The 47,137-nt window shown below is 42.2% G+C and carries 45 protein-coding genes; 9 read left to right on the plus strand and 36 right to left on the minus strand.

All coding sequences use genetic code 11. From position 1 onward, the window contains the following. Nucleotides 1-41: 41 nt before the first annotated feature. From fmt to AC2HW8_RS04275, 7 genes are read right to left on the minus strand one after another with little or no spacing between them, the layout of a single operon-like run. Nucleotides 42-959: a methionyl-tRNA formyltransferase gene (gene fmt, locus AC2HW8_RS04245; protein ID WP_295024768.1), complete on the minus strand. Its 918-nt coding sequence runs from the start codon at nucleotides 957-959 to the stop codon at nucleotides 42-44. Nucleotides 960-974: 15 nt separating this feature from the next. Then, complete coding sequence (gene def, locus AC2HW8_RS04250; RefSeq protein WP_015523744.1) at nucleotides 975-1,451, minus strand: peptide deformylase; 477 nt, start codon at nucleotides 1,449-1,451, stop codon at nucleotides 975-977. Between the two features lie 16 nt (nucleotides 1,452-1,467). Then, nucleotides 1,468-3,945 carry a primosomal protein N' gene (gene priA, locus AC2HW8_RS04255; RefSeq protein ID WP_242987896.1) on the minus strand — a complete coding sequence of 826 codons (2,478 nt, stop codon included), beginning with the start codon at nucleotides 3,943-3,945 and terminating at the stop codon, nucleotides 1,468-1,470. Next, nucleotides 3,905-4,111, minus strand: coding sequence for a DNA-directed RNA polymerase subunit omega (rpoZ, locus tag AC2HW8_RS04260; protein WP_015523742.1), 207 nt, complete (start codon nucleotides 4,109-4,111; stop codon nucleotides 3,905-3,907). The genes priA and rpoZ overlap by 41 nt, the downstream gene beginning before the upstream one ends. A 45-nt stretch (nucleotides 4,112-4,156) precedes the next feature. After that, nucleotides 4,157-4,738 (minus strand): guanylate kinase, encoded by a 582-nt coding sequence (gene gmk / locus AC2HW8_RS04265; protein WP_015523741.1) that lies wholly within the window; start codon nucleotides 4,736-4,738, stop codon nucleotides 4,157-4,159. Continuing rightward, nucleotides 4,728-4,985, minus strand: a complete 258-nt coding sequence (locus AC2HW8_RS04270) for a DUF370 domain-containing protein (RefSeq protein ID WP_296177424.1) — start codon at nucleotides 4,983-4,985, stop codon at nucleotides 4,728-4,730. The genes gmk and AC2HW8_RS04270 overlap by 11 nt, the downstream gene beginning before the upstream one ends. Before the next feature lie 9 nt (nucleotides 4,986-4,994). Further along, nucleotides 4,995-5,879 (minus strand): YicC/YloC family endoribonuclease, encoded by an 885-nt coding sequence (locus AC2HW8_RS04275; RefSeq protein WP_101069639.1) that lies wholly within the window; start codon nucleotides 5,877-5,879, stop codon nucleotides 4,995-4,997. A 231-nt stretch (nucleotides 5,880-6,110) separates the two neighbouring features. Here AC2HW8_RS04275 and AC2HW8_RS04280 point away from each other — a divergent pair, with 231 nt between their 5' ends. Next, a complete protein-coding gene (locus AC2HW8_RS04280) occupies nucleotides 6,111-6,845 on the plus strand; it encodes a YebC/PmpR family DNA-binding transcriptional regulator (RefSeq protein ID WP_021884021.1) in 735 nt (244 codons plus the stop codon). Between the two features lie 56 nt (nucleotides 6,846-6,901). Here AC2HW8_RS04280 and AC2HW8_RS04285 read toward each other — a convergent pair whose 3' ends face one another. The 6 genes from AC2HW8_RS04285 to AC2HW8_RS04310 all read right to left on the minus strand — a co-directional run bounded on the left by AC2HW8_RS04285 (nucleotide 6,902) and on the right by AC2HW8_RS04310 (nucleotide 13,718). Further along, the gene (locus AC2HW8_RS04285) at nucleotides 6,902-8,230 is read right to left on the minus strand and encodes a dockerin type I repeat-containing protein (protein ID WP_484327193.1); all 1,329 of its coding nucleotides are present in this window, start codon (nucleotides 8,228-8,230) and stop codon (nucleotides 6,902-6,904) included. A 67-nt stretch (nucleotides 8,231-8,297) separates the two neighbouring features. Beyond that, nucleotides 8,298-10,268, minus strand: a complete 1,971-nt coding sequence (locus AC2HW8_RS04290) for a bifunctional 4-hydroxy-3-methylbut-2-enyl diphosphate reductase/30S ribosomal protein S1 (RefSeq protein WP_484327194.1) — start codon at nucleotides 10,266-10,268, stop codon at nucleotides 8,298-8,300. Beyond that, nucleotides 10,249-10,884, minus strand: a complete 636-nt coding sequence (locus AC2HW8_RS04295) for a lysophospholipid acyltransferase family protein (RefSeq protein ID WP_101069642.1) — start codon at nucleotides 10,882-10,884, stop codon at nucleotides 10,249-10,251. The genes AC2HW8_RS04290 and AC2HW8_RS04295 overlap by 20 nt, the downstream gene beginning before the upstream one ends. Then, on the minus strand, nucleotides 10,884-11,552 hold the full coding sequence (gene cmk, locus AC2HW8_RS04300) for a (d)CMP kinase (protein WP_021884025.1): 669 nt from the start codon (nucleotides 11,550-11,552) through the stop codon (nucleotides 10,884-10,886). The genes AC2HW8_RS04295 and cmk overlap by 1 nt, the downstream gene beginning before the upstream one ends. A 41-nt stretch (nucleotides 11,553-11,593) precedes the next feature. Further along, nucleotides 11,594-12,835 (minus strand): BaiN/RdsA family NAD(P)/FAD-dependent oxidoreductase, encoded by a 1,242-nt coding sequence (locus AC2HW8_RS04305; RefSeq protein ID WP_021884026.1) that lies wholly within the window; start codon nucleotides 12,833-12,835, stop codon nucleotides 11,594-11,596. Then, nucleotides 12,822-13,718 (minus strand): MurR/RpiR family transcriptional regulator, encoded by an 897-nt coding sequence (locus tag AC2HW8_RS04310; protein ID WP_015523733.1) that lies wholly within the window; start codon nucleotides 13,716-13,718, stop codon nucleotides 12,822-12,824. Before AC2HW8_RS04310 ends, AC2HW8_RS04305 begins: the two co-directional genes overlap by 14 nt. Nucleotides 13,719-13,928: 210 nt before the next feature. Between AC2HW8_RS04310 and hisH the strand changes: the two genes are divergently transcribed. After that, entirely contained in the window at nucleotides 13,929-14,552 is a 624-nt protein-coding gene (gene hisH, locus AC2HW8_RS04315; RefSeq protein ID WP_021884027.1) for an imidazole glycerol phosphate synthase subunit HisH, read from the plus strand. A gap of 2 nt (nucleotides 14,553-14,554) precedes the next feature. Continuing rightward, complete coding sequence (hisF, locus tag AC2HW8_RS04320; protein WP_015523731.1) at nucleotides 14,555-15,310, plus strand: imidazole glycerol phosphate synthase subunit HisF; 756 nt, start codon at nucleotides 14,555-14,557, stop codon at nucleotides 15,308-15,310. Between the two features lie 83 nt (nucleotides 15,311-15,393). Here the strand turns inward: hisF and AC2HW8_RS04325 are convergent, their stop codons facing one another. The 3 genes from AC2HW8_RS04325 to AC2HW8_RS04335 form a co-directional block, all read right to left on the minus strand. Then, nucleotides 15,394-17,598, minus strand: coding sequence for a starch-binding protein (locus AC2HW8_RS04325; RefSeq protein WP_484327195.1), 2,205 nt, complete (start codon nucleotides 17,596-17,598; stop codon nucleotides 15,394-15,396). A gap of 241 nt (nucleotides 17,599-17,839) precedes the next feature. Beyond that, the gene (locus AC2HW8_RS04330) at nucleotides 17,840-18,658 is read right to left on the minus strand and encodes an enhanced serine sensitivity protein SseB (RefSeq protein WP_021884029.1); all 819 of its coding nucleotides are present in this window, start codon (nucleotides 18,656-18,658) and stop codon (nucleotides 17,840-17,842) included. A 210-nt stretch (nucleotides 18,659-18,868) separates the two neighbouring features. Then, nucleotides 18,869-20,575: an alpha-amylase family glycosyl hydrolase gene (locus AC2HW8_RS04335; RefSeq protein ID WP_021884031.1), complete on the minus strand. Its 1,707-nt coding sequence runs from the start codon at nucleotides 20,573-20,575 to the stop codon at nucleotides 18,869-18,871. Nucleotides 20,576-20,809: 234 nt separating this feature from the next. Here AC2HW8_RS04335 and AC2HW8_RS04340 point away from each other — a divergent pair, with 234 nt between their 5' ends. Further along, complete coding sequence (locus AC2HW8_RS04340; protein WP_021884032.1) at nucleotides 20,810-21,874, plus strand: bifunctional glycosyltransferase family 2/GtrA family protein; 1,065 nt, start codon at nucleotides 20,810-20,812, stop codon at nucleotides 21,872-21,874. 51 nt (nucleotides 21,875-21,925) lie between these two features. Here AC2HW8_RS04340 and AC2HW8_RS04345 read toward each other — a convergent pair whose 3' ends face one another. The 15 genes from AC2HW8_RS04345 to AC2HW8_RS04415 form a co-directional block, all read right to left on the minus strand. Further along, complete coding sequence (locus AC2HW8_RS04345) at nucleotides 21,926-22,819, minus strand: YitT family protein (protein ID WP_117847364.1); 894 nt, start codon at nucleotides 22,817-22,819, stop codon at nucleotides 21,926-21,928. 4 nt (nucleotides 22,820-22,823) lie between these two features. After that, entirely contained in the window at nucleotides 22,824-23,225 is a 402-nt protein-coding gene (locus AC2HW8_RS04350; RefSeq protein WP_015523726.1) for a Mini-ribonuclease 3, read from the minus strand. A gap of 22 nt (nucleotides 23,226-23,247) precedes the next feature. After that, complete coding sequence (gene obgE, locus AC2HW8_RS04355) at nucleotides 23,248-24,519, minus strand: GTPase ObgE (protein WP_021884034.1); 1,272 nt, start codon at nucleotides 24,517-24,519, stop codon at nucleotides 23,248-23,250. A gap of 134 nt (nucleotides 24,520-24,653) precedes the next feature. Beyond that, nucleotides 24,654-24,938: a 50S ribosomal protein L27 gene (gene rpmA / locus AC2HW8_RS04360; protein ID WP_015523724.1), complete on the minus strand. Its 285-nt coding sequence runs from the start codon at nucleotides 24,936-24,938 to the stop codon at nucleotides 24,654-24,656. Between the two features lie 4 nt (nucleotides 24,939-24,942). Continuing rightward, nucleotides 24,943-25,260 carry a ribosomal-processing cysteine protease Prp gene (locus tag AC2HW8_RS04365; protein WP_046431566.1) on the minus strand — a complete coding sequence of 106 codons (318 nt, stop codon included), beginning with the start codon at nucleotides 25,258-25,260 and terminating at the stop codon, nucleotides 24,943-24,945. A gap of 2 nt (nucleotides 25,261-25,262) precedes the next feature. Next, nucleotides 25,263-25,571, minus strand: coding sequence for a 50S ribosomal protein L21 (gene rplU, locus AC2HW8_RS04370; RefSeq protein WP_021884035.1), 309 nt, complete (start codon nucleotides 25,569-25,571; stop codon nucleotides 25,263-25,265). A 135-nt stretch (nucleotides 25,572-25,706) separates the two neighbouring features. Beyond that, nucleotides 25,707-26,558, minus strand: a complete 852-nt coding sequence (folD, locus tag AC2HW8_RS04375) for a bifunctional methylenetetrahydrofolate dehydrogenase/methenyltetrahydrofolate cyclohydrolase FolD (RefSeq protein ID WP_306541103.1) — start codon at nucleotides 26,556-26,558, stop codon at nucleotides 25,707-25,709. Then, nucleotides 26,491-27,366, minus strand: coding sequence for a prolipoprotein diacylglyceryl transferase (gene lgt, locus AC2HW8_RS04380; protein ID WP_484327196.1), 876 nt, complete (start codon nucleotides 27,364-27,366; stop codon nucleotides 26,491-26,493). Before lgt ends, folD begins: the two co-directional genes overlap by 68 nt. A 2-nt stretch (nucleotides 27,367-27,368) precedes the next feature. Continuing rightward, nucleotides 27,369-28,646, minus strand: a complete 1,278-nt coding sequence (gene yfmH, locus AC2HW8_RS04385; protein WP_015523719.1) for an EF-P 5-aminopentanol modification-associated protein YfmH — start codon at nucleotides 28,644-28,646, stop codon at nucleotides 27,369-27,371. A gap of 14 nt (nucleotides 28,647-28,660) precedes the next feature. Next, entirely contained in the window at nucleotides 28,661-29,926 is a 1,266-nt protein-coding gene (gene yfmF / locus AC2HW8_RS04390) for an EF-P 5-aminopentanol modification-associated protein YfmF (RefSeq protein WP_015523718.1), read from the minus strand. Nucleotides 29,927-30,364: 438 nt separating this feature from the next. Beyond that, nucleotides 30,365-35,650: an InlB B-repeat-containing protein gene (locus tag AC2HW8_RS04395; protein ID WP_484327197.1), complete on the minus strand. Its 5,286-nt coding sequence runs from the start codon at nucleotides 35,648-35,650 to the stop codon at nucleotides 30,365-30,367. Nucleotides 35,651-35,675: 25 nt separating this feature from the next. Further along, nucleotides 35,676-37,631 carry a hypothetical protein gene (locus AC2HW8_RS04400; RefSeq protein ID WP_484327198.1) on the minus strand — a complete coding sequence of 652 codons (1,956 nt, stop codon included), beginning with the start codon at nucleotides 37,629-37,631 and terminating at the stop codon, nucleotides 35,676-35,678. Further along, nucleotides 37,628-38,230: a TetR/AcrR family transcriptional regulator gene (locus AC2HW8_RS04405; protein ID WP_117519987.1), complete on the minus strand. Its 603-nt coding sequence runs from the start codon at nucleotides 38,228-38,230 to the stop codon at nucleotides 37,628-37,630. Before AC2HW8_RS04405 ends, AC2HW8_RS04400 begins: the two co-directional genes overlap by 4 nt. Nucleotides 38,231-38,329: 99 nt before the next feature. Then, the gene (locus AC2HW8_RS04410; protein ID WP_484327199.1) at nucleotides 38,330-39,472 is read right to left on the minus strand and encodes a sensor histidine kinase; all 1,143 of its coding nucleotides are present in this window, start codon (nucleotides 39,470-39,472) and stop codon (nucleotides 38,330-38,332) included. Beyond that, nucleotides 39,469-40,146 (minus strand): response regulator transcription factor, encoded by a 678-nt coding sequence (locus AC2HW8_RS04415; protein ID WP_117950735.1) that lies wholly within the window; start codon nucleotides 40,144-40,146, stop codon nucleotides 39,469-39,471. Before AC2HW8_RS04415 ends, AC2HW8_RS04410 begins: the two co-directional genes overlap by 4 nt. Nucleotides 40,147-40,300: 154 nt before the next feature. Here AC2HW8_RS04415 and AC2HW8_RS04420 point away from each other — a divergent pair, with 154 nt between their 5' ends. From AC2HW8_RS04420 to AC2HW8_RS04435, 4 genes are all read left to right on the plus strand, one after another. After that, a complete protein-coding gene (locus AC2HW8_RS04420) occupies nucleotides 40,301-40,447 on the plus strand; it encodes a CD1871A family CXXC motif-containing protein (protein WP_242961752.1) in 147 nt (48 codons plus the stop codon). Continuing rightward, on the plus strand, nucleotides 40,440-41,402 hold the full coding sequence (locus AC2HW8_RS04425) for a 4Fe-4S binding protein (RefSeq protein WP_484327200.1): 963 nt from the start codon (nucleotides 40,440-40,442) through the stop codon (nucleotides 41,400-41,402). Before AC2HW8_RS04420 ends, AC2HW8_RS04425 begins: the two co-directional genes overlap by 8 nt. Before the next feature lie 5 nt (nucleotides 41,403-41,407). Then, nucleotides 41,408-42,373, plus strand: coding sequence for a TlpA family protein disulfide reductase (locus AC2HW8_RS04430; protein ID WP_484327201.1), 966 nt, complete (start codon nucleotides 41,408-41,410; stop codon nucleotides 42,371-42,373). A 567-nt stretch (nucleotides 42,374-42,940) separates the two neighbouring features. Then, nucleotides 42,941-43,294: a PadR family transcriptional regulator gene (locus AC2HW8_RS04435; RefSeq protein ID WP_015523711.1), complete on the plus strand. Its 354-nt coding sequence runs from the start codon at nucleotides 42,941-42,943 to the stop codon at nucleotides 43,292-43,294. A gap of 337 nt (nucleotides 43,295-43,631) precedes the next feature. Here AC2HW8_RS04435 and AC2HW8_RS04440 read toward each other — a convergent pair whose 3' ends face one another. Continuing rightward, the gene (locus AC2HW8_RS04440; RefSeq protein WP_484327202.1) at nucleotides 43,632-44,216 is read right to left on the minus strand and encodes a hypothetical protein; all 585 of its coding nucleotides are present in this window, start codon (nucleotides 44,214-44,216) and stop codon (nucleotides 43,632-43,634) included. Between the two features lie 102 nt (nucleotides 44,217-44,318). On the opposite strand from AC2HW8_RS04440, the gene AC2HW8_RS04445 reads away from it, so the two are divergent. Further along, complete coding sequence (locus AC2HW8_RS04445; RefSeq protein ID WP_304004175.1) at nucleotides 44,319-44,513, plus strand: IS3 family transposase; 195 nt, start codon at nucleotides 44,319-44,321, stop codon at nucleotides 44,511-44,513. Nucleotides 44,514-44,574: 61 nt separating this feature from the next. Here the strand turns inward: AC2HW8_RS04445 and AC2HW8_RS04450 are convergent, their stop codons facing one another. The 4 genes from AC2HW8_RS04450 to AC2HW8_RS04465 form a co-directional block, all read right to left on the minus strand. Continuing rightward, a complete protein-coding gene (locus AC2HW8_RS04450) occupies nucleotides 44,575-45,108 on the minus strand; it encodes a hypothetical protein (RefSeq protein ID WP_304004172.1) in 534 nt (177 codons plus the stop codon). A gap of 28 nt (nucleotides 45,109-45,136) precedes the next feature. Beyond that, nucleotides 45,137-45,493: a hypothetical protein gene (locus AC2HW8_RS04455; RefSeq protein ID WP_147337673.1), complete on the minus strand. Its 357-nt coding sequence runs from the start codon at nucleotides 45,491-45,493 to the stop codon at nucleotides 45,137-45,139. A 310-nt stretch (nucleotides 45,494-45,803) separates the two neighbouring features. Continuing rightward, nucleotides 45,804-46,226, minus strand: a complete 423-nt coding sequence (locus AC2HW8_RS04460) for a hypothetical protein (protein ID WP_304004168.1) — start codon at nucleotides 46,224-46,226, stop codon at nucleotides 45,804-45,806. Between the two features lie 9 nt (nucleotides 46,227-46,235). After that, the gene (locus AC2HW8_RS04465; protein ID WP_117970274.1) at nucleotides 46,236-46,760 is read right to left on the minus strand and encodes a hypothetical protein; all 525 of its coding nucleotides are present in this window, start codon (nucleotides 46,758-46,760) and stop codon (nucleotides 46,236-46,238) included. Nucleotides 46,761-47,137 lie beyond the last annotated feature (377 nt).

The raw sequence follows: 47,137 nt of genomic DNA on the forward strand, positions 1-47,137 counted from the left end.
AATCAAACACCTTTCTGTCTGCATATTGCAGACGGGAATTTTTAACCGATTACATCGCCGACAGAAAGCCTGTGGCCGGCAAGGAATGCCTCGGCGGTCATTTTCTTTTTGCCCTCAGGCTGAATTTCACAAAGCTCAACCGACTTTTCACCGCAGGCAACAATCAGCGGTTTTGTACTGATTACAGTTCCCGCTTTTCCGCTCTTTTCACAGAGCAAAGAAGAGTGAACCTTTATCTTTTTACCGTTAATTTCGGTTGTGGCAATCGGCCACGGATTAAGTCCTCTGATTTTATTATGCACCTCAAAGGCCGGTTTTGTAAAATCAATCGGACAAAGTGATTTGTCAATTTTTGAAGTGTGAGTTGCAAGGCTTTCGTCCTGCTTAATCGGAGTGATTTCGCCCTTTTCAAGAGCAGAAAGGGTGTCAAGAATAAGCTCTCCGCCCATAAGAGAAAGACGGTCAAAAAGCTCTCCCGAGGTTTCGTTCACACCGATTTCCGTTTTGACAACTTTCAGAATGTCACCTGTGTCAAGTCCGACATCCATTTGCATAGCCGTTACACCGGTTTCCCTGTCACCGTTTAATACGCTCTGCTGAATAGGAGATGCGCCTCTGTATTTAGGCAAAAGCGAGCCGTGAAGATTGATGCAACCGTACTTTGCAGAGTCAAGAACCGACTTGGGAAGAATTTTTCCGTAAGCCGCAACAACAATGGCATCGGGATTATATTTATTGATAATTTCAAGAGGTTTGCCGTCCTTAAAGGTTTCGGGCTGATACACGGGAATGTTCAGCTTTTCTGCGCACACCTTGACATCGGGAGGAGTCATTATCATCTTTCTTCCCCTCGGCTTGTCGGGTTGTGTAAACACGGCACAAACCTCATGTTCCGAATTTGCAAGAGCCTTGAGTGCAGGTACGGCAAAATCCGGAGTACCCATATAAATTATTTTCATATCTTCACCTGTTTATCAGCTATTCATTTCTTCAATTTCGGCAGGAGTCAACATTCTTGTTGCAACCTGAGTAAAGAGAATTCCCTCAAGATGGTCGAGTTCGTGACAAAAAGCCTTTGCAAGCAAATCCTTGCCGTCAATAACAAATTCGTCACCGTGTCTGTCCTGAGCCTTAACCTTTACATAATCAGGTCTTACTGTGTAACCCCACTTGCCGGGAATTGAAAGACAACCCTCAAGAGTTTCCTGCTTGCCGCTGTAAGCGATGATTTTCGGGTTTACAAGCTCAATCGGACCTTCGCCGACATCAATAACCACAACTCTTCTTAAAATTCCGACCTGAGGAGCGGCAAGTCCCACTCCCTCAGCCTTGTGCAAGGTTTCAATCATATCGTCAATAAGATCTGCAAGGCGGTCATCAAACTTTACGACAGGTCTGCATTTTTTTGTGAGAACGCTGTCGCCCTCTTTTACAATTTGTCTTAAAGCCATAAATTATATCCTTTCGCTAAAAGGTCAGAGCGTTCATATCCGCATATGTACTGACCTTTCCAAATTCCTTATTCTTTCCGAATTCTGTCATAACCGCTGAGAGCAGTCCTCTGAAATCACGGTTATTTTTACATTTTATTATAAGTTTATATCTGAATTTGTTGCTCACTTTCACAACATTTGCAGGTGACGGACCGAGTATTCTCAAAGGCATGGCAGGGTATTCGCTTCTTGCGTGACTGACAAAGCACTGCAAAAAGCTGTTAGCCGCTTTCATTGTAAGCTGCTGTTTTTCACCCGAAAAGCCGATAAGACAGATATCCGCAAAAGGCGGATAAAGCATTGCTTTTCTGACCTGAATTTCGGTGCTGTAAAAGGCAAGATAATCCTGCCTTGCCGCCATAGAGATTATGAGGTTGTCGGGAGTGTAGGACTGAATAACAGCCATACCCTTTGACGCACCTCTGCCGCTTCTGCCGACTACCTGAGTTAAAAGAGAAAATGTTCTTTCGTAGCTTCTGTAATCATCGGCATACAGCATATAGTCAGTGTTGAGGACACCCACAAGCGTCACATTGGGAAAATCGAGTCCCTTTGCAACCATTTGTGTTCCCACAAGAATATCGTACTTACCGTCTGCAAATGCCGTTATCATCTTTTCATAGGATGATTTTGAAGATGTTGCGTCGGTATCCATACGCAATATTCTTGCATCGGGAAAAAGCTCTGAAATTTCACTTTCAGCCTTTTGAGTGCCGGTTCCGCCAAATCTTAAAGATTTGCTGTGGCAGGACGGACATTCTTCCGTATAAGGCACGGAATATCCGCAGTAGTGACACATCATTCTGCGGTTGGCGCTGTGATATGTGAGCGATATTGAACAGTTGGGACACACAACAGGTTCACCGCACATTCGGCAGGTTACAAAGGTGTTGTATCCCCGTCTGTTTAAAAGCAGAATTGACTGCTTGTTATTTTCAAGATTATAGCGCAGATTTTCAAGCAAGGTTTCGGAAAATCCCGTTACATTGCCGTTTTGCTGTTCAACATTCATGTCTGCGACAACAACCTTCGGCAAAACCGCATCGCCGTATCTCTCGGTGAGCGTGTTAAGCGAATATCTTCCGTTTTTTGCGTAGTAGTAGGATTCAACCGACGGAGTTGCCGAGCTTAAAACAAGCAAGGCATTATCGTAGCTGCATCTGAATTTTGCGATTTCTCTTGCATGATATCTGGGGGAGCTTTCAGACTTATAGCTGTACTCCTGTTCCTCGTCCATTATGATAAGACCGACTTTTTCAAACGGAGCAAACACGGCACTTCGTGTTCCTATAACGATTTTTGCAAGACCTTTTTTTACACGCTTGTATTCATCAAGCCTTTCACCGAGTGAAAGTGCGCTGTGAAATACGGCAATCTGCTCTCCGAAACGCTTTGAAAAGGTTGAAACAAACTGCGGTGTAAGCGAAATTTCAGGCACCATAACGATGATTCCCTTGTTATCGTTTATTACACGCTCAATCAGTTTCATAAAAACGCTTGTTTTTCCCGAACCTGTAACACCGAACAAAAGGCTTGTATGCGGTTTTGAATCGGCATATTCGGCATAGAGGTTATCGCAGGCTGTCTGCTGTTGTTTTGACAACGCAACAGGGGCAAGACTTTCGTCCTTCGTCCTGTCCTCAATACGGAACACTTCTTCGTCATAGTAGTAGATAAGACCTTTTTTATAAAGTGCGTCCGTAACGCCTGTTGTGACACCCGTGAAGTAACAAACCTCTTTAACGGAAGTTCCGCCTGTCATTTTGATAAGGTCGAGAACGGCTTTCTGCTTTTCGGTAAGCTTGATATTGTCGCTGTCGGCAAGTTCGGTCGGAGCAGCCATTTTCATAACCGCATCCGAAACCTTTCTGAAAGCCTCATCTGATTTGTAAAGATATCCCGACTTTACCATATCTTCAAGAATAACCGTGTTATCTAATCCGAAATCGTCAAGAATTTTATCGGACTTTACGGCTTTTCTTTTTGAATGAAGGTAAGCAAAAATTCTTTGCTGTTCCTCGGAAAGCTCTTCTTCATCTACACCCTCACGAACACCGTAAAGCGTTGTGATTTTGTAATTTATACCCGCAGGGAGCATTGTTTTTACCGCATCATAATAGGTGCAGAAATAATGCTCTTTCATAAACTCGGCAAGCTTCAAAAGTTCTTTTGACAGGACAGGTTCGTCATCAAGAACGGAACAAATGCTTTTGAGCTTTTCAACCGAAATGTCATTACTCACGGGAGAAAGCTCAAAAATTATTCCCTGTTTCTTTTTGTTGCCTCTGCCGAACGGAACGAGAACCCTTTTGCCGACCTGAACCAAATCGGTAAAGGCAGACGGTACAAGGTAGTCAAATAATTTGTCGAAAACATATGTTGTGTTTTCAACGGCAACTTTGACTGTTAAATCAGAGTTCATCTTCGTCAGGCTCAAGAATGTTGATTTCATGACCTTCGATTTCCTTGATTGCGATAAGAACAGGCTTATCCTCTGTTACAATCTGTTCCTCTTCAAAAGTCTGAGTAATTTCTCTTGCTCTTTTTGCAACACCTACAACAAGTGCGTACTTACTCTGCTTACCCTGTAATAATGAATCCACATCAACTTTATGCATAATAATTCTCCTCTTAAAATATTTTATGTTAATTTTCTTTGTATATTATTTAATGAGGTTTTCATCCTCTTTATGAAGAATATCGAGAACCTCATTTATTGCTGTTTCAAGGTCGCCGTTTACCACATTGTACTTATATCTGTCCTTGTAGCTGATTTCCTCGGCAGCCTGTGCAAGCCTTTTCCGAATAGTTTCTTCATCCTCTGTACCTCTTCTGCGAAGTCGTCTTTCAAGCGACTCCATTGAAGGCGGAAGAATGAATATACTGAGAATGTCGGGATATTTATCAAGAATCTGAAGTCCGCCCTTGACCTCAATCTCAAGCAGAACATCATAACCCTGATTGAGCATATCTTCAACCTGCTTTTTAGGTGTACCGTAGAGATTACCGCAAAACTCTGCATGTTCAAGATAGCCGTCTTTTTTCAGAACATCGTTGAACTGTTCTCTTGTCAAAAAGTTATAATGAACCCCGTCAATCTCTCCCTCTCTCGGTTCTCTTGTTGTGTTTGAAACCGAAAGACGGATATTTTTGTCACGGTCAAGAAGTTCCTTGATTATTGTACCCTTGCCTACACCCGATGAACCGGTAAACAAAATAAGATTTCCTTTTCTGTTAATGCTCATCCTTGTTTTCCTCACTTTCGTCCGTTCTGTTCTGAATTGCCTCACATGAAATTGCCGAGAGAATAACATGATTATTCTCGGCAACAATCACCGATTTGCATTTTCGTCCGCAGGTTGCATCAATAAGCAGATTGTTCTGTTTTGCATCCTGAACAATTCGCTTTACGGGAGCAGATTCCGGAGCAACTACTGCAACAATCTTGTCGGAGCTGACAAGATTACCAAAACCGATATTAATAAGCTTCATCTGTTCACCTTATTCGATATTCTGAACCTGTTCACGGATTTTTTCAATCTCACTCTTGATGTCAACAACCTTATGTGCAAGAATTGCATCCTGAACCTTTGAACCGATTGTATTTGACTCACGGTTCATTTCCTGAATGATAAAGTCAATTTTTCTGCCGACAGGCTCGTCATATTCAAGGAACTTTGAAAGCTGGTCAAAGTGGCTGCGAAGTCTTACGGTTTCCTCCGCAACGGCTACCTTATCCGCAAATACGGCAACCTCTGTGAGAACCCTCTGCTCATCAACCTTGACATCATTTTCAGCAAGCGTCTGCTTGATGCGTTCCATAAGTCTTTGTTCATACTCGGCAACAGTCTGCGGAGAACGCTCCTCAATTTCACCTACAACAGAAAGAATTGTGTTGGCTCTTGAAAGAATGTCCTCTTTCATCTTCTCGCCCTCTGTTTCACGCATTGCAACAAAAGCATCAACTGCTATCTTTGCGGCTGAAAGAACATCGGCAGTAATTTGATCCTCGTCCTCAGGCGCTTTGTGAACCGTAAAAACATCGGGAAAGCGTGAAAGTGAAACTGTTGAGACATCATTCGGAATATCGTACTTTTCACTGATTTCCTTAAAAGCGTTGATATATCCCGAAACAAGCTGATGATTAACAGTTACATCACAGGGTTCTTCATCGGACGCACCGATTGATACGAACATATCAATCTTGCCTCGTGAAACCCTTGAATTTACATAGTTTTTAAGTTTGTCGTCAAGAAATCCGTAACTTCTTGGGGTTCTGCAGGAAAATTCAAAATAGCGGTGATTCACGCTTTTGATTTCAACGGTAATCTCCCGGCCGTTGATAACGGTTTCACATCTTCCGAAACCCGTCATAGATCTGATCATTTCAAAAACTCCCTTCGTAAAATTATATTTTCGACATTTAAGCTTTATTTTTTTATATTTACATCAAATTTATCGGCATTTGTTTTCTACAACATAGATTATAGCACCACAGGCGATATTTGACAATGGAGTTATTACAAAACTGTAATAACTTTTTTTATTTACATCACAAAGGTGTGTGTGATATACTTAATAAGATAATTATACTTTATTGACAAAGGAATGATATTAATGTCAGGACATAACAAATGGAGTACAATCAAGCAGAAAAAAGGTAAGAACGATGCCGCAAGAGCTAAAGTATTTACAAAAATCGGCAGAGAACTTATTGTTGCAATCAAGGATGGCGGAAGTGCCGATCCTTCCGTTAACTCAAAACTCAAGGATTGTATTGCAAAAGCAAAGGCTGCAAATGTACCTAACGACAACATTGAAAGAATCATCAAGAAGGCGTCAAGCGATGCAGATTCAACAAACTACGAGGCTGTTACATATGAGGGCTACGGTCCAAACGGCGTTGCCGTAATTGTTGAGGCACTTACAGACAACAGAAACAGAACAGCAGGCGAAGTAAGACATTACTTTGATAAATTCGGCGGCAATATGGGTACACAGGGCTGTGTAAGCTTTATGTTCTCAAAGAAGGGCGTTCTCGTTATTGAGCGTGAGGACCTTGAAAAGGATGAGGATACCGTGATGAGCGATGCTCTTGAGTGCGGTGCATCAGACTTTGAGGCTGACGACGATGTATTTACAATTTACACAGAAACAGATGATTTCGGCGCTGTAAGAGATGAGCTTGAAAAGCTCGGCTACACATTCGTTTCTGCTGAAATTGAAATGGTTCCAAGCACATATACAAAGCTTGAGGACGAAGAAACTGCAACTAAGATGCAGAAAATGCTTGATATGTTCGAGGATAACGATGATATCCAGAATGTATGGCACAACTGGGAAATGGACTGATAAAGTTTATTTTTGAAAAAAATTAAACCGCTCCGATTGGGGCGGTTTTTGTTTTGTCAATTTTTTTGTCTTGAAATTAAGACAAGGTCACGGTTATCTGCTTCGCCGTCAAGGTTAAAATCGGCGGCTTTGAGGTATGCACCGTCTAATTCTGCATTATCACAGAGGTATTTTTGCAAAAGCGTGACATCCTTTGAATTTACATTGCCCTCACCCGTCACATCTCCGCAAACTGCAATAACATAAGTCTTTGAATCTATAACGGCAGTAAAGCCTGTTTTCAGCTTTCCGCTCTTTGCAAGAGTACCGTCCGCCTTATATACATTTTCGGCAGAAGTTTTGTTTTTGAAATCGGCAACGGTTTCTCCGCTGTAAATCCCGTAAACTATCCCGTCAGAAAACAGGTATTCGGAATTATTCGGTTGAATATCTGATTTAGAAGAATTGTGATTGTCGTTACTGCCTTTATTGCCACTTGTTTTCTTTTCTTCAAAATCACCCGAGCCAAATACCTGAACCGTTCCGTTATCAAGCAAAACAGCACATTGATTTTTGTAAGATACAACAGCAGTTGCTCTATCGGGAATTGACACGCTTTTTGTTTTTTCGGATGTTTTCAGATTAAGTCGATAATTCACGGCAGAATATATTTTTCCGTCAGATACCGAAACATTTTCTGCTGCGGCATTTGAAACATAATTCCTTGAATTATCTGACAGCGAAACAATAAACCCGTCTTCGTTTATAACTCTGTTTATTCCTGCGTTATAAATATTTTTAAATTCACCTGTATCGGCAACATAGGTTGATGACGATTGTGAAAGCTTGTAAATTGAACCGTCACAAAGTCTTGCGTATGACTTTCCGTTATTATTAAAAACCTCGTTTACATTGTCTGAAAAAGTTATTTTCGACTTTTTATCAGAGGAAAAATCCCTGCACGCAACATAAGATTTCAGGCTGTCGGTCTTGATATAGTAAATGCGATTATCGGTTACCGAAAAGGAATTGGTCATAAAATTTTCGTCAACAAAAGTGTTCTGTGAAACATTTCCGTTATCAAGATTAAGAGAATACACTGAATATTTATTAGTGAAAGCATCGTCAAAAACAAGTGCATAAGTGTAGCTTCCGCTCTGTGATACACTCCTTATCCGACCGCCGACAGAAAAATTGTATGCAGAAAAATCGGGCACAAGCCTTGCTGAAAACACTGTATTTCCCGAAAATGCGCACACAAATCCGCCCTTGCCGTTGCTGTCACTTTTTACAGACGAACAAGCGGCAAGGTCAGTCAGATTGTATTCATTATACGCACGGCTTCTGCACACACCGAGAAGTGTGATAAGCATAACAGCCACAGCAAGGGAAATCAGTCGTTTCATAGCCTGTACCCGATTAAATTAATTTAAAACAAAAGGGCATCCTTTCGGATGCCCACAAAAGTTCTGATTATTCAGCAGCTTCTTCAGACTTAGCAGGTGCCTGCTCGTCTTCAGGAAGAAGTGCACGCATTGAAAGGCTTACACGCTTCTTGTCAAAGTCGATTGCAGTAATCTTAGCTTCAACAACATCGCCAACCTTGAGTACATCAGCGGGCTTTTCAATTCTCTTGTTTGCAATCTGAGAAATATGGATAAGACCGTCAATGCCGGGGATGATGTTTGCGAATGCACCGAATGTTGTAAGACCGACGATTGTAGCCTTAACAACTGTTCCCTCGGGATAGTTATTCTTGAGGATTTCCCACGGATTGTCTTCAGCATTCTTGAAGCCGAGAGAAATCTTCTTTGTTTCCTCATTGATATCCTTTATGTAAACATCAACTGTATCGCCTACATTAACAACCTCGCTCGGATGCTTAATGTGTGTCCATGAAAGCTCTGAAATGTGAATCATGCCGAACACGCCGCCGAGGTCAACAAATGCGCCGTAGCTTGTAAGTGACTTAACAACGCCCTTGTAACGCTTGCCAACTTCGCAGGTTTTCCAGAATTCTTCACGCTGAGCAGCTCTCTGCTCCTTGAGTACGCTGCGGATTGAACCGATAGCTCTTCTGCGTCTGCCGTTCTGTGAAACTTCGATAAGTCTGAAATCAACATCCTGACCTACGAGGTCTTCAAGGCTCTCTTCACGAGTTGCTGTTGCCTGTGATGCAGGGATAAAGATTCTTGAGCCGTTGTAAAGAACGATTACGCCGCCCTTAACTGCCTCAGTAACCTTGCCGGAGAGAACCTCCTGTGACTCTGCCTTTTCTTTGAGCTCTTCCCAACCCTTCTGTGCATCTACTCTGCGCTTTGAAAGCATGATAGTGCCTTCCTGATCATTGGTCTTCATAATAAGAAGCTCAATAACATCGCCTACTTTAACTACATCTTCGGGTCTTGCGTTAGGATCGTTTGAAAGCTCTGAAGCAGGAATAAAGCCTGTCTGCTTTCTGCCGACATCTACCTGAACTTCGTTGGGAGCTATGCTCAGAACTGTGCCCATTACCCTCTCGTTTGTATTAAAGTTTTTGAGGGACTCCTCAAGCATCTCCTCAAAAGATGGTTCCAAATTTGTTTCACCGGATTTTACTTCACTCATTGTATCCAGTACCTCCTTTATTATCCTTGCAGGCGTTGAAGCACCCGCAGTTACGCCGATTGATTCGGCAACCGAAACCTTGTTTAAATCAAGCTCGGCAGCGGTTTCAATGAGAACCGTGTTCTCACACTGTCTTTTGCATATATCAAAAAGCTTTCCCGTATTGGAGCTGTGCCTGTCACCGATTACAACCATAAAGTCGGATTCGGCGGCAATCTGAGAAGCTTCGGTTTGCCTAACTTGCGTAGCATTACATATTGTATCAAATATTTTTGCATTTGTACATAGCTTTTTTATCTTTTTTACACATTTTTTCCATTCTTGTGTGTCAAATGTTGTCTGTGCGACAATTTGCACCTGTTTATTATTCTCTTTTAGAATATTTGGCAATAAATCATCAAGCTCTTCCTCGTTATTAAATGTGTAACAATCACTTGCACAATGACCTATTATACCGCAAACCTCGGGATGATTTTTGTTTCCTGCAATTAAAACGACATCATTTTCAGGGTTTGTGTTTGATACAATCTTGTGGATTTTTTTAACAAAAGGACACGTTGCGTCCTCAAAGTTAATTCCTCTTTTTACAAGAGAATCAATAACGCTTTTTTCAACTCCGTGTGAACGGATTACAAGCGTTGTATCGTCAGTAAGCTCGTCAACTGCTTTAACGGGAGTGCATCCTCTTTCTTCAAGCTCGTGAACCATTTCCATATTGTGGATAATAGGTCCGAGGGTTGCAACCTTTATTCCTTTTTCAAGCAGTTCATTTACGATATTGATTGCACGGTTGACGCCAAAGCAGAATCCTGCCGAATCAGCCTTTTTTATACTCAATTAAATCCTGCTCCCTCATTCTTTTGATTTCATCCATGATCATGGTTGTTGCACCTTTAAGCTCCCGTCTTCCGCTGTCCGGAGTAAGTCCGAGCTTTTCGGGTGTGAGAGGTTTGCCGAAGTGGATAACTCTCTTTGCAAATGTATGCTTTTTGTTTCCTACAATTGTGATGCAGGCAGGCACAACAGGGACCTGCATCTGCTGTGCAACAAGAGCGCATCCGCTGCGGGGGCGCATAAGTTCGCCTGTTTTGGAACGACCGCCCTCAATAAAGATTGTCATAATCTCGCCGTCACGGATAAGGTCTTCGCCTGTCTTGATAGCCTTGCCGTCACCTGCACCCCTTTCAACGGGGAATGCACCGAGCGCACGGATTAACGCACCGAAGAATTTATTTTTAAAAAGTTCAATTTTTGCCATAAAGAACAGTCTGCGCTTTTTCTGCGACAAACCGAGAAGAACCGGATCTGAATTTGATATATGGTTACTTGCAATAATCATGCCTCCAACAAGCGGAAGCGGCTCTTCAATTATAGTTTTATATCTGTACAAAAGTTTGAAAACAGGCTTGCAAACAGCTTTGCCGACTGCATAAAGTACCTTTGACTGACCCATCAGATATTCTCCTTTATAACGGAAATTATTTTTTCAACCGACTGCTCAAAATCAAGCTCTGTTGTGTCAACGGTAATGCAACCCTCGGCAGGCTTGAGCGGAGCTGTTTTGCGGTGAGTATCGTTGTAGTCACGGGTTATTACATCGTTTAAAATGTCGTCGTATTTTACATTCATACCCTTTTCAACAAGCTCCTTATATCTTCTTTCGGCTCTTGCCTCGGGGGACGCTGTAAGAAAAATTTTAACCTGTGCATCGGGCAGCACAACCGTGCCGATATCTCTGCCGTCCATAATTACATCATGCGTCTTTGCCATATTTCTCTGCAAATCAAGAAGATATGCTCTTACAATCGGTACAGCAGAAATTTTTGACGCCATCATTGATGCCTCCGGAGTTCTGATGAGTCCGGACACATCTTCGTTGTCAAGCAGAACAATCTGCTCGCCCTTTTCATTGAATGTTAGGTCAACTGTGATTTTTGAAAGCAAATTCTTTACCGCATTTTCATCTTCGGGAGCTACGGAGTTTCTTGTTGCCGACAGACCGATTGTGCGATAAAGCGCTCCTGTATCAACATAAATACAGTCAAGTGCCTTTGCAACTCTTTTTGCAATTGAGGATTTGCCTGCTCCTGCAGGACCGTCCAAAGCGATTGCTATTGACATAAATTACATCCTTTCAATCAAATATATTATGTATAATCAAATCAGATATATGCACTGTTTTCTCCGGCAAGCCGTCCTGTACTCCATGCAATCTGGAGATTAAAACCGCCTGTGTAGGCGTCGCAGTCGATTACTTCACCTGCAAAATACAGGCCGCTTACAAGCTTGCTTTCCATGGTTTTCGGGTTGATTTCGGAAGTTTTTACACCGCCTGAGGTTATGATTGCCTCCTCAATCGGTCTGAAACCGCTGATTTCAACCGTAAAGCATTTGAGAATTTCACAAAGAGCATGTCGCTCCTCTTTTGTAATTGAATTACACTTTTTGTCAAAGGGAACTCCCCAGCGTTTGAGAACGGGTACTATGATTTTTCTCGGCAAAAGCTTTGAAAATGCGTTTGAAACATCACGGTTTGAATTCTCTTTGAAATCGTTCTGAATACGCCTGTCGAGGTGTTCAAAATCAAGTGCCGGCTTGAGGTCAATTTCCGCAATATAACGGTCGGGCTGAATATCACGGATGTGAGAGCTTGCCGATAAAATCATCGGGCCGCTCATCCCAAAATGTGTAAAAAGCATTTCGCCGAAGTCGCTGTAAACAGTCTTTTTACTGTTCTTATCAACTATTCTGAGCGCAACATTTTTGAGGGCAAGTCCCTGCATATCCTTGCATTGTTTATCACCGGAAGTAAACGGCACGAGCGACGGTTTGAGCGGAACGATTGTGTGTCCTGCCTGTTTTGCAAGTGTATAGCCGTCACCTGTTGAGCCCGTAAGCGGATAGCTTTTACCGCCGCAACAGATAATTACGCTGTCGGCATAGTAGGTATTTTCTTCACACTTAACACCTATAACGGCACCGTCCTCAAGAATAAGAGCGTTTGCCGTATCACACACGATTTTACAACCCGATTCAACGGCATAATCATGCATTGTATCAACAACATCAACCGATTTATCGGATGCAGGGAACACACGATTTCCCCTTTCGGTCTTTGTTTTAAGTCCTTTGGATTCAAAAAATTCGATTGTATCCTCGGGAGTAAATGCATTGATTGCAGAATAGAGAAATCTTCCGTTCACGGGAACATTATTGATAAAAGTCTGCACATCGCAGTTGTTGGCAAGGTTACACCTTCCTTTGCCCGTTATCATAATTTTCCTGCCGACACGCTTGTTCTTTTCGATTATCGTAACTGATGCACCATAGAGCGCCGCAGTTGCACCCGCCATAAGACCTGCCGCACCTGCTCCGATTACCACAACTTTTTTACTTATCATCATCTTCTATATTACCCATTATTTCTCTGTCACGGTTGGTGTAAACTCCGTCACGGTTCCACACAAGTTCAAGTCTGCGGAATGTGTCGGAAACTTCATCCTTCTTTTTAAGCACGGTTGCAACAATAAGAGCGTTGATAAGGCTTAACGGTGCAACAAGTGAGTCTACAATTGACGCCATATCGCTTCTTGCAATAAGCACGGAATCGGCACTCTGAACAAGAGGAGAAACCATACTGTCCGTGATTGCAATTGCGTGAGCACCCCTTGAACGGGCAAAGTCCATTGCCTCAACCGACATTGAACTGTAACGGGGAAATGAAATACCGATCATAACATCTTTGTCGGTGATTCTGAAAATCTGTTCAAATGTTTCGGTTTGACTGCCGCTTGTGATAACACGCACATTGTCAAAAATCATTTCAAAATAGTATGCAAGGAAGTTTGCGATTGCGGCTGTTGAACGCACACCGAATATGTAAATACGCTCTGCCTTGCAAATTTCATCAACTGCACGGGCAAAATCCTCATGAGATGTTTCTTCAATTGTTCTGCGGATTTTATCGATATCCTGATTAAGAACGCTGTCAAGCACATTGTCATTGCCGATACGGTTGGAGGTAACTTCAATTCGCTGAACAGATGTGAGCTTGTTGCGAATCATCTCCTGCATTGCTTTTTGAAGCTTAGGGTAGCCGTCATAGCCGAGCTCGGTTGCAAAACGAACAACCGTACTCTCGCTGACTCCAACAGTTTCACCAAGCTTTGATGCGGTCATAAATGCCGCCTTATCGTAATGCTCTTCAATAAAAAGAGCAATCCTTTTTTGTCCCTTTGAGAGGGAATTCATCATTAAATCTATTCTTGTGAGCAAATGAGTAATCATTTTTTTAATATCTCCCATTATAAATAGTAAAAACAGACACACTGTCTTAACTAATTCATTTTAACACAAGAACTTGCAATTTACAATAAGATATAAATTAAATTATTGTAAATTTTACGAAATTATGAAATATGCGTCGGTTTATGTTGCAATAATAAATGTTGTATGGTAAAATTGTTTAACAGAAAGCAAATGACGGAGTTGATAAAAATGATAGCAGTTATTGATTACGGCGCAGGCAATATCCGCAGTGTTTACAAAGCGTTAAAGCATATCGGCTGTGAATGTGTGATTACAAGAGATAAAGACGAAATTATGAATGCAGACGGTGCTGTTTTGCCGGGTGTCGGTTCGTTTGGCGATACAATGGACACAATGAATTCATACGGCATTAAAGACACGGTTATTGAGTACATAAACAGTGAAAAACCGTTTTTAGGCATTTGTCTTGGACTTCAGCTCCTCTTCCCCGAAAGTGAAGAAAGTCCGAATGTAAAAGGTCTTTCGGTTTTTGACGGTGCAATCACAAAGATTCCGTCAGGCGAAGGCTTAAAGATTCCGCACATCGGTTGGAACAGCCTTAAAATCAATGAAAAGAGCAAACTTTTCAAAGGCATCGAACAGAATGCATACGTTTATTTTGTTCACTCATATTTTTTGAACGCAAGCGACAGGAGCATTGTTTCGGCTCAGACGGAATACGGTGTTACGATTGACGCCGCTGTTGAAAAAGGCAATGTTTTTGCAACTCAGTTTCACCCCGAAAAAAGCGGCAAAACGGGACTTAAAATTCTCAGAAATTTTGCTGACATTGTAAAAGGCAGGGAGGAATAAATATGTACGCAAAAAGAATAATTCCATGTCTTGATGTAAAAAACGGCAGAGTTGTAAAAGGTATGAGTTTTGTAAATCTTGTTGACGCAGGCGATCCCGTTGAATCTGCAATGCAGTATGACAAACAAGGTGCTGACGAGCTTGTATTTCTCGACATTACCGCATCAAGCGATTCAAGAAACATCACCATTGACATGGTTGAAAAGGTTGCAAATTCAATTTTCATTCCGTTCACGGTCGGCGGCGGTATCAGAAGCGTTGAAGATTTCAATGTTCTGCTCAGAGCCGGCGCAGACAAGGTGTCCGTAAATTCAGCCGCTGTTCATCGTCCCGAACTCATCAGCGAGGCGGCATATAAATTCGGCAGTCAGTGCGTTGTCGCCGCTATAGATGCCAAAAGAAACGGCGACAGCTGGGAAGTTTATGTGAACGGCGGAAGAACTCCTGTCGGTATGGATGCAATTGAATGGGCTGTAAAATGCGAAAAACTCGGTGCGGGAGAAATTCTCCTTACAAGCATGGACGAGGACGGTCAGAAAAAAGGCTATGACATTGCACTTACAAGGGCAGTTTCCGAAAAGGTGAACATTCCCGTAATTGCAAGTGGCGGTGCGGGCGCACTTGAGCATTTTTATGATGCTTTTACGGAAGGCAAGGCTGACGCAGTCCTTGCGGCATCACTTTTTCACTTTGGTGAAATTCCGATTCCCGAACTTAAAAAATATCTCAACGAAAAAGGAATTCCCGTAAGGCTTTAATTTACATACAAGGTTTATACAAAAGGCGGTTATGCAGAATATGCACAACCGCCTTAAAAGTTTTTAAGATTAAATTTTATCGTTTAAGCAAGATTAACTATGATTTTCTGAATCAATGTTGCATCTGTAATCTCAATAATGCCGTTACCGTTTACATCGGCAATCTTCATTGTTTCTGCGTCAAAATCTTCAAGCTTTACGATGTATTTCTGAACAAGTGTTGCATCAACAACAGTTACACTGCCGTCACGGTTAACATCGCCTTTGAGAGTTTCATCCGATGAAGAAGAACCTACAACGAATGTCTTTGTTGACTCTGCCTTGTTGCCGTTTGCATCAACTGCAACCACACCGATTGAATATGTGCCGTCAGCCGACGGAGTCCATACACATGAATCTGTGTTTGAGTTCTGAACTGTTTCACCGTTAACTGTGAATGAATAAGTTACATCACCTGTAGCGTGATAGCTTTCTGCCAAAAGTGTGACAGGTGTGCCTGCACTCTGTCCCGAATTGAGGTTTGCACCGAAGTTAACCTCAAACGGAGCTTCGTTTACTTCTGTGTCGGGAAGAAGCGCACCGATTCTTGCAAGCGGAACTGTGATATTGTCAATATCTTCTTTCTCGTGTGAGGTTGAAGGATCGTAGCTGTACTCAAGATTTGCCTGATCGAGCATTGAGGGATCATGCGGAAGTGTATCCATACCCGATGTGCCGTATGTAAGAATCTGCATTGCACCGATACCCTGTGTTTCAATGTAGTTGCGGTCAATACCTAAAGTATTGAGCGGAACTGCAATTTCGTAAACATAGCCGTATGAGTTCTTGTAACCTTCATCGAAGAAGTCAACCCAGTTTGAGTTCATATCGAGGTTATCTCCTGATACTCTTGAACCCTTTGGAGCGTTGATACCGAAGATTGATGTACTCTTTGTTCCGTTAGCGTATTTGATTTTAAATCCGTTTTTATTGTCCTGAGCCTGAAAGCTTGTTACACCGATCGGAATTCTTGTGTCATAGTTGAACATATATGTTCCGTCTGTGTCCTGAGTATCCGCCTTGAAGATTGAAGCGCCGCCGTTTGAGTTGTTGGAGTCAAATGCAACAAGTGTGTCTATATGAGTTGTAAAGCCTGTGCCTCCATCTTTTGCAGTGCCGTTTGTGCAACCCCATACGAATGGATTGGTATACACAGAACCGTCCTTGTTTGTACCTACTGCCTTGCCTGTTGCCTGCTTTGCAGGGTCAATTGACAGAGCAAGATACATAGGAATACTGTTTCTCCAAGGACGAGCCTCATTTGATGCGGCGAAGTTGTCCTCGGGAGAAGTTATGTATGTTGTGTTAGCCATTTCAAGCAGGAAATAAAGATTATCGTCATCCCATGCACTGTAGAGAGCATAAGCATCCCACGGCTGTTCATGCATTGAAGAAGGCATATAAACTCGGGGATCATCGTTTGCAACACCCTGAGCAATAATCATTGAGCTGTCCCAGTCGCTTAAATCACCGTCAACAGAGATTGTCTTATGCTTGCCGAGCTGCATTTCAGGGTTTGTGCCGTAATAGCCGCTCTCAGGCGCTGTTGTGTGGCCGTCTGATTTAGCGGAGAAAGTTGTCTTTGACGCTGTAAAAGTCTTTTTGAAGGTATATGTCTGCTCCGTTTCAACCCCGTCTGCACCTGTTGCATAAAGTGTAAGCGTAACTTTTGAATTGCCGATTTTGCCCTCACCGACTTTTACCGAATCACCGTTTGCAAACTCTTTCTTAGCTGAACCGTCAACTGAGTAATAGCCCTTGTCGGCATTCTTTAACGCAAGCTTTACATCAAGTGATTCTGTTGAAAAAGACGTATTGTTTGCTGTAAGTGTATAACCGTAAGCGTGATCATCAGGCTTGCCGTAATCAATCCACTGCTTTTCGGCTGTGAGCATTTTGCATTCGCCGGCTTTGAGTGAAAGACCTGCTGCCTCAGGATACTGCTCCTTGCCGTTGCCTTTTTCAAGACCGTTGTTGAAGATGATTTTTTCCGATTTAAAAGAAGACGCAAAGCTTGCCTTATAAAGACCGCTGTCCTCTTTTGTCATAAGCTCTCCCGGCCATTCGGCATTTTCCTTTGTGCCGTATGCGTAAACATAAACATCCTTCCATCCGTACTTTGAGTTGTCAAAGTACACCTCTGAACCTGACGATGTTGCTGCCGAAACACCACCTGCCGACACGACAAGTGCTGAAAGCACCATGAGTGCGGCAAGAATAATGCTCGTGATTTTTCTTGTTCTTTTCATTTTGATTCCTCCATTTCATAATTGTGGGCAATGTGATTGCTTTTATTATAGCATTTTGCACTTGTTTTTTCAATTCATTATCACATTTTTGTTTCTTTGTACAAGTTATTGCGCAGAGTTTTGTAGACTTAATTAAATAAAGCTTATTTTTGACTATATTGCAACATATTTTAACCATAAAAAATCCGCTGACATAAACTGTCAGCGGATTTAATGTTTTGCAAAAACAATATTTAAATAATCAGTTTTCTTTTCTGTAGAAAGGTTCAACACCCTTTACTGCATTTTTTGCAAAATCCATTGAATACGGCATCATTGAAAGCTGGATTTCATCGTCAAGGAACGGATTTGCAACCTTGCTGATTGCATCGAATGTGCTTTCCATATCACCGAAGAAATCAACCACGATGAAGTAGCTCTTTTGACCGTTCTGCTCAATCAAGCGAAGATATGCGGCATTTACTGTCGGCTCTGTGCTGAAATGATTAATAAGAGCAGCCATAAGATCAATCGGGTATTCTTTGGGCTCGCCGAGACTGATTGGTGAACCCGGTTCGATTGTCTGATTTTTGAGTTTCATATAGTCCTTCTGCTGTTTGAAAGAATGAACCATCTGTTTCGGGAATGTTACGCTCTTTCCGAAAGGATTGATTACAAAGCCCTTTACATCAGCCTGAGGATCCATTACCATCTGGGCAATACTGTCAAAGTCTGTAACAACCTTCTGTGCATTTTGAGTGTCTTTCCACTTGAAAAGTTCGTCTGTGTCCGTAAATACACCGAAAAACTTTTCCTTGTTGCCGTTTTCAAGAAGTCTGAACTGAACCTGGGTTGACTGCTGCATAACAGTCTGACCGTTGGTTGTCTTAGCCTCTGTCTTTGGTGTTACCTTTGCAGGGAGAATGAATTTCGCCTTCATAACCTCATCAATCATCTTGTTGATGTTTTCGGTTGTGTTGTCATCCTGCATCTTTTCAATAGCGGCTACGAGGTCTGGATTCTTGATTTCCTCTGCCGGCACCTTGCTTCCTTCCATTTTTGCGCCTTTAAGTTCGCTCATGCTTTGTTACCTCCGTTATTCTGCTGTATGATTTTTGTAGGGAAATACTGCAAATCGTTGGATATTCACCGTCAAAGAAAATAATATTCGGTGAATTCAAATCTCTTTTGATTATGCAGTCGTAAGTTCCGTCTTTTTCTTTTTGTTTCTGCACCGATGTGTGGTTTTGCATTACAGACATCGGTGCAAGCATAGCATAAAATTCATCTTTTACATATAAGTGAATTCAAGTCTTTCGTAAGTTTTGACGCCTTCGGCATTTTCCGCACGAAGCTCAAGCTTTGAAACATCGCTGTCACCGTGCTTGATTGTTACTTTGTCACCGTCTTTGTACGAAACAGCCTTTCCGCCGTCAAGGGAATATGTGGCATTATCTGTGTTTGAACAGGTGAGAGTTACCTCGTATGTATCATCGCTGTATGTAAACTCTGTTTTTGAGTCAACACCAACGCTTGCAGGTCTTGCATATTCAGTGTATCCCTCATTATAAAGAACTACAACTGAATTTTCAGGGATATCCGTATCACAGGTAATCTTACCGTTTTTAACAGTATATTCGGTTTTGCGGTCAACACGGTCAACATATGTTCCGTCAGCAAGATTTGTTTCAAAATCAACCTTGAGAGCATCATTTGTATTGACAATTACAGCTCCCTTTGTACCTCTTTCAATCATAAGAGCAGTTGAGTCAAGGTTAGGATTAACGAGATTTTCGTCTTCACCTTTCATTGCTGTTCTGAAGAAATTCACTGCGGAAACACGGTTGTCCTTGTACATATCGTCACCCTGTGTGCCGATTCGGTTCATGCCCCATGAATTGTCGATTGAACTGTTATACGGACGGTCAAAGAAGAGCGGTGTTCCGTCTTTTCTTGCCGTGATTATTGCCCAGCCGAGGACAACCTGTTCGCTGTCGATATTGTTGTATGTGCAGTCGTTGATGTAGTTATCGTGGGATTCAACCCATGTTACGATATTCGGGTCTGCATTGCCAATCCAATAATCAGACACAACTGCCGTGTCGATATTGCCGCTTGCAATTCCCGAACGAATTTTACTGCCGTAGGTGCTTGATGTGGTTCTGCCGATTTCTTTTATATAGTCGGCAAGTCTGTCATTGTCGCCCTGAAGCACTTCGCCGTAGATAAAAAGATTTTCTGCGTTATCAACTTCTTTTGTTGCTTTTTCCCAGAAGTTATTTTTAAAGCCGTCATCTTCTTTTGGATCATCGGAAAGTCCGATATGCTTTGCCGTGTCATATCTGAAACCGTCGGCACCGCAGGCAATACAATCGTTAATGTAATTAAAAAAATACTTTTGAAACGAAGGTCTTTCCGTGTTGATGTCGGGAAGTCCTCCCATCTCATGCGTGGTGCAGGCAAGTCTGTCGCCGAAATCATTAAGGGGCGTTCTGCCCTCCTTGTGATAAAGGGTTTCAAGACTTCCGCCGCCGGCCTCAATAAGATCTTCGCTTACCTCATCGGTTGCGGGAGTAGTGTGGTTTGCAATTACATCGACAATAACCTTTATACCATACTTATGGGCCTCATCGCACATTGCCTTAAATTCATCACGAGTACCGAGCTGATAATTACCGATTTTGAAATCAGTCGGCTGATAGTGATAGTACCACTTTCCGTTGCCGTAAAGATCCATACCGCCGTCTTCGCCCTCAAGACACTCGTTAATCGGAGATGTCTGCACAGCCGAAAAACCTGCTGCGGCAATATCCCCCATTGACTCCTTTATTGTGTTGAAATCCCAACAAAATGCTTGAAGAATCGCACCGTCAGCCACCTTGTCGGCTGTTTTGTAGTCAATTGACGCCGGCTGAGTTTGTGAGCAGCCCGTACCCGATACTGCAACGGCAGTAATCATAAGAGCCGAAAGAATTCCTGCTGATATCTTTTTAAACATAATTCACCATCTTTCTGTTTTAACTTACTTGAGATACAGTATAACATAAATGATATGATTTTTAAATAGTTTTTGGCATTTTTGCCATATTTTTTTATTAAAACGCCAATAATGACACAAACTGTGTTTTTGAGCAAAAAATCGTTACAATGTTTACAATAGAAAAAAATTGAATATTGTCACAAAAGAAAAATTGTTGTATACTAAAAATATTAAAATGAAAGGAACAGCTGCATGAGTCACGCGATAATTATTCCTATTTATTGTGAAAACAGAAATACAATCAACCTCTGCAATGAATTACAGAATTTTGGAGCTGAGCATATTGTTGTTGTCAATGACGGTCTTAATCCCAAATCGGAATATTTTAACGAATTGACAAGTATTGGCTGTCATCTTGTTCACCTGAAAAATAACAACGGCAAAGGTGCAAGCCTTAAAGCAGGCATCAAATACGCTCACGATAATCTTTATAATATCACGGGCTACATTACCTGTGACGCTGACGGACAACATACTGCAAATGATGTTATGAAAATCAGCCGTATGCTTGACCTTAGAAACGGCAGTCTGATTCTTGGCAAAAGAGATTACAAAAAGTCTAAAATGCCGATTAATATACGAATCGGAAACAGACTGTCCTCGGCATATTTCAAGGTTATTACGGGCAAAAGCTGCAGGGACACTCAAACTGGACTGCGAGGTATTCCTGCATTTCTGTATGACACGGTGATGAAAACAAAGGGCAGTCGTTTTGATTTTGAAATGAATTTTCTCACAAAATGTGCCGACATGAGAGTCCCGTTTTACTTTGTGAACATTATAGCCGATTGCTCAAACTGCAGCAGCAATTTTCGACTTATTAAGGACACCTACCTTATCTACAGAACTCCGTTGAGATTTGCGACGGCATCAATCGGCTGTACGATAATCGACCTTGTTTTATTCACGATTTTTGCGTATATTCTGCCGTCACATATGTTCTTTAACATTATGCTGGCAACGCTTATGGCACGAGTTGTTTCGGGCGGAATTAATTTTCTCATCAACAGAAAAGTCATCTTCGGTAATACGGATAACGGAGCAAAACAGGCACTCAGATTTTTCATTCTGTTTTTCTGCATAATGTGTGCAAGCTCACTTATTGTATCGGCACTTTGGTTCCTGCCGATTCCCGTTACACTCACAAAGGCGATTGTCGATCTTTTGTTGTGGACGGTCAATTACAAAATGCAGAGAATATGGGTTTTCAAGGACAGCAACAGACTTAAAAGAACTCCCAAAAGTAAAAGAAAATAAAGCAAACGAAAACGGTGACACGAAAATGTCACCGTTATTTTTGTATAATTTTCAGTTACTGTCAATATTTACAAAACCTCTGCCCTTTATTGCGCCTGCTGTCGTTACGATAATAAAGGCATTGGGATCAACATTTTTGATTCCCGATGTGATTTTGTAAACCTCTTGAGGACGGACTGCGCACATAATAACTTTCTTATCCTTACCGCTGTATGCACCCTCGCCGTTGAGGTATGTTACACCTCTCTTTAGGTTTTTCATAATATTGACACTTACTTCTTCATAATTGTCCGAAATTACAAACATAAGCTTGCCGTTACCTCTTGAAGTACCGTAGCTTACAGCATCAATTACCTTTATGCTGATAAAAATTACAAGCAAAGCATAGAGTACATTTTCAATGCTGTGATAAACAAAGAATACCATTAAAAGCACAAGAATATCGGACACAAGGATTATCGTACCCGTTGAAATGAACGGAAAATGCTTGTGAAGATTCAGTGCGATGATGTCTGTACCGCCTGTTGAACCGCCTCGGTAAAAGATAAGACCGAGTCCGAGACCGTTAAGCACTCCGCCGAATCCTGCGGCAAGAATTGTATCGCCCGTATATGCAGGCAAAATCGGTGTAAGAACATCAATCATAACCGAAACAAGTGCCGTTGCAACAAGGGTTCTTGTAAGAAAGCCCTTTCCGTTCTCGATAAATCCCCAGATGAAAAGCGGAATGTTCATCACAAAAATCATAATACCTATCGGCAACGAGAACATATAGTTGAGCATTGTGGCAACACCCGTAAGTCCGCCCGGGGCAACATTGTTAGGTGATGTAAACATTGCTACCGATATGCCGTAAAGAACTGCTCCGGCGAAAATTACAAGATAATCAAAAAATAGTGTTCCTGCCTTTGCAAGACGGGAATTCGGTTTCAAATTCGTTTGCATAAAATCACTCCCCGAAACGAGTATGTATAATTATTTCAAAAAGCTGATTTATTCTGTCAAATTCTTTATTAATCTGCAAGTATCCGAAAAGTGCTTCAAGTCCCGTTGCACTGTGATAATCGGCAACAGAACCGTTTTTGGGAGTACATTTCGGTGCGGCATTTCTGCCTCGCTTATAAACAGCAAGCTCCTTTTCAGTTAAAGTCGGCATAAGAATTTTTGCAAATTCAGCCTGACTTTTGCAGTTTACAAGCGAAACCTTTATTTTATTGAGTTCTCCGACACTGCGGTTAGCCTTGCGAACAAGGTATTCACGCACAAGCAGGTCATAGACGCCGTCACCCACAAAGGCAAGTGTAAGCGGAGAAATTTCATCGGCTAATGAATGAACAGATGTATTTTCCATATTAACTCCGTATCACGCAATATTAATCCATAAAGTCAAATTCAAGCTCATAAATTGAAACCGTGTCACCGTCCGAACAGCCTTTTTTTCGGAGTGCGTCAATTACACCGCCGTTTATGAGAACTTTTTGGAAATAGTTAAGGCTTTCGTAATCGTCAAAATTGATACCCTTCATGACCTGCAACAGCCAGTCAGCCTCAACGGTATAGATTCCGTTCACATTCTTGATTATAACAGAATGGTCATCAAAATCATCAACGGTCACAATCGGAGCAGGCTCTGCCTCGTAGTGAGTGATTGGAGGAAGTTTTGAAAGCATTTCCTGAATCTTTTTGAGGAGCGGGTCAACATCATAGCGGATTGCCGCCATAATCGGGAAGAAATCATAACCTTGATCTTCGACAAACTTCTTGAAGTCTGCAATTTGCTCATCGGTTGCCATATCGCACTTGTTACCTGCAACAACCATCGGACGCTCTGCAAGCTCGGGATTGAACTTTGCAAGCTCATTGTTGATTGTTATGAAATCCTCTTTCGGATCTCTGCCCTCACTGCCCGAAACATCGACAATGTGAACGAGCATACGGCAACGCTCAACATGGCGGAGGAACTGATGCCCAAGACCTGTACCCTGCCATGCACCCTCGATAAGACCGGGAATGTCAGCCATAACAAACGACGAGCCCTCGCCCATTGACACAACTCCGAGAACGGGAGTGATTGTTGTGAAGTGGTAGTTCGCAATCTCAGGCTTTGCCTGTGAAACTACGGAAACAAGGGTACTTTTTCCGACATTCGGGAAACCTACAAGACCTACATCGGCAAGAAGCTTGAGTTCAAGAACAACATCAAACTCTTCACCCGGAAGTCCCGGTTTTGCAAAACGGGGAACCTGACGGACAGGAGTTGCAAAATGTGGATTGCCCCAACCGCCCTTACCGCCTTTTGCAACGATATAAGGTTCATCACCCGAAACATCGGCAAGGATTCTTCCGCTGTTCTCCTCTTTTACAACAGTTCCGACAGGAACACGGATAACAAGATCTTCGGCATTTTTACCACGGCATCTGCCGCCTCTGCCGTTTTCGCCTTTTTTTGCGGCATATTTTCTTTTATAACGGAAATCGGCAAGTGTTGAAAGGTTGGAATCGGCAACAAAAACAATGTTGCCGCCTCTGCCGCCGTCACCGCCGTCGGGACCGCCTGCCGCTACATATTTTTCACGGTGAAACGAAACGGCACCGTCACCGCCGTCTCCTGCTTTTATTTTAATTTTCGCTGTATCTACAAACATATTTTTCTCCGTAACAGTTTTGCTGTTTAATTATCAGTACAAATGTAAAGAATCTCAGACCTGTTTGTTATTAGTATAAACAGAAATGTAAAAAATAAGGGTGGATATAAAATCCACCCTCATAAATTTTGAGATTACTGCTCAACAGGATAAACGCTTGCACGCTTTCTGTCTTTGCCGACACGCTCAAATCTTACAACACCGTCAATCTTTGCGAACAGTGTATCGTCAGAGCCTTTGCCTACATTTTCACCAGGGTGAATATGTGTGCCTCTCTGCTTTACAAGGATGTTGCCTGCGAGAACCTTCTGACCGTCTGCACGCTTAACGCCAAGACGCTTTGATTCACTGTCACGGCCGTTCTTTGTAGAACCCATACCTTTTTTATGAGCGAATAACTGAATGTTTATTTTAAGCATTACCTTACACCTCCGAAAATTTAACTTTAATAAAATTTTTGTATTGCTCCGAAAGAGCAGTTAAGTGAAGCTTTAAGCCTGAGAGTATATCACAAGCCTTTAAAGCATCATTCGGTGACATTCTTACTTTCATAAGACCGTCATCCTCGGTAACCTGTGCATTAATATGCAAAATCTCGGTGACAGTGTTTGCAGTCATATATGCGGCAGAACTGATTGCCGCACATACAATATCGCTGCCCTCTTCGGCAAAGTCGGAGTGCCCCGATATTTCAAAACCGCAAATTATATCATCTGATTTTAAAAATGTTACCGTAGTCATTTTTAGGCTTCGATTGAAGTAATCTTAACCTGTGTGTAAGGCTGTCTGTGACCTTTTGCTCTCTTTTCGCCCTTCTTAGGCTTGTAAGTGCAAACTCTGATTTTTTTGCCTTTACCGTTCTTTACAACTTCACCTGTAACCTTAGCACCCTCAACGAGCGGTGTGCCAACCTTGATGCCGTCGTCTGTGCCGACTGCCACAACATCAAATGTTACTGTGTCGTTTGCTTCTGCGTCAAGCTTCTCGATGAAGATAACCTCATCGTTAGTTACCTTGTACTGCTTGCCGCCTGTCTGAATAACTGCGTACATTTTAGTACCATCCTTTACATTGGGCTCGCTATGTGCAGGTGGAACGAATCACTTAAAACCCACAATATGCGGCTTATATACTATATCACAAAGAAAACTTTCTGTCAACAATTTTCCCGATATTTTTTGAGTATATCAAATGTTATTCTGTATTTTGCAAGCCTTGAGAGTATTTTTCATAAGAGTTGAAATTGTCATAGGACCTACACCGCCCGGCACGGGTGTGATAAACGAGCATTTATCCTTGACATTTTCAAAATCAACATCACCGCAGAGTTTGCCGTTTTCATCCCTGTCCATACCGACATCAATCACAACCGCACCCTCTTTTACCATATCGGCAGTAACAAACTTCGGTCTGCCGACTGCGGCTACGAGTATATCTGCCTGTGAACAGATTTCAGCAAGATTCTTTGTTCTGCTGTGACAGATTGTTACCGTGCCGTTTTCGTGGAGCAAAAGCATTGCCATAGGCTTGCCTACGATATTACTTCTGCCGATTACAACGCAGTTTTTACCGCTTACTTCAATGTTGTAGGAATGGAGCATCTCCATTACGCCTGCAGGCGTGCATGGAAGAAAATCATACTCGCCGAGCATAATTTTGCCGACATTTACGGCATGGAATGCGTCAACATCTTTAAGCGGGCTGATTGCCTCAATAACAGCCTTGTCATCAAGGTGTTTCGGCAACGGAAGCTGAACAAGAATACCGTTGATATCCTTCTTATTGTTGAGAGTTTCAACAAGGTTTAAAAGTTCTTCCTGTGTTGTTTCTGCCGGGAGTGCATACTCCTCAGACTTAAAGCCTACAAATTCACAAGCCTTTTTCTTGTTGTTTACATATACTCTTGACGCCGGATCGTCACCTACGATTACTACCGCAAGACCGGGGGTTATTTTGTGAGTTTTCTTTAACTCAAGCGTCTGCCTCTTTACCTCTTCCTTTACCTGTGCCGATACCTTTTTTCCGTCGATAATCTGCATAGAAAGAATCCTCCTTTTTTCTGTTTATAATTAAGAATACAATACCTGTTATAAAAATTACTGTCGAAAGAACCTGTGACACCCTTATGTCTGCTCCGAAAATTTGGAACGGAAGATAAAGGCTGTCTGTTCTCAGTCCTTCAACAACTGTTCTTTCAAATCCGTACCACACAAGGTACATAAAGAAAATCTGTCCCGAATATTTCTGCTTGTATTTTCCGTAGAAATGGAGAAGTACAAATCCGAGCAGACACCACATTGATTCATAGAAGAAACACGGGTGAACTCCTATGTTGTCTGTTCCCTCGCTCATCATTCTCCAGGGCAAATCCGTAGGAGAGCCGTATGCCTCCTGATTCATAAAATTGCCCCATCTGCCTATTCCCTGTCCGATAAGGAAACCGACCATTGCAATGTCAAGAACAGGCATGATTTCCATTTTCTGTATTTTGGCAACAGTCAGACCGCCGAGCAACGCACCGATTATTCCGCCGTAAATAGCAAGTCCGCCGTTATTGATATAGAGAATTTCAATCGGGTTCTGTCCGTAATAATCCCATTTGAAGAAACAGAAGTACAGTCTTGCACCGATAATTCCCGTTATCATTCCTGCAAAAACACAGTTGACAAGCTTTGAACCGTCAACCTTGTAACGGGGAGCACTTTTCCACGCATAAAGTACGGCAAGCAAAAGTCCGCAGGCGATGATTATTCCGTACCAATAGACCTTGTAATCACCGATTGAAAATGCAATCGGGTTAATATCAAATTCCCAGCCAAATCCGGGAAACTGCACATGATACGGCATAATTACACCTCATCAGGCTGTTTTACAACAGACAAAGTACAGTTGTCAACATCGAGCATCTCGGCAAGCCTTGCGTTGATATCCTCAAGCTTTGCATTTGCAACCGCATCAATGTAGGCAAAGATTTCGTTACCCTGCATTGCATAGTCGATGATTGAATTTGAAATTGCACTTACTGAGTTGAGCGATGAAACCGAATCGCCGTAAACAGATTTTCTTGCAATTTCAAAGTCCTCTTTATCAATACCGTTTTTCTTAATATCCGAGATATACTGTTTTATCATCTCAGCCGCCTGTTTCGGCGCTCTTGATTCACCGCCGAAGATTACCGAGCAATAACCCGGACCTTCAAAGAGTTCATAAGAAAAGCTTGAATTGATGAGGTTTGAATCCATAAGATTTCTGTAGAGTATGCTCGTATTTGATGCAAGTGCCGAAAGAAGAATATCTGTGCATGCAAGCTGCTTTTCGTTAAGAGGCTTGTCTGCTTTCTCTTTGAAGCCGAGATTGAACAAAGGCATTGAAACAGGGAAAGTCTGCTCAACATAAGGTTCTTTGATTTCATAAGGCTCTGTTTCAAAATAGTTTTTGATTTCCTTTTTCTCACAAGGCTTGAGCATTTTGTCGGCAACTTTAAGCACACCGTCAACCGTTACATTACCCGCAACGCAGAGAATCATATTATTGAGGTTGTAGAACACATTGTAAACTTCATAAAGCTTTTCGGCTGTAATTTCCGCAATTGTTTCAACCGTACCTGCAATATCAATTTTTACAGGGTGATTGTGGTACATACCCTCAAGCATATTGAACATTACCCGCCAATCGGGAGAGTCGTCGTACATTTTGATTTCCTGACCGATAATGCCCTGTTCCTTTGCAACTGTCTGAGCCGTAAAGTAGGGATCCTGAACAAAATCGAGAAGAATTTCAAGACTTTCATCAAACTTGTCCGTACATGAGAAAAGATAGCAGGTTTTTTCAAAGCTTGTATATGCGTTTGCATTTGCACCTGTTTTTGCGTATCTTACAAACGCATCGCCTTCTTCACTTTCAAAAAGCTTGTGTTCAAGGTAATGGGCGATACCGTCGGGAACTGTAATTATATCGCCGCCGTTAACGGAAAACTTTGTGTTGATACTGCCGTAGCGTGTGCCGAAAATTGCATATGAAGAAGTGTAACCCTCTTTTGGATAAACAAAAATTGTAAGTCCCGATGGATGTTCAACTTTATAATAGCTGTCGCCTGCAATTTCCGATTTAATTTCTGTAATATTCATTCTGTCCGCCTCCCTTACTTATTTTTGAGAACATAAACCGTATCAAGCAAGAGCTTGTTTGCGGCATTTACAATCTGCTCTTTGGTAACGGCATTAACCTCAGCGGAAACTTCTTCAACAGTTTCAAGGTCACCGTTAAAGATTCTCCCTGTGTACCAGTTTTCAATACCGCTTACGCTGTCGCTGCTTGACTTGAATGAATTAACTACAGCAAGCTTTGTTGCCTCAATTTCAAAATCTGTAATTTCGCCGTTCTTCATGTCCTCAATTTCTTTGAGAATAGCTTTTTCGGCTTTTTCAAGATTTTCGCCCTCAACACCGCTGTTGATGTACATTATGCCCTTGATTGAATCATAGGAGGACGAGCAGTAATAGCAAAGGCTCTGCTTTTCACGAACATTGTTAAAGAGTTTTGAGCTTGCAGTACCGCCGAGAACAGCACACATAAGTCTTTCGGCAACCGCCTCTTCATCACCTGCGGAAATCTGTGTTCTGAATCCCATGACAAGTTTTGACTGTGAGAGCTCCATTTCCTCTGTAATATGTTTTTCTTTTGAAACATTCTTAACAACATCAGTAGATGAAGTCACAACATTTCTTTCGATATTTGCAAAGGCTTTCGCAAAAACCTCCTTCGCCTTATCGGCAGGGCTGTCGCCTATATAGAGAATCTCAAATTTTGCGGTTTTGAGAAGATTCTGCCATGCCTTGCAGAGTGATTCGGCAGTTGCGGCCTTGATTTTTTCGGCTGTACCGTAACGCTTGATTCCGAAAACCTCATCCTTGCACATATGCTTTATAAGCTGTCCCATTGCATAGATTCGCTTTTCGTTGAATTCCGAATCAATCACATCAAGAAGTTGTCTGCGTTCCTGTTCAAGTTCGCTTTCAATAAAAGCGTTATTCTTGACATTAGGCTCAAAAATTACGCTGCACAAAAGCTCCGAAAGTTCCTTGGCAATGCTGACATCATCAAGAGAATATCTGTCATCAAGACCTGATACGGAAATTTTAATTACCTGGCTTTCACCGTGTTTTGAAAGCGAAGAAGTGAGGTCTGCACCGTAGAGTGAACTGAGTTTTTTGCTGAGAACAGTAAAATCGGGATATTTTTTGCATGAACGAACAAGCAATCCGCCCACAAGCGCATTCTCCGACGCTGTTTCGACAGAAAGCGGAACAACAATATTCACGCTGATTTTCATAGTTTTAAAACGGCTGTCCTTAATGTTTGTAAAGTAAACACCGTTTGCAATTTCATTTCTGTTGATGAAATTCATTTAATCAACTCCGTTTTCAGATTATCAGTCATATTGTATCACATTTTGATTTATTATAAAAGAGATATAAGAAAAAATAACAAAAGTGCAATAGCAGGTTGAAACAATTTTACTTTTTCGTACAAGGCTATCGGCATATTTTCCGAATTTTACCGCAATTTTACCTGCATAAGAATCTGTTAAGTTTATTCCTTTTAATTGTATCATAAATAAAAACAAATGCAACTATACGAACTTATTAACAAACTTGTCTGCCGATTTTCGGAAGTATTGCCATTAAATTCCGGATTGCGGATTTATTCTTTGTCTTTGCTTATCGTATGATGACCGAAAAAGCGCCTGTTTTTCAAAAGCGGTCGCACTGAAAGAAATACGGCACAGCAGTTTCTATACCTACTGTGCCGTATTCACTATATTTCCATGACAGAGCGTAAAATATTACTTATCTTTAAATTTGGCAGAATGTTTTTTACTCTTACCGAATGCCGTTACTCCTTTCATAACGCCACCGCTGATAATGAGCAATGCAATCCACAAAATAAGGTTGCTGTTGTCGCCTGTCTGAGGGGACTTTGAATCATCAGGCAATTTAGCCGTTACGGTGTCAGCCTTTTTGATTTCTTTGGTTGGCGCATCTTCATGCTCAGAGATTGTCTTTTTGCAGTAATCACAGACATGGTCTTTATCTGCGTCATTATGCAGACATACATATCCGCATTCTCGGCACACACCGTCTTTCCACTCATGTGCTTCACTTGCCACAATCACAGCGCCACAGCAGTTCCATTTTTGTTCGTGAACAAAAGCGGTTCTTGTAGTCCACTCCTGTACACCGCCCTTGTGGTTTGTTCCGTCAAGTTCTCCGTAGGCTTTACCGCAGACATCACATACCGCCTTTTCGGTACAGGTGGCATTGCCGCCTGAGCAATTTTCGGTTTCAAACGCATCGCATCCGTCCACGGTACATTTTCGGGTATGCGTACCGTCATTGTCAGATACCCATTTGCCAAAGGTATGACCGTTGTTGACTGTTACGGTCATCTCTGCATTATTGCCCGCTTTGTCGGTGACAACTATCTTCTGCTCGCCGTTTGTCGGAGGGAGAACAAAACCTCCGTCTGCATCAAGCGTAACCGCCGTGCCGTTTACGGTAACGGTATCAACATACTTCTCATCAACAGTAACGGTTTGTGCCTCACAATAAGTCTTGCCGTTCTCAATACCGCTGATTACAGGCTGAATATTATCAAGCGTTATACGGTCGGAGCGAAGGTATGTTATGTTAATATTTTCATCAACAAGCATTACATAAACAATATATTCTCCGTTGGGTTCTATGCAAAACGGTTCTTCATATGCACGGAATACAAGAGAGTTCAGTTCAGCCTCGGAAAGCTCCTTATCTGTTACCAAATAGGATACAAACACAACTCCGCTGTTATCAACGGCATTTATAGTTACCTCCTGTGTATCCTTAAAGAATATACCAAAGGTAAGCTCGTTTAAGAATTTATTCCATTTATTCGTGCCTATGATAATTTCGCCCGTCGGCTTTTCGGTATCTCTCCACCGTGCCGTGATTGTAATGTTTTCGGCAGGCATGGTTTCGGGGATTTCCTTATCCCAACCCTTAAAGGTGTAACCCTTTCTTATCGGGTTGTCAGGGGCGGTAATTTCAGTACCATAGTCCTGTGTAATGGGTGCAATCTCACTTCCGCCGTTGGTATCAAAGGTTATTGTATACTGATTGATTTCCCATTGTGCTTTAACCGTTATATTCTCCGCCGGCATGGTTTTTGGGATTTCCTTATCCCAACCCTTAAAGGTATAACCTTTTCTTGTCGGATTGTCAGGGGTGGTAATTTTCGTACCGTAGTCCTGTGTAATTGGTGCAATCTCACTTCCGCCGTTGGTATCAAAGGTTATTGTATACTGATTGATTTCCCATTGTGCTTTAACCGTTATATTCTCTGCCGGCATGGTTTCGGGGATTTCCTTATCCCAACCCTTAAAGGTGTAACCTTTTCTTGTAGGGTTGTCAGGGGCGGTAATTTTCGTACCATAGTCCTGTGTAATGGGTGCAATCTCACTTCCGCCGTTGGTATCAAAGGTTATTGTGTACTGATTGATTTCCCATTGTGCTTTAACAGTTATATTTTCCGCCGGCATGGTTTTGGGGATTTCCTTATCCCATCCCTTAAAGGTATAACCTTTTCTTGTCGGGTTGTCAGGGGCGGTAATTTCCGTACCGTAGTCCTGTGTAATTGGTGCAATCTCACTTCCGCCGTTGGTATCAAAGGTTATTGTGTACTGATTGATTTCCCATTGTGCTTTGACCGTCATATTCTCCGCCGGCATGGTTTCGGGGATTTCCCTATCCCAACCCTTAAAGGTATAACCTTTTCTTGTAGGATTGTCAGGGGCGGTAATTTCCGTACCGTAGTCCTGTGTAATTGGTGCAATCTCACTTCCGCCGTTGGTATCAAAGGTTATTGTGTACTGATTGATTTCCCATTGTGCTTTAACCGTTATATTCTCCGCAGGCATGGTTTCGGGGATTTCCTTATCCCATCCCTTAAAGGTATAACCTTTTCTTGTAGGGTTGTCAGGGGCGGTAATTTCCGTACCGTAGTCCTGAGTAATGGGTGCAATCTCACTTCCGCCGTTGGTATCAAAGGTTATTGTGTATTTATTCGTATTCCACACGGGATAGAGCGTCAGCGCCTCGTTTTTGGTATAAATATCTTCAAAGCCATATACCTTTTCGCCGCCGTCAACGGTTGACCAGCCTACTTGCGTGTAGCCCGCGCGGGTGAACAAAGCGCCACGCAGGGTAAGAATATTGTTGTGGGGTTTCATATCCGTCACCGCACTGCCGGTGCCGTATGTGCCGGGGAGGTAAATCACCTCATAGTCGCCAGTGATCGAAAGCATGGAAACATCGGCAGGTACGGTATCGCCGGGTTTATAGCAGTTCCCATTTTCATCCGTCCAATACAGCTGCGCGTCTTCCGAAATGCCGTCCGGGCGGGGCAGTCCCTCGGCAGAGGGTGCAGTAAAGCTCTCGCCGTTTTTCACAATGATTTGAATATCCTCGGAGCTGCCGCCGAGCGTTCCGCCGCCAAGGTCAAGGGTAACGACCTTCAGTCCGTCAGAATCCAGTGTGTCAGGGTTCAGGACTTCAAGGACGGGGCGGAAACCGACGTACGGGCCGGAGTTCGTAGCAGTGAGGTAGAGCCAGAAGCGGGCCGAACTGTACCCGCGAACCGCACGGTGCGACGAGTTGTATCTTGTTGTGTCCTGCCCCCACGAATATATGCCATTCCAGTTTTTGATGTAGCCGCTGTTCTTGTCCAGCACCGCGTCCCACTCATTGCTTTGGGGCGTGCCGCGTTCTATATCGCCCCCGCCTATATGATCACTTCCCACAGACGGCGCACGCAGGGTATAGTCCACGCCGCCGCTGGCATAGTCCTTGCCGAAAAGCAGACCCGCGGTATTCAGGTCATTCCAGCTTACCGTATGCGTTACATTGTAGTTCGCAATAAACAAGCTATGTTCGTAAGGGGTGGTATCCTTGTCGGCTTCATTTTTCAATGAATATGCACCCACCGTGCCCACATAAGTAAAGGGCACATAGTGCAGGGTGCTGTCCGGCAGATTGCTGTTTACCGTTCCCGAAATATTCATTGCCGAAAGGTCAAAATAGTATCTGCCGCCGGGGGTAAGGGAAAACTGTTCTGATAAAACAAACTGCGCCGTGAGCTTGGTAACGTCCGCCGGAACACTGGCACCGGGCGCGTAGAGCTTACCGTTGCTTCCGCGCCACATGAAGTAGCTGCCTGTATTTCCGTCCGGGCGGGTCATGCCGTCGGACGCAGGCGCGGTAAAGTCGCTGCCGTTTTTCACGATGATTTGAATAGCATCGGAGCTGCCGCCGAGCGTTCCGCCGCCAAGGTCAAGGGTAACGACCTTCAGTCCGTCAGAGCTCAGTGTGTCAGGGTTCAGGACTTCAAGGACAGGGCGGAAACCGACGAGCGGGAGGAAGTCCGTAGCATCGTCGTCGTTCCAGCGTCGGCCCGAATCGTACCCGCGAATCGCACGGAGCGACGAGTTGTATCTTGTTGTGTCCTGCCCCCACGAAAATATGCCATTCCAGTTTTTGATGTAGCCGCTGTCCTTGTCCAGTATCCTGTCCCATTCGTTGCTTTGGGGCGTACCGCGTTCTGAATCACCCGAGCCTCTGTTATCACTTCCCACGGACGGCGCACGCAGGGTATAGTCCACACCGCCTGTGGCATAGTCCTTGCCGAAAATCAGACCTGCGGTATTCAGGTCATCCCAGCTTACCGTATGCGTTACGGCATAGTCCGCAATGAATAGGCTGTGGGGATATTTATTCTTCTGAGCATACTCCTCGGTGGTTGCCATTTCCGATGTGAGCTTATAAGCGTTGACCGTGCCTGCATAGGTAAAAGGCACATAATGCAGGGTGCTGTCCGGTAGATTGCTGTTTACCGTTCCCGAAATATTCATTGCCGAAAGGTCAAAATAGTATCTGCCGCCGGGGGCGAGGGTAAACTGTTCGTCAGGCTGACTTTCCACCGTCAGCGTGACATCCGCAAAAGCACTTGCAAGGTCGGTCTTGCAGTCACCGTTATACTGCTCGCTGAATACCTTCATGGTATAGTCGCCCGGTGCAATGTCAGACGGGATTTTGATTTCAACCCTTCCGCTTTTGGCAGTAGGCTGTGCTACTCTGCCGTAATACTGTGCGCCATTGTTATCCGCCAGGATGACAGAGATATATTCATTTTTCCCTGTGGTCGCCCCTTTGTAATTCAGCGTAACGGTATCGTCGGGGGCGGCGCTGACAGTTTTTTCCGTTACGGCAAAATTGCGTCTACTATCTAAAAGCGTCAGCTTCCACTCGTTTCCGCTGTATTCGGGAATCGGGGTCAGCCCTCCGTCAGGCTTTCCGCCCACAGCGGCAGATGCAAAAAGGACAGAGTTCAGATTTAAGTTAAAAGCGGGACGAACAGTCCGATAATTATTGAAAATGAGGACAGAGAACCCAGAGTATTGGACAGAACCCTCACTACGCACGACGGCGAGACGATATTTATCGGAGCCGGGGGAGCGCAGCCACCAACCGCTATCCACCCAATTCGGATGTGCAGGATTCAAGGCACGCAGATCGTTGTTTACAGCAATAGCCTCTTTTGCGGAAAGTGGCCAGAATACAGCGTTATCCACCTGCCCTCCCGCTACACAGTCGGTATTCTCTCCGTCGTAACTTCCGCTTGTCAGCGTCCGTTTCTTTACGGCAGCATTTTCTTCTGTCGTCAGCTTTTCCGCAAGCGCATCTATCGCGGTTTTCAAATTACTCGGTGCGTATTCGTTGTTTAATATGGTATCGACAAATGGTATAACCCCCATAGCGCCTGCCGCAAGCAGGGTAATATCCCCCTTTGAGCTTGTAACACCGCTTCCGTCATAGCCGATAACTCGCCATGCAGCGGGATTATTTTCATGGTTTTGCCCGAAATACACAGTCGGTGCGGTCGCTGTGTTTACATTTTTACTTAACACACTTAGTGCATCTGCACCAAGCTGTATCGCAGCAGAGCCCTCTGTCCCAACCTCCTCGGCGAATACGCTTATCGGCGTAAGGCAGAGCATCATGCATAAAGTCAGCAGGATACTAAGTATTCGTTTTTTCATTTTTCGCCACCTCCGTTATATAAATTTAATCAAGAGCAGTTATTGTAATAGTACCTCTAAAGCCACCGAGATAAGTATTGTATGCCGAATTTTCAAACCACAACTGCAATGTAATGTCTTTATTTGACGCATCATACATTCTGTTGAAATTAAAGGAATGTTGATCATTGGTATACGGTATTTTTGCCCCGTCCCTTTTTATTCGTGTAAGCTCCCTGCACAGATCGTTATCATAACCGTCCGTCATCTGAATAGAGTAATTGCCGCTGTTGTTAAATTCGTTTGAACCGACTTCGAGAGAACCGCTTAAGCAGACATTGTAAATATGTCCTTTTTTGAGGGTAATATTATTCATGTAGGATGAAATCAAGCCGCCCTTGTTTATTTTTTGGTAGACAGAAATATTGACACGACTGTTATTCAGTACTGTCCTCGGAGCGTTTGCCTCTCCGTAAAAATATCCCGAACAACTGCCGTTCTGACCTGCATCACCTTTGTCGCCTTTATCTCCTTTGTCACCCTTTTCGCCTTTTTCACCGGTGTCTCCTTTGTCTCCTTTTTCACCGTCAGCACCTGTGGCTTTCACTCCCGTATCGGTCGTTCCAATCCACCAGTTGCCGTTTTCGCCGATGAACGGGGTGTTACCGTCTTTGCCGTCAGCGCCGTTTTGTCCGTTTGTTCCGTCCTTACCGTCAACACCGTCTTTTCCGTTAAGACCATCTTTGCCGTCAACACCGTCTTTACCGTCAACACCGTCTTTGCCGTCTGCGCCGTCCAGACCTTTCAAAATTGAAAGATCGTAAAGGTTAAGCCATGTTTCATCGCCGACATAACGCCACTGTAGGTTATTTTCATTTACACGGAACTCAGGTGTTTTTCCGTTTGCTCCGTCCTTACCGTTCTCTCCGGCATCTCCTTTATCTCCCTTGTCGCCTTTTTCACCGTCAACACCTGCGGCTTTTACGCCAATGTCGGTCACTCCGAGCCACCAGTTGCCGTTTTCACCGATGAACGGCGTATCACCGTTTTTGCCGTCAATACCATCGACACCGTTCTTTCCGTCGATTCCGTCTTTTCCGTCAAGACCTTTCAAATTTGAAAGATCGTAAAGATTTAGCCATATTTCATCGCTGACATAACGCCATTGAAGATTGTTTTCATTTACACGGAACTCCGGTGTTTTTCCGTTTGCTCCGTCTTTACCGTTCTGCCCTGTGGGTCCCTTTATATCGGAAATGGCAACAAGGTTTTGCCAGTCTTCTCCCTCATAGCGCCACTGTATATATTCTGTTGTTCTTTGTACCTCTATGTTTTTGCCGTCAAGACCGTCTTTACCGTCAGTGCCGTTTTTTCCGTCAAGACCGTTTATTCCGTCAACACCGTCTTTGCCGTCAAGACCGTTCTTTCCGTCAGTACCGTTTTTACCGTCAGTACCGTTTTTACCGTCAGTACCGTCTTTACCGTCAGCACCATCTTTTCCGTTAGTACCGTCTTTGCCGTCAATGCCGTCTTTGCCGTCAAGACCGTTTTTGCCGTCAATGCCGTTTTTTCCGTCAGTACCGTCTTTGCCGTCAATGCCGTTTTTACCGTCAGTGCCGTCTTTGCCGTCAAGACCGTTTTTGCCGTCAATGCCGTTTTTACCGTCAAGACCGTTCTTTCCATTAGTACCGTTTTTACCGTCAGTACCGTCTTTGCCGTCAAGACCGTTCTTTCCGTCAGTACCGTCTTTGCCGTCGAGACCATTCTTTCCGTCAGTGCCGTTTTTTCCGTCAGTACCTCTGAGCGTGTTAAGAGCTACAAGATCGTGCCATTCCTCTTCGGCGGTATCTCTCCATTGGATTGCTGTGCCGTTGTTTCGCACCTCCGGCAACAGGGTTTTGCTATTTTCCGCCTTGCTGCATACGGCAGCAAATGCAATGCAAAGTACGATGCAAAGCACAAGACAGAGTGCGGTGGTAATACAGTATATTCGTTTTTTCATTTATCATTGCCTCCTCTCAAATATTGTGAACGGTATTTATCAGTAAACAGGGCAACACCCTGTTTTAAGACCTCCATTTGGGTTTTTAAATAATATTCATCCTCAAACATAGCATAGTGTACACAGGCACGGACAAATATAAAAATGAGCGGTGTAATCACCGTGTACGGAATGCCGATTTTCGGCTCAAGTCGCTTTGCATACTCGGTATAGCGCTCATTTACCCCCTCAAAGAATTTCTTGCCGTGCTCAATATATTTCGGATGGGTATAGACCTGATACATCAGCCGATATTTTTTGCCGTGCTTCTTTGCGGTCCAGTACGGAACCTCTTTCACAAATCGAACAACATCCTTCGGGTCGGTTGGAGCTTTTTCCATAAAATCATCCTCGACCTTTTCCATACAGTATGCAGTTGATTCAATAATCAGTTCATCAACACTGTTGAAATAGGAATACAGATTTCCCGTTGTACAGCCACACGCTGCCGCCAAAGCCTTGATGCCCGTACCGGTCAATCCGTTTTCAGCATAGCATTCAAAGCATTTTTCCATTATTTCCCTCTTGCGCTCGTTGTGCTGTTCCTCTGTTGTTCTCATAACATTCGCTTCCTTTTGATAACTAATCGATTAATTAATTATAGTATAGCACAGAGCTACGGCAATTTCAACAATTAATTAAGAAAAAATCGCAAAATATTAAATTTTTATCGCATCTGTCGGAAACTTTACTGATATAGCAGTACCCTTTTCCGAACTTTCTTCCACACGAACTTTACCATTGTGCAGTGCAACGATTTCCCACACCAAAGAAAGTCCCAATCCAACTCCGCCGTATTCTCTGCTTCGGGATTTATCCACACGAAAGAAGGGCTGAAAAATACTTTCTCTGTATTGTTCGGGGATGCCGTAGCCGGTATCCGCAACCGTAATAACAAGCTGATTGTCTTTGCTCATTACGGTAACATTCACTGTACCGTCAAAACGGTTGTAGCGTATAGCGTTTTCGGTCAGATTATATAACAAACGGTAAATCAGCGTATCACTGCCTGTCATAACAGCATCGCCCGTGCTTTCAAGTGTAACATTGTTCTTCTCTGCAAGGGGTGCAAGGTCAGTGAAAATCTCTTCTACCATAGGTCCTATCTCTATGCGGTCGGCACACGATACTGTGCGAAGCTCACTCATTTCCAACAGGGTTTTTGTCATTTGTGTCATTCGTTCGGTCTGCTCACGCAACAATCGGAGAAACTCTGCCGTTTCAGGCGATACCTCGGGATGCTCTGCCGAAAAAAGTTCAAGCTGTGCCTGCATAAGCGAAAGCGGCGTGCGCAACTCGTGTGCGGCGTTTCCCGTGAACTGTCGTTGAGCGGTAAATCCCTCATCAAGACGGTCAAGCATCCGATTGAACGACTTGACAAACTGTCTCAGTTCAGGCGGAACTTCTTCGGTTATCTTCATATCCGTCAAATTGTTAGGTTGAACCTTTTCAACCCGAGCGGTAAAAGTACGCAGAGGCTTCAGTGCATGCCCGCTTAAAAAATACGCAAGCACACCGCCTAACAATGTTGCCGCCGCCGTAATATACCAATTGGTAGCGATAAAGGATTCCTGTGCTCCGTTAATTACAATAGTCAATTCACGATCAAGCTTTTCGTGTTCGGGATCGAAAAAGTCAGGTTCTCCTTTGTCCGTATCACCGTAACCTGTAACATAAGAGCCTATGGAATCCATATAATGGCTGCCGGAATAGCCGATAAGAACATTCATAAAAATGCAGGTGGCTCCGATAAGAAGTGCTGTCATCAGAGTTATGCGCCATTGCAAGGATAGCTTTTTCATACTTTTTCTTCCTCCATAACATATCCTTCACCAATGCGGTTGCGAATCGGGTCATAGCCGAGTGCCGCACGCAGTTTCTTTCGTAATGCAGATATATGTACTCTTATTGAATTGCTGAAATTGTCAACACTGTTATCCCAAACATGGTCGAGCAGTTCTTCCTGACTGACGGGGCGACCTTGATTAAGAAGTAAATATTCAAGTATTCCGATTTCTTTTCGGGTAAGTGACAGCTCCTGACCGTCAGCAACGGCAACACGGGCTTTGGTGTCAAAAGCAACCTTTCCACAGTTCAAAACAACATTGTTTTGTGTAAACCGCCGGCGAGTCAGACTGCGTATTCTTGCCTCAAGCTCCTCCAAATGAAAAGGCTTTGTCAGGTAATCGTTTGCTCCGGCATCCAGTCCCTCCACCTTGTCGACAACCTCACAGCGTGCCGAAAGAATTAACACTCCGGTATCTCTGTCGGTTTGTCGCAGAGTTCGCAGTACCGTCATCCCGTCTGCACCGGGTAAATTCAGATCAAGTAAAACAAGATCGTACTTTTCTATTCCGAGCAACTCATTTGCTTTGTTTCCGTCATAACAAAAATCAACGCTGTATGCCAATCTTTTAAGGCTGCGAACAATTGTCTCGCACAGCGCACGCTCGTCTTCAATTACTAAAATACGCATAGAAACTCTCCTTGTTGTGTTTTCATATTTCTTTGATAATTTAATTATATCATTATATCGCTCAGACATAAAGTTTTTGTTAAGTTTTCGTTCTTAACAGGGATTTTACATCCTCTGTGCTACAATGAGAGCACAAAAGAAAGGAGTGACCGAATTGACTCGAAAGAAAAAAGCCGTATTTCAAATCGTACTGATTATCTGCGGAATTACGATGCTGTGTTACGGAGCTCTGCGTGGAGAGGCAGAAACCGTGTTAAGCAAGGCAATCCGGCTGTGTTTGGAGTGTGTGGGAATTGGATAACAAAGAACCGAAGAAAAAAAGAGGCGGTGTATCGCAGTTTCTCTCACGCTTTCGATGGCTTATTCAAGCAGGAGCAACTTTGCTGAGTAATATTCATCTGCCGAATTTATTGAAGGGCAGAATTTATCAAGGCAAAGGAAAGGCTGTTTGCGTTCCGGGACTGAATTGCTATTCCTGCCCTGCGGCATCGGGTGCCTGCCCAATCGGCTCGTTTCAGGCTGTGGTGGGTTCGTCAAAATTCAGTTTTTCATATTATATCACAGGATTCCTCATATTGATAGGAGTTCTGCTCGGGCGTTTTATCTGCGGTTTTTTGTGTCCGTTTGGATGGCTTCAGGAACTGTTACATAAGATACCGACAAAAAAGCTTTCCACTAAAAAGCTGAAGCCGCTGACATACATAAAATATGCAGTTTTGCTTTTTGCTGTAGGTTTGCTGCCAATGCTCATTACAAATGATGTGGGTATGGGAGATCCTTTTTTCTGTAAGTATCTTTGTCCTCAAGGGGTACTCGAGGGGGCAATCCCTCTTGCCGCCATTGATTCGGGAATCCGTGCCGCACTGGGTACGCTCTTTTCGTGGAAGTTTGGCATATTGATTACGGTAATCGTACTGAGTGTACTTTTCTACAGACCGTTCTGCAAGTGGCTGTGTCCTCTCGGTGCATTTTATGCATTGCTTAACAAGGTGTCGCTTTTCGGAATGAAAGTAGACAAACACAAATGCATTTCCTGTGGAAAATGTGCCAAAGTATGCAAGATGGATGTAGATGTAACCAAAACTCCCAACCATACCGAATGCATACGCTGCGGTAAGTGTATCCGTGCCTGTCCTGTCGAGGCGGTCAGCTTTTGCTACGGCTTTGGCAAAGGAAAAGAAAATGATTGTCCCGCTAAAAAAGCGGAAACAGCAAAACAAAAAATTGAAACAGAAATTGAAACAGAAAAGGAGTAAACACCATGAAAACAACAAAAATTTTAACCTTACTGACTGCCTTGGTGATGTTGTTAAGCTTTGCCGCCTGTGGCACAGACAAAGGCAATACGACGAATACTACCGCAAATAAGAAAAGCGAAACGGCTATGCTGACAGCTGTGAATCCAAAGACAAAAGACGAGGCCGCCGACCTGCATCAAAAACTGATGGCACAGGAAAATGCTATTCTTTCCGAAAACAGCGAACTTTGGGAAAAGGTATTTATTTCAGCCGATAAGGGTATGGCGATGATTGAGGACGGCGGAAACTACGGTGATTTTCTTCTGAAAACGATTGACGGTATCAAGGATCAATTCAGTGCAGATGAGTTGAAGCTGCTTAATGAAAGCGCCGAAGAGATTAAGGAAATCGAAGGAAAACTGACGATTTTGGAACAAAAATTTCCCGGATGCGGAGAAAAACCGTCCGATGGAGATATGAGCGTTCCGGCGGAAAACGGTAAGCCCATCGAAAAGGATAATCTGAAGAAATTCCCGACATTTGACGGCAAGGATCTTGACGGAAACGAAGTTAAGAGCAGTACGCTTTTTGCAAAAAATACCGTTACCGTAGTAAACTTCTGGTTTACCACCTGCAATCCCTGCGTGGAAGAACTTACCGACCTGGAAGCTCTGAATAAACAGCTTGCCAAAAAAGGCGGAGCAGTAGTCGGAATCAATTCATTTACACTTGACGGTGACAAAACGGCTATCTCTGACGCAAAGAATATTCTGGCAAAAAAGGGTGTAACCTACAAAAACATTTGGTTTGATTCAAAAAGTAAAGCCGGAGAATTCACATCCGGATTGTACTCCTACCCCACAACTTATGTTGTCGATAAAAACGGTAATATTGTGGGAGAGCCGATTGTCGGTGCAATAACCTCCGAAAAGCAGTCTGAAAAGCTGCAAAAGTTGATTGATCAGGCAATTGCAAACAGCAAGGACTGATGTGTGCCCTGTCACGACAAAGTATCAATAATGCATATTTTCAGATTCTGTAAATTTTACATATAGATTCCAACAAATATGCCAATAATTAAGCCCATATAATTTTTCGTACAACAAAACCTCCTGCAACGGATTTTACTCTGTGCAGGAGGTTTATTCTTATTTCGATATTTTTTATTTCATCGTTATATCTGTATAAAAATTTTCACATAGCTGTAACGCTGTTTATCATCACAATAAATTTGTATTCTGTTCAAGCATTAAAAAAGAGGCTCTTTCGAGCCTCCTTTCAGCAGTTGTTCTACCCTATTTTATTGTAGAGTTTGTTACTGTCAAAATGCAAATATCAAAACTGCCGATGCGAAAAAAAGTGCAAAAGTAATCGGCTGAATTTTTATGTATTTTTCAACTTTTGCAATTCGGTTTTTCCGAATACTATTGACGAAAAAATCACAATGTCGGCAACAAAAGGCTTTTCTGTAATAACTGCTCATATTAAATTCTTATTGAATGTATTAGATTGATTTTTAGTGATTAAGTGTGTATAATGTATATCGGGAGGTATCTATGGGAAAACAAAATTATTTTTTCAGCGGAATTACGGACATACTGATTCTTGCCATTTTGTGTGAGCATGACAGTTATGTGTATGAAATTGTAAAATTCATAAAAGAAAAATCAAACGGATGCCTGTCCATATCTCAGAACACCGTTTACGCAGTCACCTACAAGCTTGTTAACGAAGGAAAAATCAGCGAATATTCAAAGCTTGTCGGCAAAAAGCGCACACGAATTTATTATCATATCGAGGACGAAGGTCGGGCATATTATGAAAACCTTTTGGAGAGTTTTCATAATGCTTACAGCGGTGTAGAGAGCATTTTAAATATTTTAAAAGAGGACAAGGGCAATGAACAATAACGGGGATTCCCTATGTTGTCAAGAAAATAAGAACAGGCAAATACATCAAAAGACTTATTGCGGTTGTACTTATTCTTGCACTCATATCAACTTTTACATACTGCATTGTTTTGCATGAAGACCATCAGATTACAAAAAGACAGGAAGCTGTTATAGCCGAAGATGTAATCGAATAGTACAAATTCCGTTCGGATTTTTTTAAAATTTACAGACCGATTTCAAATTTGATTTTGAAGTCGGTCTTTTTGTATATACGCTTTTTACGCAATGAAAATACATATTCTGATTGTATTGTATCAATAGACATTGCAAAAAGCAATACTTATTAATATTTTCTTTATCTAAAAGTCATATATTCATATCTGCCAATGCTTGAATAACCATATGCAAACATAGCAAACAATATAAATACTGACCAAAATTTTAAAAATTTTATAGCCGTATCATATTTCGATGTTGTGTACATTTTGTTTAAGTCATCTAAATAAGCAACTATATTATTAATTAGAATAGATAATGATGTGCCGCCCCATGATGCTACTATTGAAATATGTACACCCGCTAAATTAAATGTCAAAAGCAGCAACACACCATTTATGACAAAGAATAGTGCAATCAGTTTTGTAAGCGTATCAGAACGAAGGCTCTCATAGAATCGCCAATCTTTCGATTTATAATAATTATTAGCATAAAGGCACAAACACAATATTCCGCTTAATATAAATATCACAGTATTTACCGTGTTATCAGAACTATCAATCAGTTTAAATAATGTGAGCAAGAATATAGCAACCGTCAGTACAACATCAAAAGCAAAATATATCAAATATGACTTTACAATGCGTTTGTTGCCGTTTAACTTTTTCGGATTGACTTTACTGTAATCTATAGTTTCAAAGTCTATTTTATTGTTTTCCGTCATGTCAAACACCTCATCTCGCCCATTCTCTTTTTTTCAGTTGGTTGGATACCAATATAATGACTAATTTTATCAATATCGGTTTTGGGATTATCTGTCCAAAGAATGAACTCAACCATAATCAAAAGAGAATGGCTTAACAGATTTCATATCATTAACTACAAACATGCCTATAGGCTTGTATTTGAGTATATTGAAACCTTTTATAATACCGTTAGGATTCACAGCCACTGCGACTATATGTTTCCTAATGATTTTGAAAAATTGTTTGAGAGGGTATCTTCTCTGCCAGCAGCTTAGTTGGCAGAACTTCTCATTTTATTTTGTGCTAAATCTTGACACAGGACCATATTATGTACGGTCAATAAATCATACCGATGATAATATCGTTAATAATGTTGCTTACAAAACTAATTTTAAGAATCGGAATAAACAACAGATACGGTACATTGCACAATGAAACAATGTGAAGTAATTTGCTTTTCTGTTTTTCGGGAACATTCAGATTTTTATATACAACGGTCTGATTAAACAGATATATAAATGCGTAGGCTGTGAGAATTTCAAAAAATGCAACGATTATTCCGCTGTAATGTCCTGAACCAGTTATCGTCAGATTTCCGAGAAAGCCAAGCAAAATACTGTCCGCAATTTTCTTGAAAATATTATCCAAATTAGATACGCATAAGCACATCACCGTCCATATGAGTGAAAACAGAAAAAATGAAATCAATATGCCAAGCTCGGAAAATACGCTTGCTTTTAATATAAATCGTTTTTTATCGGTAAATTTTCGCACTTTGACTGCATATATGGCAGAGTTTGTAATGAGCAGACGAATAAAACTTACTGCCAACAATGCAATGAAAAAAAGCATCAAATACAGCATTTCCATACAATCACCTCGAATCGCTTATAACGCATTACTTTTCTTTTGTAACTTCATCCAGACCGATAAAGTACATACCTTTTCTTTTAGATTTTTCAAGATGAATCTTTTCGGAATCAACAATCAAATCCGTGTAGAGGTTATTGTCAGTTTCGACAAAACAGAATATTCTGAATTTGCCGAAAGTTACGGTTTTGTCGGCTTTATGTGCAGAATCGGAATATGCGAGAATATCTGTTTCACGATTTGGTACTGCCACAAAAAGAACCTGTTCTCCTGTCTTTTTATCTCTGATTTTGTAACTTCTGATAAATGTGTAATCTTTTGAAAATGAACCGTTGTTAATTTCAATTTGTTCATACACATCAAAATCAGCATTCCTGTTAATCATAGAAACCCTACCGTTTCGCTTTGTGTAAACTGCCGGTGAAATTATTTTCGTTTCCTCATCAATCATTAAAACAAATTTGCTGTTTGGTAAATCTATTAAGGTATCATAGACAAAATGTTTCATAGTAGTAAATCTCTTTTTAGAAATTGATACTTCCGATTTAATAGATTTATAATAAAGTGAATTAATAAACTCTTTTAACAAGAAACACAAAAGTAAATACAATCCATACGGGATAAGAAATGTAAAATCTAAAAGAGAACCATTAACATGATTAACACTTACGCTAAAAACAATAACTTCCATATAATCACAACCTACCATTCAGCATGCAACTTTCAAAAGAATTATCTTTATTGAGCAACAACACATTTTCGGCAAAATGTAATAACAAACCTGTTTCGGTCGTTATTGGAAATGAACAACCGTATTTCTTGTTATCGTCATTTTGAAAACCGAATTTCAGCACGAACTTATAGTGTCCGAGATTATCGTATTCAGCAAGCCCTATTGAGAAAAATGACTCCGCAGACAAATCAGTATCGCCTATTTCCCAGTAAAATTCACTATGGTGCTTATCAATCAAATTTTTTATTGATTCCGACAAAGCAATTATGTTTTCTTTTATGACATATACTTTTGTTTCAGCACTAATATTTTTGGCTAATGCCTTTACCATAATTTGATAAAAATCAGCATCTTCCCATATTTTTTCAAATAACAAATTATTCATTTTTCCATATCACTTGTTCATTAAGCTTGAAAGTAATTTTTCATACTTTGCATTGATTGTAATTTGCGTTGCGGTATTGAATACAAACGAAGTTACTCCGTCATCACAACCATAATCGTCTATCTGTCTGACGGTGCAGATTCCGTTTTCCAGCGACAACGGTAATCCCGTGATATTCTCATTACCGCTGTGCAGCAATTCTATACTTACTATGAAATTTTTAATGATTGCGGATTTTATTGCAGAATCAAATACAGCGTTACCGTCAATTTCAACGCTGTCTTCAAAAGTATCCGTTTCAATCAGTTTCTCCATTTTTTGATTATATTTTGAATCATACTCGATTCTGAAGAAATCAGATACCATTTTTACAATTACACCGTCACAAGTTCCGTCTGTATTGTACATTTGAATTGCAACCTCATCTTCGTTAAGTGCAATAATCTTGCCGTAAATAAACTTGTCACATTCATCATCTGTATAAAAACTGCAATTTTTATTGCTTTGAAAAGCTTTTAATAATTCCGAATACATCGTATCACCTCATGTATTTTTTAGCTTTGTTTGATTTATCTTTATATTGTCTTTCATTTTATCTTAGTGTTAGCATCTAAATAGTACAAAACAAAATGAGATATCCCCTTTAAGTGTTGTATAATAAAAAAGAGGAGGAATTCATTATATCACAACAAAAAACTCATCACACCAAGCAATTCAAGTTGGATGTTATCAACTATCGCAAAGAGCACCCTGATCTTACACAGGTTGAATGTGCAAAGAACCTGGGTAATTGTTTGAGAGGGTATCTTCTCTGCCAGCAGCTTAGTTGGCAGAACTTCTCATTTTATTTTGTGCTAAATCTTGACACAGAACCAAGTATTTTTAATTTCACTTGCTTCTCACCCCTAATT

The sequence above is a fragment of the Ruminococcoides sp. genome (assembly GCF_057037865.1).

Excerpts from the sequence above, each read along its gene's own strand:
- fmt (WP_295024768.1), bottom strand. The coding sequence starts at position 959 with ATGAAAATAATTTATATGGGTACTCCGGATTTTGCCGTACCTGCACTC.
- def (WP_015523744.1), bottom strand. The coding sequence starts at position 1,451 with ATGGCTTTAAGACAAATTGTAAAAGAGGGCGACAGCGTTCTCACAAAA.
- priA (WP_242987896.1), bottom strand. The coding sequence starts at position 3,945 with ATGAAATCAACATTCTTGAGCCTGACGAAGATGAACTCTGATTTAACA.
- rpoZ (WP_015523742.1), bottom strand. The coding sequence starts at position 4,111 with ATGCATAAAGTTGATGTGGATTCATTATTACAGGGTAAGCAGAGTAAG.
- gmk (WP_015523741.1), bottom strand. The coding sequence starts at position 4,738 with ATGAGCATTAACAGAAAAGGAAATCTTATTTTGTTTACCGGTTCATCG.
- AC2HW8_RS04270 (WP_296177424.1), bottom strand. The coding sequence starts at position 4,985 with ATGAAGCTTATTAATATCGGTTTTGGTAATCTTGTCAGCTCCGACAAG.
- AC2HW8_RS04275 (WP_101069639.1), bottom strand. The coding sequence starts at position 5,879 with ATGATCAGATCTATGACGGGTTTCGGAAGATGTGAAACCGTTATCAAC.
- AC2HW8_RS04280 (WP_021884021.1), top strand. The coding sequence starts at position 6,111 with ATGTCAGGACATAACAAATGGAGTACAATCAAGCAGAAAAAAGGTAAG.
- AC2HW8_RS04285 (WP_484327193.1), bottom strand. The coding sequence starts at position 8,230 with ATGAAACGACTGATTTCCCTTGCTGTGGCTGTTATGCTTATCACACTT.
- AC2HW8_RS04295 (WP_101069642.1), bottom strand. The coding sequence starts at position 10,884 with ATGGGTCAGTCAAAGGTACTTTATGCAGTCGGCAAAGCTGTTTGCAAG.
- cmk (WP_021884025.1), bottom strand. The coding sequence starts at position 11,552 with ATGTCAATAGCAATCGCTTTGGACGGTCCTGCAGGAGCAGGCAAATCC.
- AC2HW8_RS04305 (WP_021884026.1), bottom strand. The coding sequence starts at position 12,835 with ATGATGATAAGTAAAAAAGTTGTGGTAATCGGAGCAGGTGCGGCAGGT.
- AC2HW8_RS04310 (WP_015523733.1), bottom strand. The coding sequence starts at position 13,718 with ATGATTACTCATTTGCTCACAAGAATAGATTTAATGATGAATTCCCTC.
- hisH (WP_021884027.1), top strand. The coding sequence starts at position 13,929 with ATGATAGCAGTTATTGATTACGGCGCAGGCAATATCCGCAGTGTTTAC.
- hisF (WP_015523731.1), top strand. The coding sequence starts at position 14,555 with ATGTACGCAAAAAGAATAATTCCATGTCTTGATGTAAAAAACGGCAGA.
- AC2HW8_RS04325 (WP_484327195.1), bottom strand. The coding sequence starts at position 17,598 with ATGAAAAGAACAAGAAAAATCACGAGCATTATTCTTGCCGCACTCATG.
- AC2HW8_RS04330 (WP_021884029.1), bottom strand. The coding sequence starts at position 18,658 with ATGAGCGAACTTAAAGGCGCAAAAATGGAAGGAAGCAAGGTGCCGGCA.
- AC2HW8_RS04335 (WP_021884031.1), bottom strand. The coding sequence starts at position 20,575 with ATGTTTAAAAAGATATCAGCAGGAATTCTTTCGGCTCTTATGATTACT.
- AC2HW8_RS04340 (WP_021884032.1), top strand. The coding sequence starts at position 20,810 with ATGAGTCACGCGATAATTATTCCTATTTATTGTGAAAACAGAAATACA.
- AC2HW8_RS04345 (WP_117847364.1), bottom strand. The coding sequence starts at position 22,819 with ATGCAAACGAATTTGAAACCGAATTCCCGTCTTGCAAAGGCAGGAACA.
- AC2HW8_RS04350 (WP_015523726.1), bottom strand. The coding sequence starts at position 23,225 with ATGGAAAATACATCTGTTCATTCATTAGCCGATGAAATTTCTCCGCTT.
- obgE (WP_021884034.1), bottom strand. The coding sequence starts at position 24,519 with ATGTTTGTAGATACAGCGAAAATTAAAATAAAAGCAGGAGACGGCGGT.
- rpmA (WP_015523724.1), bottom strand. The coding sequence starts at position 24,938 with ATGCTTAAAATAAACATTCAGTTATTCGCTCATAAAAAAGGTATGGGT.
- AC2HW8_RS04365 (WP_046431566.1), bottom strand. The coding sequence starts at position 25,260 with ATGACTACGGTAACATTTTTAAAATCAGATGATATAATTTGCGGTTTT.
- rplU (WP_021884035.1), bottom strand. The coding sequence starts at position 25,571 with ATGTACGCAGTTATTCAGACAGGCGGCAAGCAGTACAAGGTAACTAAC.
- folD (WP_306541103.1), bottom strand. The coding sequence starts at position 26,558 with ATGCAGATTATCGACGGAAAAAAGGTATCGGCACAGGTAAAGGAAGAG.
- lgt (WP_484327196.1), bottom strand. The coding sequence starts at position 27,366 with ATGCCGTATCATGTGCAGTTTCCCGGATTTGGCTGGGAATTTGATATT.
- yfmH (WP_015523719.1), bottom strand. The coding sequence starts at position 28,646 with ATGAATATTACAGAAATTAAATCGGAAATTGCAGGCGACAGCTATTAT.
- yfmF (WP_015523718.1), bottom strand. The coding sequence starts at position 29,926 with ATGAATTTCATCAACAGAAATGAAATTGCAAACGGTGTTTACTTTACA.
- AC2HW8_RS04395 (WP_484327197.1), bottom strand. The coding sequence starts at position 35,650 with ATGAAAAAACGAATACTTAGTATCCTGCTGACTTTATGCATGATGCTC.
- AC2HW8_RS04400 (WP_484327198.1), bottom strand. The coding sequence starts at position 37,631 with ATGAAAAAACGAATATACTGTATTACCACCGCACTCTGTCTTGTGCTT.
- AC2HW8_RS04405 (WP_117519987.1), bottom strand. The coding sequence starts at position 38,230 with ATGAGAACAACAGAGGAACAGCACAACGAGCGCAAGAGGGAAATAATG.
- AC2HW8_RS04410 (WP_484327199.1), bottom strand. The coding sequence starts at position 39,472 with ATGAAAAAGCTATCCTTGCAATGGCGCATAACTCTGATGACAGCACTT.
- AC2HW8_RS04415 (WP_117950735.1), bottom strand. The coding sequence starts at position 40,146 with ATGCGTATTTTAGTAATTGAAGACGAGCGTGCGCTGTGCGAGACAATT.
- AC2HW8_RS04430 (WP_484327201.1), top strand. The coding sequence starts at position 41,408 with ATGAAAACAACAAAAATTTTAACCTTACTGACTGCCTTGGTGATGTTG.
- AC2HW8_RS04435 (WP_015523711.1), top strand. The coding sequence starts at position 42,941 with ATGGGAAAACAAAATTATTTTTTCAGCGGAATTACGGACATACTGATT.
- AC2HW8_RS04440 (WP_484327202.1), bottom strand. The coding sequence starts at position 44,216 with ATGACGGAAAACAATAAAATAGACTTTGAAACTATAGATTACAGTAAA.
- AC2HW8_RS04445 (WP_304004175.1), top strand. The coding sequence starts at position 44,319 with ATGAACTCAACCATAATCAAAAGAGAATGGCTTAACAGATTTCATATC.
- AC2HW8_RS04450 (WP_304004172.1), bottom strand. The coding sequence starts at position 45,108 with ATGGAAATGCTGTATTTGATGCTTTTTTTCATTGCATTGTTGGCAGTA.
- AC2HW8_RS04455 (WP_147337673.1), bottom strand. The coding sequence starts at position 45,493 with ATGATTAACAGGAATGCTGATTTTGATGTGTATGAACAAATTGAAATT.
- AC2HW8_RS04460 (WP_304004168.1), bottom strand. The coding sequence starts at position 46,226 with ATGAATAATTTGTTATTTGAAAAAATATGGGAAGATGCTGATTTTTAT.
- AC2HW8_RS04465 (WP_117970274.1), bottom strand. The coding sequence starts at position 46,760 with ATGTATTCGGAATTATTAAAAGCTTTTCAAAGCAATAAAAATTGCAGT.